Origin of the sequence: Novosphingobium naphthalenivorans NBRC 102051 (assembly GCF_001590985.1) — a bacterium.
Taxonomy (GTDB): Bacteria; Pseudomonadota; Alphaproteobacteria; order Sphingomonadales; family Sphingomonadaceae; genus Novosphingobium; species Novosphingobium naphthalenivorans.
The window spans coordinates 1-57671 of sequence record NZ_BCTX01000030.1 but is presented as its reverse complement, the minus strand read 5'-3'; the positions used below and the strand labels follow the sequence as shown (position 1 = coordinate 57671).

Below are 57671 nucleotides of genomic sequence, written 5' to 3'. Positions count from 1 at the left end.
CGATGGGCGTGGACGAGCCTTGAAAATGTGCATATTATGTGCAAATACTCTTGGTCAAAGGAGGTAACCATGAACGCTGTATCGATGGAGCGGCGCACCACTGCCATATCGGGGTTCGTCGAAAGCCTGCAAGAGCCGCGCACGCCCTATATCTCGCCCAAGCGGTTTTCCGCCGCATTGGGGGTACAGGTCGCGGGTCTCGCCAATCTGGCCGGAGTTCACCGCAATACCTTGCGCAACCCGGCTTCGGAACGTCTGCAGGACAAGCTTCGCGAGATGGTGAGGGTCATTTCCGCAGCCGCCACGCTGACCGGTGACGTGTCGAAGGCGATCTTCTGGTATCGCAACGAGCCGATCGCCGATTACGATCACAAGACCGCCGCCGAACTTGTCGCTGAGGGCCATTCCGACGCGGTGATGGCGCATCTGCGCGATCTTGAGAACGGCGCCAGCGGGTGAAGATCGCCACGCTTGGTCCCGATGACGTCTTCTACCGCTACCTCACCCCCAAATGGGCCTACGTGCCTTTGAGCGGTGCGGGCGCGGCGGCCGAAGGCGGTCGTTTCAATCGCATCGGCGTCGAAGCGCTTTATCTCGCCCGAGCCCCGCAAACCGCTTTGGAAGAGTACCGGCAGGATTCATCGCTCGTCCCGCCGGCGATGTTGGCGAGCTATATCCTTTCGGTCGACGGCGTCGTTGATCTGTCGGGCGGCTATGACCCCGCTCATTGGGCGGACGGATGGGCGGAGTGGGACTGCTCCTGGCGGCGGATGCTCCGGATCGACAAGGTGACGCCGCCCTCCTGGATATTGGCGGATCAGGTCATTTCCGCCGGCCACAAGGGCATTCTCTTTCCCTCGATCCGGCATCCGGGTGGGACCAATCTCGTGATCTTCAATTCCAATCTGACAGCTGACGATCGGCTGGGGGTTCACGATCCCGACGGACGCCTGCCCAAGGATCAGTCTTCCTGGCCAAACTGATCGCTCGCGAGCCGATCGTCGCCCTGCTCGCCATCCTATCTGGAGATGCAACATGCCCTACGCGGAGCTTGAGCCATTGCTGTCCCCACGACGCCAGCGGCTCGCGTCGTTCGAGCACGCATACGCAGTCGCGCTAAGAAAGCGTGGGCAAAGCGGCAGGAGCCAATTCATCGTGAGAACAGGCAATCCGGTTCAGCCGTTCCGTACGACCAGCCGAGCACCCCAACGGGACGAGCAAATCCTGGCGCTGGTCGCCTGATATCCTGCGTACAATCGGGAGATGCGCTGCCCACATGCTGCTGGCCGGAATAGACTGCCAAGACCATGTGTAGTCGCCAACAGCGTGGGGCCGGGATCGTCACCATCCGATGGACCACTCAGCCAACCTGTTGCGAAATGTCCTTCCCGTGAGGAAAACCCGTTCAATGTCCAAGACCAAAGCCACCTACGATATTGCCGGTCTCATCAAATATGCCGACCGCTCACCCTGGGCCGAAGCAATGGACGAGACCTTGTCCGCTCATCTTGGCCCAGTCCTGGAAGATGCCGGGCTCGATCCCGAGGCGCTTTTCGACCGGATCGGGTCGCATTGGGAAGGAAACCTCTGGGGCTGCGCCTTCGAGGATCTGCTGACACAAGAGATCGGACCCGACGGGCTCAACCTGGTCGAGGACTACCTCAAGCGCCGGGGCTGGAACGAGAAGGCACCCAGCAAGGCTTATATGCGGGCGCTGCGCCATTCGGTGATGTCGCTCTACGAAGTGAGCGAGGTCGTCCCGGGCCAGTCGATGAAGCTGCGCGACCTGCTGCGAGATGCCGAACCCGTCACCGTGCATGAGCGGAGCGCGACACAGACGCTGGTCAACTGGGACCGCATCGCCGCACGGGTCGTCGAAGTGCGCGCAACCCATGGTATTTCGGGCGCACTGCTGTCGTTCGGACCGGAAGCCAGCGCCGAACTGATCGCGGCCTTTGCGCGGCTTTCCGCATCTCCCGATCCGGACGCCGGCTTCGACGTGACCGATCGCGACCAGTTGCTGCGCCACACTGCCCCGCTGTTCACCGCCATGTGGCTGCGGGACTGTCTTGGTGCCTCGGCCAGATCCGGCTTGCCCGAACTGGTCAATGCCGATGGAGAGGACGTGGTGTTTCACCGCATCGTCTTTCCCATCGCCAAGGGGGCGACCCAAAGGGACATCGCGCAAAGGCTGGATGCGATCGCCGATCTCGAAACCGCCGGTCCCAAATTCTGGAACTGGCTCTTACGTGCTGGTGGGAACAGGCGAACGCGCGCCGTTCCGACCGGCAGCCAGCGCATTACCAGCACCATGGACGATGGCACGCCGGTGTTCGGCACGATCGCGCTGGAAGGCCGGCGTGTGGCCATCGAGGTCAACAGCGCCGAACGGGCCGAGAGCGCCAGGATGCAGTTGTCGCATTGGCTGGATGCCCTGGTGGGTACTCCGCTGACCGAAATCCGCACACTGGAGCAGATGCTGAACGACGACGCTCACCATGGCCCGCATCAGGAAGAGCCGGAACTCGACCCGCAGGACATGGAGCGTATCGTCCACGCCATGCTCGACCGCGAATATGCCAGCGCGCTGGATGAGCCGGTTCCCATGCTGGGCGGCAAGACCCCGCGCGCGCTTGCCCGCACCAAGGCTGGCCGCACGAAAGTCGCTGAATGGCTTAAATATCTGGAGCATGGCACAGCGAGGACGCAGGGCTCATGCGATCCCATGGCCAGCTACGACTTCTCATGGATGTGGGCGGAACTGGGTATTGCGGACCTGCGGAAATGAAGTCGGTTGGGAGTCCCGCAACCGCATGATCCCGGTCTTCGCCCGTTATGTGAACGGGCAGGATTGGCCTGAATTCAGCTTGACCGGCATGGCCGGCCAGCTCGAAGCAGTAAACAATGCGCCTTCTCGACGACCTTGCCGCCCGGCGGGCATTGTACGGCCGCCCGCTTGCGACCATGCCCGACGTGCTTCTCATCGACATTCCGCCCGTCTACGCGTCACCGAGCCTCCCTCTGGGGCGCTATTACCCCGTGATCCTCGAGACCGACGCTGAATATGCGGAAATAACGGCCTTCCTCGCAATGGAACGATCGCGCCTAGTCGTGCCCGACCTGTTCGATCATCGTCTTTCCGCGCTTCGAGCCGATGACATCGTCGTCGCTCGTTACCCGCCGCCCCGTCCGGAATGGCCCTGGCTGATGCTTTGTCGCTGGCCTGCGGACTATGCGATAATGGTCCCGGCACAGGACGAACATTTCGCCCGCGGTGCCTACACCAGCGAGGCCTTCGAGACACTCGATGATCTCGTCCAGGCCGAAGCCCGACTGGTCGAGACGCTGGGCTCGCACCGGCCGGTGCATCTGGCCGTTCTGCCCGAGACGTTGGGAACTGCCTGAGCGGAGCGTTGCCGGGCTGGAGCCAATATGCACTGGCCTGCGAAGACCCGATTTCTCCCGGTCCATCCTGCAGTTGCCTGAGCCCCAAAAAACCAAAGGCAGCCCTTTCGGACTGCCTTGGCATTTAGTTCCCTTGCGGGAAACGGACACTCCTGAGGGAGGCCGCCTGTGCTCCCCATATAGGTGTCAGGGTATGAACATGCAATTAAAAACTACGGGGCGGGAGGCGCTGCGGGCACCGGGAGCCATGCTAGCACAAGCCGCATCATGTCGTCGAACTCGACCTGAGGCATCCTGACGATACCGCCCTTGTCGGGAAGGAGTCTGCTGACGGCAACGCTGGTGATCTTGTCGCAGATCGCCCATGCCGCCCGGCCGTCGATCGTGGTCTGCAAGGGAAACGCCCAGTTGTTTCCCGGCTGGGCCTGCGTCGAACAAGGGACGGCGGTGACCGCCCCGTGCAGTGTGTTGCGGTAAGACAGGATGATCACTGGTCGACGCTTCCAGAATTCCGGCAGCTGGGCGTCCTGCGGAAAATCGCACCAGAGCAGTTGCCTGATCTTCGGCGCGCCGACCAGGCGCGGCGCGACCTTGGGCGGCGGCGCTTGTTCATGGGCAGACATGACTTCGGTTCTACTCCTCGCCCTTCACCAGGCGTAGCTTGGGTGCGCCGCGGCGGTTCTGTCGCCGCTTTGCCATTTCGGCCTTGTCTTTCATCTCGGCCAACTTCTCTTCTGCGAACGGCCTGGCGGCCTTGATCAGGCCGTCGAGGTGATAGACGTTCGTCTTGCTGCCCGTCTCCGTGCGCCGCTCTTCACGGCGGATGTAGCCAGCGCCTTCCAGCGCCGCGACATGCTTCTGGATCGTGCGGGGGTGCACGTCCATGGCTTTTGCCATCGTGCTCTTGGAAGGAAACGGCTTGCCTTCCGGCGTCCACCACTTGCTCGCCAGGTAGAGCACGATGTTGAGGTCGAGCGGGGAGAGGCCAAGCTGCTTCTGGTTTTCGATGATAACGCTGGGCAACGCGGTCCAGCCGGCATCCATGAGCGGCTTGGACCACTTCTTTTCATTGGTGCGCAGGTCGGCGTTGGCCGCCGGTTGCTTTTTGATCGCCATCGGAATAGTCCTTTCTTGATCCCGATATGTGCTTGCTACGCGGGCGAATCAAGTTTGAGGGGGAGGCTCTAGGGGCGCGGGTGGGCGGCGCTGATGCCTTCCGCTCCCGAGGTTCTGGAGGCCGGGGCCGGGTAGCCTTCAGCGCCCTACAAAGTAGGATGCGCTGTTAACCAGTATCCGCTCAACCGCATAATCCGCTACGGATAACCCAGTATCCCGAACGGGGAGGCGCTGATGCCTCCCGGTCGGGCCATTTTCTGCGAGTATGCCGCTTGCGTCGCCGGGTGACGGCCACGGGAATAGGCTTGCCTGCCACGCCGTGCCAAACGACAGAGCATCATGGTCATTCAACGAGTCGATTCCCGTTCCGGCGCCGCTGCCACGCATTGGCAGGTCATGCCTTGTTACCGGCACCTGTGATGGCAAGCCGCAGCAACAATGCCTATCGCCGTATGACGGGGCGGTTTCGTCTGAATGGCCGTAGCGCCATGCTCGAGACGGCCGAGGAGAAGCTGTTCTACCTCACGGCGTCCGACGATCTCTCGAATTTCGATGGCCAAGACGTTGTCGTCGAAGGCGAACTGTCTGGGGCTGATCGTTTGTCGCTGACCTGGATCGGTCTCGCCAGCGCCTGAGATTGGCCTTCATCGGCCTGCGACTGGACAAGTCATATTGGGCACGGTTCACTGCGCGGCAGGCCCGTCATGCTGTCCGCCGACCATGCCGCTGCGCTGAGAACTCCATCCCCTCCTGCTCTGCGGACCCACCTCGGCATCATTCGATTGGTGTTCCGCCTGCTTCCGTATGTGCGGGGCACAGATTGCCGTTCGCATGGTTGTGGTCGTTGGGCGGTTTGTGAAGCGGATTGAGGGGAAGGGCTGCTGCCCGCTGCGCGGGCACCGGGCTAACGGGCTGCGCCTCGAGCCCCGCTCTCGCGGGTCTCGCTCCTGACGGACTTATATCCCTGCCGCGGGGCGAGGGGGGATGGTGCGGTGTGTTGCCGCGCGAATGTGCATGAGATTCCATGCACCGTGCTGAAGACGAATGGAGTCAGGCGCGGGAGCGGCGCGAAGCGGGACGCCGCTCGAATTCGGTGGCGCTGGCTTCGAGATCGGCGGCGAGCTGGTTGAGGGCGCGCGCAGCGCCAAGCCGCATCAGACCATCGCCCTGCGCTCCCGAGCAACCGCGTGCGGCACGCTTGCGGGCGAGGTCGGCCACGGTGCGGAGCGTCGTCGAGTCCATGCCCGCATAATAGCCATGACGGGGTTCGGGCGCCAGCCCGTCGAGGTGGCGCGGGCGGTTCGATGGGTGAGGCCGGGGCATGCGGGAAGGGAAGTGCGACAACTCCCGCTCCGTGCGGGCGGCAAGGCCGGGTCCCTAGAGAAGAGGCGGTTTGAAGAGGGTGTCGCGAAGAAATAGTTCGAGAGCGACATTATCGAAGGAGTTGAGATCATGAACATTGGTGAAATCCGGAATGTGAACGGCCGTCTGACCGGTTCCATCGCCACGCGTACCATCGACCTGCCCCGCATCGGCCTGCGCAAGGTCGAAAGCATGAGTGACCGCGCGCCGGTCTACGAGATCCTCGCGCTCAACGTCGCTCGGCGCTGGGTGCAGATCGGGGCGCTGTGGGAAGCCTTCTCGAAGAAGACCGGCGAAGCCTTCCTCGCTGGCACGGTCGACGACCCGGGCCTGCCCGAGCCGCTGCCCGTCGCGTTGTTCCCGACCGAGGATGGCGGCTTCACCATCGCCTGGCGTCGCGAGACCGTGCGCGCCGAGTTCGGCGGTGGCTTCGGCACGTCGCAGCGCTCTTACGACCAGCGGTCCGAGGGCGGCTTCGGCGACAGCACGGCGGGCAACGATGGCGCGCTGATGGGGGCGGGCGCTGGCGCCGAGGATGGCGAAGACCTGCCGTTCTGACCTGGGCGGCCAGCCGAAGGGCCGGGGGCGCCAGTCGCCTCTGGCCCTTTTTCATTTCCCTTTCCCGTCAAGGAGCCAGACCCATGGCCAGTTCACCCGCAGCGCGCAGCGTCAGCAGCTTTCCCGACCTCAAGGAACTTTACGCCGAGATGACCGCCACCCCCGAATTCCAGGCGGCGTTCGGCGATCCGCTTGCCATGTCGATCATCGAACCGGGCGAGCAGCCCGGCGAGCATGAGATGCCCGACCCCTTCGCCGCGCAGGCCGAATGTGGCGGCATCGTCGCCACCATCTTCGACCTGTTCGCCGGAACCCGGCTTGAGCCGCTCGCAGCGGAAATCGCCTGGGGCTTCGTCAACAGCTTCCACTTCGTCGCCGGCAAGCTCGAACGGCGCGAGGATGCCTTGGCACAGGAAGTCGGGGACATGGCCCGTCATCCCGACATGAGCGAGGTCTACAACAGCGAGATGGAGGAGAAGCAGATCCTCTGTCAGTCGGTCGCAGAACAGCGCGAGGCGATCGAATGCATGCGCGACTATGCCGCCGAAATGTACCGCGTTCTGTCGGGTTGGCCCTGGTCGGCGGCGCGCGGCAGCAAGGCATCCTCGGCCTCGACCGCGAGCCAGATCGCCGCGCTCGATTTCCTGCGCGCCCGTGAACTCGCGACCCGCGAGAAGCACATGCCGAGGGGACCCATCGTGGTGTTTTCCGGGCCTGCCCAATGGCACGACTGGGAGACACTCTGGGCCAAGCTCGATGAGATCAAGCAGCGCATTCCCCATATGACGCTGGTGACGACTGGGCAGCGCAAGGGAGCGGATGCCATTGCCGCCGCCTGGGCGGCGCGGAGCGAAAACGGCGTGCCGCTCGTCGCCTATGGCCTCTATGGCAATGGGCGCAAGACCGCCTTTACGCGCAACCGCAAGCTCGCCGAGCTTAAGCCGGTCGAGGCTTTGCTGTGCGAAGGCTCGGGGTTGCAAGCCAATCTCTACCAGACGCTGCGGCAGGCCAATGTTCCGATCCATGCCTTCCGCAAGGTTGATCAGGTCGCCGACAGCGCGGTGCGGAGGATGCGGGCCTAATCGCTCGACGCCGGTGCGGGACGAAGTTTCTCCGCCTCCGCATTTGCTCCCGATGGCAACGATGCTGGGCCGGACGCGGTTGCCGCGTGCCGGCCCATTTTTATGCTATGGGGGAGCCACTCCACCGCCTTGTCACGCTCATTGCGATGGCTGGATCGTCGCCAATTTACGGTGGGATTCGGGGTCGCAGCGTCGGCGCAAACAGGGCCAACACGGGCATCGAGCCCGTGCTGGTCCTCGGGTGCGTGGGGCGAGGTGGGTGTATAATTCTCTCTACCAACAAGTCCAAGTTTGGCACGGGGACAGCACCGGCCTCAAGGACGACGGGGCCCCACCATTTTCTTTGGCGGGCGGGCGGCAGTGCTCTGTTTCGGACGTTTGCGCAGCGCCAAAGAAAATCGTGACCCCCATCGCCGCTGCGCGGTCGCTTCGCGATCCTTGACCCCGGCGCTCACAGCCCGTGCCTTTGAAAATGCCTCTTTCAATCAATTCAAGGAGGCAGACATGACCACGACGACCCGCACGATCCGTGACTTCGCAGAAATCGCCGACCTCATCGCCGCCGAAACCATGGTGACGACCGACAGCTTCAGCGCAGCATTCGAAGGCGCGCAGGAGACGAGCCGCATGGGGTTCGGTGAGGAAGAACTGACCGCCGACATGCCGGACGCAACCGAAGCCCAGCTCGCTACCGAAATGCTGGTGCGCACGATGTTCGACGTGCTGCGCGATACCAGGCTGGAAAGTGTGGCGGCGCGGCTTGCCTGGGGGATCGTTCACAGCTTCCACAAGGTCGCCGACCAGCTCGATGGCGAGGCCGACCGGGCCGCAGTCAAGATCAAGGATCTGGTGCACAGCGCCGACGGCAGCGAGGTGATGATGGGGGAACTCGAGGAAGCCCAGCTCCTCTGCCAGTCCCTCGACGAGGCGCGCGAAGCGGTCGCCTGCATGCGCGATTATGCCGCAGCCACCTATCTCGCCGAGACCGGGCGGCCCTGGTCCAGCCCGAAGGGATCGCTGGTTTCCTCGAAGCGCACCGCCTCGGTCATCGCGGCGCAGGACTTCCTCGCCGCGCGCCGGATGAGGAAGGCGGAGGCGCATGCCCCGCAGGGCCCGGTGGTGGTCTTCTCAGGGGGGCAGGTCTGGGAGGATCACGCGCTGCTGACCGAAACGCTCGACGGTGTGAAGGCGCGCATTCCGGGGATGGTGCTGGCGACGACCGCGCAGGACAAGGGGTGCGACGCCATTGCCGCTGCCTGGGCGGCAAAGAGCGGGACCATGCTCATAGCCTTCACGCTCGACCGGCGTCTGGGGAAGCGCGCAGGGTTCGCCCGGAACGAACAGCTCCTGAACCTGCGTCCGGTCGAAGCGATCGTCTGCGAAGGGTCCGGGCTGCAGTCGCATCTGGCTCGGGAGGTGAGGGCGAAGCGCATCCCCGCGCGCTTCTTCGCCCTCAAGGACCAGCGGACAGCGCAGGCCGCGGCGTGAGATAAGGGTGTGGGACCGGTCGGGCATTCGTCCGGCCGGTCCCTTTTTTTGCCTGCATGGAGGTCGCCCCCGCTCGGGAGCCCGGACCTGCGGCCCGGGTCCGTCGCGGCGGCGATGCGAAGCCGCGAAGAGCGGCTCCGGCCTCCTGCGCGTGGCTACGCCATGCTCGTCGCTGGGCCATCCCTGCGGGATGATTTTTGATTGTTCGCGGGGGTAGATTGAGGAGTGGCGCTCGCATCGGGCAGGGGCTTGAGCGCAGCGATTGCGGCTGCGCCGCCCACCCGAATGGCGGCGGTGATCACATCGCGGAACTCGCGTTCAGTAAGCTGTTCAACCGCAAGCTCGGGAACCAGTTGGGCATATTTTCCGCGTAAGTTCCGGCGGGTCTTTTCCACCTCTTCGCCCATCTTGCGCTGGCGCGCTTCGAGGTCGGCAAGGCGTTCTCTGTCGGTCATCTTGGGCATGTCGATCATCCTTGGGGATGGTCTGCCCGCCGCCCCCAATATCGGAGCATGGAATTGCTCATGCAATCCCCCGGATCGACGTTGTGTCATGACGTCATCGTTTCCCCCTTTTGCCCACATGGATCAGCCTGCCGGCGTGCCGCCGGCGGGAGGACAAAACCCCTTCGGGGGAGCCGCGCCCCTTCCGGGACGAGGCGACGCAGCGAGAAATCGCTGCGCAAGAAAAGACGCACGGCCGTGGCCGTTTTGTAATGCACCGTACGCACGGGTGCTGCGGCGATTTACCGCGCTTGTTCAAGGAGTTGTGTTGGGTGCCATGGCACCCGCTGGACCGGCCCTCCGGCATCCATGTCACCCCGTAGCAAACCGGCCTCGCGCAGAATCGCGATTTTCCGCGCCTTTGCGCCGGGTGCCATGGCTGACATCTGATTTTCTTGAGTTTTCTCGAGGCTTACGCTATTGATGCGCTCGCTTCATGACATTCTGTCGCCGGGCTCCACTTCGGAGCAACGGCATGCACAGAATAAGTGTTCGGGTGGACGACACCCTTTATCTCAGTCTCCAGCGCCGCGCGCAGGGCGCCAATCTGTCCCTTTCCGATTTCGTTCGTTCGGTCCTGGCGCAGGCCGCCGACCCGCGCGGGCGCTACATCTATTCCTCGCAGGACGAACTGCTCGGGATCGTCATCCAGATCCTGACCCTGGTCGCGACCTCGATCGGCGAGCGCTCTCCGCAGCTGCTCGAGCGGGGAATGCAGGATGCCAAGGCGGTCCTGCGCGAACGGGGCCTGCTCGATCCGGAGCAGGACCGGTGAGCGGACCTGCCAAGCGACGTCTCGGCCTGTCGTACAGATCGAACAGGCAAGTGTTTCATTCCCCGGTTCTGCCGTCAGCTGCCGGCTTCCCGCCGCTCTTCAACATGGGCGCCCGCACGTATCGTCTCCACCCGCATGACCCTCAGGAGCCCCGATCATGAGCATATTCCGCAACGACACGCTGGGCAGCTGGACTCGCGGCGGTCAGTCGATCGTCCACAATGTCCGCATGACTACCCAGGTCTTCTTCCAGACCATGACCGCCTGCCTGGTGCTCTGGGTGATGGGGATCGTCTGGTATGCGCTGGAGAAATCGACGCCCTACGAGCGCTATGTCGTGACCAAACTGGTCGAGGCGAGCTTCAAGGCCGATGCCGCGCCCGGCACCAACGATCCGGTGCTGTTCAAGACCCCGGCGGGGCAGCAATACTGGACCTCGGCCGACTGGCTGCTTGCGTCCGGGCTCGCCAAGAAGACCCTTCACGCCTTTGAATTATACCTGATCCACGGCGCGATCATCTCCGGCCTGTTCGCTCTTGCCGCGCTCGCGATCGCCTGGTTCTCGTTCACCCGGACGGGGCGGGGCCTCGGTTCCAACGAATATATCCGCGGCGCGCGCTTCGGCAGCGTTCGCGAAGTGCGGCGGCTGCTCTGGCGGCAGAAGAAGGGGAGCTTCGCGATCGGCGGTGTCCCTGTCCCTGACGCCTACGAGCCCGAGCATATCCTCCTGTGCGGAGCACCCGGCACTGGCAAGACCAACCTCATCGTCAAGATGCTCGAAGGGATCCGTGCAAAGGGCAAGCGGGCGATCATATACGACACCGCCGGCACTTTCGTCGAGAAATTCTACCGGCCGGGCAAGGACATCATCCTCAATCCGCTCGACATGCGCACCGCCAAATGGTCGCCCTGGGGCGATGTGCCGCGCGACTATCATTACGACCAGATCGCGGAGTCGACGATCCCCGAAAAGCACGGCGATCCCTTCTGGGCCAAGGCCTCGCGCGGCACGCTGGTGGCAGTGCTGAGGAAGCTCGCCCGGGAAGGGGAGATGCTGGTCTCGGTCCTGCTCGACCGGCTGCTGCGATCCAAGCTTAAGGACCTTGCCGCCTTCGCCGCCGGCACCGATGCCGCGGCTTTCATCAGCCTCGAGGGGGAGCGGACCTCGGCCGGTATCCAGGCCGAGCTCGCCTCGGTGATGCGCAGCTTCTCCTACCTCGACGACACAAGGAAGGGCCTCTCGATCCGCGACTGGGTGACCAATGAGGAGGGCGACAACTGGCTGTTCATCACCGTAAAGGCCGACCAGCTTCCTTCGCTGCGACCCCTGATTACGGTCTGGCTCGACATCGCCATCTCGGCGATCATGAGCCTCACGCCCGACCGCAAGCGGCGGCTCTATTGCGTCATCGACGAACTGCCTTCTTTACAGAAACTACCCTCGCTTTCGGATTTCCTCGCGCGAGCCCGCAAATATGGCGGCTGCGGCATATTGGGGTTCCAGTCCTATCCGCAATTGGAAGCGACCTACGGGATTCAGGATGCCGCCGCGATCACCGGCTACTGCTCGACCTGGGTGGCGCTGAGGGCGAACGACACCCCAACCGCCAAACATGTTTCGGAAAATCTGGGGCAGGTCGAGCAGGTCGAGGCCAATGAGGGCATGTCCTACGGCGTCAACGACATGCGCGACGGTGTCAACCTCAGCCGCATGCAGGTGACCCGCCCGCTGGTGATGCACACCGAGGTCACAAACCTTCCCAACCTCTGCGGCTATCTCCGGTTCGGGCGCAACCTGCCGGTGGTCCGGTTCGAAGACCGGTTCAACACCGTGCAGACCTTGGCGGAAGGGTTTATCGAGCGCGATACGCCGCCGCTGCGTGACAGCGAAGGGCAGGCGATCATCGCTGCTATTCATAGCCAGGCGGAGCCGCAGCCGGCTCCGAAAGCCAAAACCGCGCGGCCCAAACGGAGGCAGAAACCGACCGGCGAACCAACCATGAACCCGCCCCAAACGGACTTGTTCACGCCGCTGCCAGAGGGCGCAAGCGAGGGCGATCACAAGCCTGTCAGTGGACCGGAAACCCCGCCGGTCACGCCGCCCAAAACACCCACCGAGCCGCCGAAACCTGTTCAGGACTTCACGCTGGCGCCGCGGCGCGGGCACCAGCGCATCGAGATCGACGTCTATGACCGCGAGAACGGACCTGCCCGCAAGGCGAAGCCGGCATGATCCATCCGCGCCGCCTCAAGGGTACGTCCGGCAATATCGCCCGCTACTATACGGTGGGCGACTATTATACCAAGGGCGGAGAGGAACCCAGCGAATGGGGCGGCAGGCTCGCACCTGAACTTGGGCTCTCGGGCAAGGTAGACCCGCACATGTTCGAAGAACTGCTGGCCGGCCGGGTCGCGGGCCAGCAGCTCGGCCGTCACCGCATGGGCGGCGAAATCCAGCATCACCCCGGATGGGATTTTGCCGTCAATGCCCCCAAGTCGGTCTCGATCATGGCGCTGGTCGCGGGCGACGATCGGATCATCGCCGCGCATGAACGGGCCGTCACCACGGCGCTCGCCTACCTCGAAGAACATGCCGCGCTCCGCCGCCGGGAAGCGGGCGAGATAGTCCACGAGACGACCGGGCGGTTGCTGTTCGCGCGGTTCACCGAGCATGCCAGCCGTGAGCTCGACCCGCATCTTCATACCCATGTTGTTGTGCTCAATATGACCAACGGCGGGGAGGGCGCGCCGATGGCGAGCCTCGAGACCCGGGCGATGTTCGCCGAGCAGATGGTCGCTGGCCAGATCTACCGCAACGAGCTCGCCCACACCTTGCGCGAACAGGGCTTCGGGATCGATTTCGATCCGAGAAGGGGGCTGTTCGAGATCACCGGCGTGCCCAAGGATTTTATTCGCGAGACCTCGCAGCGCGCCGAGCAGATCGATGCCCATGCAAAAGAACATGGCCTGACCGGGCAGGCGGCCCGGCGCGCCTCCTTCTATCAGACGCGGGGAGCCAAAGCGAAGGTCGGCCTCGAGGAGCTGCGCGGGCAATGGACCGAGCGCGCGAGGCCCTATGCCGAGGATCTGGTCAGAGTGCAGGCGAAGGCTACGGAAAGAAGCCGGGAAGGGACCGGCGAGCAAATAGAACCCGATCCCTTCACTGCCAGCCGCGCCGCGCTGTTCGGCATCCGCCAGACCGAGACCCGCGAAGCGGTGTCGAACCTCGGGACGCTCTATCGCCATGCCTTGGCGAGCCACGTGGGCGAGGTGCGTTTCTCCGATATCCGTCCGTTGATTGCGGGGCACGAGGAACGCCGCAAGCTCCTTGCGGCCCGCGCCCAGACCGGCGATCAGGTTCTGGCGCGGGGACGAACCACGCGGCGCAGCGCCCGGCTCGAGCAGTCGCTGGTCCGCGAGCTCGCGCTGGCGCTGGACGACGCCCGGCCGATCGCCTCCTCCGACCGGCTGCTTGGTGTGCTCGAACGTGCCGGGCTTACCTCGGCACAGGATCGTGCGCTGGTAACGCTTGGCCTGTCGCGCGACCGGGTGACGGGGCTGCACGGGGTGGCGGGTGCCGGCAAGTCGATGCTGGTACAGGTACTCAAGGAATCTGCCGAGCCGGGCACCCAGTTCGTCGCGCTTGCCCCCACATCGTCGGCTGCCGCCAATCTCGGGAAGAGCGCCGGCGTCGAATCCCGCACGGTCGCGAGCCTGCTCGCGAGCGGCGGTCATGGGCTCACCGAGGCCCATGTGCTGGTGCTCGACGAGGCCGGTCAATTGGGGAACCGGCAGGCACGGCGCGTGCTCGAAATCAGCCGGGTGACGGGCGCGCGGCTGATCTTGCTCGGCGACAACAAGCAGACCGGTGCGATCGAGCAGGGCAAGCCCTTCTGGCTGCTCCAGCGGCTTGGGCTGCCCACCGCCGAGCTCACCGAATCGATGCGCCAGGAGACCCGTGCGATGAAGGCGGCGGTAACTGCCGCGCGCTCCGGTGACTACGCAGCCTCGCTCGAGAAACTCGACAAGGTGGTGAGCGGCACCGACGCGGAAAGCCTGGCCAGGGGCCTGGTTGGCGAATGGACCCGGCTGAAGCCCGAAACCCGTGCCACCACCAATATTCTCGTTCTGGAAAACGCCACGCGGCTGATCGTCAATACGAAGATCCGTGAGACGCTCAAATCCGAAAGCGCGATCGCGGCCGAGGATACCCGGCTTGCGATCCTGACGCCGGCAGGGCTTTCCGATCAGGAGAAGCATTTCGCGCGCTTCTATTCGGGCGGCCAAGTGGTGACATTCGCGCGCGATCTCGCCGTCGCCGGGATCGCCCGCGACACCGAATATCGCGTAATCGGGATCGGGCGCGATGCCGGTGGCCGTCAGGTGGTTCGTCTCGCCGACGAGAACGGCCGGATGGTTCGTTGGGATCCCCGGTTGGGGCAGGCGCGTCAGATTAATGTGTTCAACCGTGAGGAGCGGGACCTAGCGGCGGGTGACCGTATCCAGTGGCGTCTGGTAAACAAGGATCTCGGTCTCAAGAATGCCGAGCGCGGGACCGTGGAGAAGCTGGAGGGTACGCAGGCGACCATCCGCTGGGATCGGAACGACCGCGTCCAGACCATTGATCTTGGCGAGCACAAGACCTGGGATCATGGCTATGCCGAGACGGTCTATTCGGCGCAGTCGAAAACCTATGCGCGCGTTTATGTGCTGGCGCCGGTCAATTCGTCGCTGGTCAACGGGCAGAACTATTACACCGCGATCACCCGCGCACGGTTGGGCGTGAAGCTCTGGACCGAGGATGAAAAACGCCTCGTCGAAAAGCTGGAGCAGCGATCGGGCGAGAAGAACTCGGCGCTTGAGGGGCTGGGCCGCCTCCACAAGGATAGCATGCGGGCCTATGCCGATCGTCATGCGGATCGTCTGGCCCTCGCCCGCGACGAGCAGCTGCGCAACCGGCAGGAACGGCGCAACCGTGCGCTTGAACGGCAGCTTGACCGCAATCGATCCCCCGAAGGTCTGGGCGAACGGATCGCCGAGGGTGCGCGCGGGATCGGCGAGATTCTGGATCGTGTTCTGCAATCCGTGATTGATCGCAGGACAGGCCCTGACCTCGAAGATGGCCGCACATCCCGGGTGAACACGCGGACCGAACCCGCCCACGGTCAGCCGGATCATCAGCCCCAGCCTGAATTTCAACCTCAGCCTCAATCCCAGCCCGATCACGGCTTCGATCGATAGCCGGACAAGTCCCCAAGCCAAGGACGAGCACGATGAACTCCTTCCGACTGAATGCAATTTGTCTTTCCCCGATAAGCAGGCTGACTTTGCCCCTTTGCGCGAGTGTCGTCCTGTCCGTTGCAATACCGGCCCAGGCGCGCGGCACGGCCAACGGGGAAGCACGGATCGCCGAATGCATCCGGCAAGCCGCAGGCGGAAAAGCGTGGCTCGAAAAGACGCTTTGGGGCCTGCGCGATCAGGAAGGCGGGTGGATCGGCGCCGAGGTTCGCAACACCAACGGCTCGCACGATCTTGGCCCCCTGCAGATCAACAGTTGGTGGGTGCCGAAGATCGCCGCACTTGTCGGGCGTTCGCAGACCGAGGTTCGCGCCTGGCTGATGCACGATGCCTGCTTCAATGCCGGGGCAGCGCGGTGGATATTCCTGTCGGCATTGAGGACGACGGGCGACTTCTGGAAAGCGGTCGGTGTTTATCATAGTCCGACTGCTTGGCGGCAGCGACGCTATGCGCAAAGCGTGTCGCGTCACATGCAGCGCCGATTTGGTCGAAACATCTTCGGCGCCGCCATCGTAGCTTCGTCCCGGCCAACGGGGTCTGGAAGGCCCCTTGGTGCGGAAGCTGGAAGCTCTGCAACGAGGGTGCTGGGATTTGGGCTGGTGCGAACCCCATCGAACTGATCCGCGACCACATCATCTGGTAAGTGACGCATACCGCACCTGTAATCTTCTTACAGTCCGGGCCTTCCCACGCGCATAGGCACGGTTGCGCTCCTGGCAGACAGCAACAGGCTGGTTGCAGCCTCGCAGTCAAGCGGCCGCGAATAGAAATAACCCTGGCCGAGCCGGCATCCCAGTTGCGCCAGATGGGCCGCCTGCGCCTCACTCTCGACTCCTTCGGCAACGACCGGAATGTCGAGCTCGCGCGCGGTGTGGAGCAGACCGCCGATCACCGCCGCGCCCGCGCCGTCGGGCGCAAGACGGTCGACCAGCACTTGATCGATCTTGATCATGTCGACGGGCATCGTAAGCAATGGCATCAGAAGCCCGCCGCCCGTTCCGAAATCGTCGAGCGCCACTCTCAATCCCTTCTGGCGGAGCGTGTCGATAGCTTCGAGAAGCGCCTTGTCCCGCAAAGCCGGATAGGCACTTTCAGTGACTTCTATCACCAGGTGCCCGAGGGGGAGGTCATGGTCGGCGAGCGCCGATGCGATCTGCTTGTCGAGTTGCCCGCCATGAAAATCGGCCAGAGACACATTGATTCCGATATGTTCAAGCGGGATGGAGCGATCCCGCCAGTGCCGCATGTCGCTTGCCACGATTTCGAGCATCCGTTGCGTCAGTTCCGAGGCGACATGGATGTCGGCAGTGGCTTCGCGAAATGCCGCGGCGGCGAGGAGACCGCCGTTGGCCATTCTCAACCGGCACAGCGCCTCCATCGCGACGATTTCTCGCGTGTCGAGCCGGACTATAGGTTGGTAATGCGCCTCGACCCTGCTCTCGCGTAATGCGGCATCGACGTCCCGGATGGCGGCGATGCGGTGGATGATGCGCGTGTCGATGCCTGGCCAATATCGCACGAAGCCGCCCCGGCCGGTTTCCTTCGCATGATAGAGCGCGAAGTCCGCATTCTGCCGTACTGTCTCGGGACCCCGGTCGCCGGGGCCGAAGACGGCTCCCCCGATGGTGGCCTTGGGCACGACAGAGTGCCCGTTGCAATCGAGCGGCTGCGTCAGGCATGCAAGAAGGCGCGCAGCAAAGCCGTCGAGATCATGCAGCGCCTCCGGGGTTCGCAAGATGATGGCGATTTCATCGCCGCCGATCCTGAAGACGCGGTTCGGGGCGGCGCACTCTTCGGTTCGCCGCGCCGCTGCCTGGATCAGGAGATCGCCGGCATGGTGCCCGAAACCGTCGTTGACGACCTTGAGGTTGTCGAGGTCGAGGATCAGCAAGGCCCATGTTCCAGGCTTGTCGCAAGGCAATAGTGAGAGCGCCGTCCCGAATGCGGATCGATTGCCAAGTCCTGTCAACAGGTCGAAGCTCGCCCTTCGTTCGCGTTCCACCACGCGCTCATGACGTTCGAGCGCTATGGAGCAGAGGTGCGTCGATGCCTCGACTATGGCTTTCTCTTCCTCACTCGGCGCGCGTGGTTGGCGGCAATAGAGGGCGAACGTGCCGATTACCCGGTCCAATTCACCGTATATCGGTGTGGACCAGCAGGCTCGAAAGCCGAGCAGCAGTGCCGCCTCCCGAAAATCGGTCCAGCGCGGATCACAGCCAATGTCGGTGACGACGACTGGCTTGCGAAGATAGGGGGCGCTGCCGCAGGATCCGACATCGGGGCCGATCATCAGTCCGTCAAGTGCAGCGGAGAATTCCTCGGGCAAGCCGGGTGCGGACAGGGGATGAAGGAAACCATCGCGATCGACTGACAGGACCGAGCAGGTCACCTCTGGCGCAAGTGCCTCGATTTCAAGGCATAAGCGGTCCATGGTCGCCGTGAGGTCGGCCCCCTTTGCGATCATTTCAAGGATGATGTTTCGTAAGCCTAGCAATGACCGACCTGATGATTCGAAAGTTTGATGGGAAGGGGACTATCGACTACGATACGCGTCTGCATTTAAGTCTCTGCTAACGTGTGCGTTTCGAAGCTACTTATTTGCACTTTATTGTGACCATTTTGGCCTGAAGTCTCTTCAGCTTAGCGCATCATTTAGGACGCGCGGGCGTCATTCATCGTTCCGACAGCATGAGTGTCATCGAAGTGCTATTAATGCGAGCCGGGTTAAATGATACTTAAAACCCGTCGCCTTATAACCATCTAAGTTCGATTTATGTGGCGTGAAACGAACGCATCCTGGCTCTCTTCGAAATGTCCTGGCGACGAACATCCGTCGGTGTCGCCTGGCGACAGGTATGAGCCAGCAGGATTTTGCTCTCGAGATCGAAATGGATCGAACCTATTTTGGTGGCGTCGAACGCGGCGAGCGCAATGTGTCGATCGACAATATCGAGAGGATCGCGAAAGGGCTTGAAATCAGTCCATATCTGTTACTGATGGCGCCGGACTGAAAGGCAGACTGCCTGATTTATCTAAAGGCCCCGTGGGCTGTTCTATATCCGTTGAACAGGCGCCGGACGAAAGTCGTTCGTTGCCGATTACCGTTTTCGGCTAGGAAATTACGCGATCGGGGTCGGCCCGGCGAAGTCGGACAGGTCCATGACAGACGGAGATGCGTATCATTCGCGTTGGGCTCTCTTTTTTGGGCGGTCAGCCTAAGAAATTCTTCCGCGGGGCTCTTGCCCATCTTGCCTTGCGAACCGCCGCTGCGCGCTGACGAACCAGACAGCGCACGGTCCACAGCCTGCCGTCTCGATCCACCCGCCACCCCCGGGAACGGTGGCACTCGCCCTGCAAAGCTCGAAATGCTCCGTTGGGCTGCCGCCAAACCTCTCGACGGCCTCCGCGAACCTCGAAAAGGCCGCGAAAGCGCCCAGCACACTCAGGCCAAACGGCAGTGTGAGATTTCCGGGCTAGCGACGCCTCTGGCGCGGCCTGTCAAAGCCGCCCCATTTAAACGAGCCTGGCGTTGGCGGTCGCAACGAGCAGAAGAACGCCCAGCATACCCCGATAGATGACGAACGGCCAGGCGGAGAACCGCTCAAGGACACGCATCAGCGCCCAGATCGCGGCGAATGCCGAAACGGACGCGACAAGCAGGCCGAGCGCGAGAACGGACCAGCCATGCATGTCGAGATGGGCTTTGTGCAGCTCCCATAGTTCCTTCGATCCGGCGAGAGCGATAGCCGGAATGCCCAGCAGAAACGAGAAGCGGGCCGCTTCCTCGCGCTTAAATCCGAGCGCGAGCGCGGCGGTGAGCGTTGATCCTGAGCGCGATACGCCTGGAATAAGGGCACCGACCTGCGCGAGCCCGACGACCAGCGCGTCAACCAGCGATGCCTTCTCAACGCTGCGGCTGTGGCGCGCCAGAATCTCGCTCAGAGCCATCAGCACCGCCATCGCGATGCAAGCCCAGCCAATCACGGGCAGGGCGCGAAAGGGCGAGTTACATGTGTTGAGGCTGTTGGACAGCAGAGCACCCGCCAGCACGATCGGAACCGTGGCGAGCGCGATCCAGATCGCCAGACGGAGATCGGGATCGGCGAACTGCCGACGGCCGATCGCCGACACGGAACCGACCGCCAAGCGGCGGACATCCTGCCAGAAATAACTGACCACGGCGGCGAGCGCGGCGAGTTGCATCGCGGCCGAAAAAGCCGAGCCGGGATCTCGCCAGCCCAAGAGGGCCGGCACGACGCGCATATGGGCGGTCGATGAAATCGGCAGGAGTTCGGTGATACCTTGCACCACGCCCAAGAATGCGACCTTGGCATAGCCCAGTGTCACGAAGCCCGTATCGACGCCCGCGGCACATTGTCCGGTCATAGCAGTGCGGTCCTATTGGATGGTGGGTGAGCTTAGATCGTTGCTTCGCTGCCTGGGCAACCGGATTATCGGACCCGCTGATCGCGACCGACAAGACGCATGCCATTGAGCACGACCAGGAGGGAGGCGCCGACATCCGCAGCGATCGCGCCCCAGAGCGACGCCATGCCAAGCAGCGTCAAGCCTGCGAAAACGAGTTTTATCCCCAGCGAGAAGCCGATGTTCTGCCGGATGACGGCGAGCGTCGCCCTCGAATGCCGGATGAGCCACGGCAGGCGAGAGAGATCGTCCTGCATCAGCGCGATATCCGCCGTCTCGATCGCCGCATCGCTGCCAATCGCGCCCATGGCGATGCCGAGGCCCGAGCGCGCCATCGCCGGCGCATCATTGACGCCGTCACCAACCATGGCGACCAGGCCGTGCTGTGCTACCAGCCTTTCAATCGCCTGGACCTTCTGTTCGGGAAGCAGCTCGGAGTGAACCTCATCCACGCCGGTATCGCGCGCGATGGCCTCGGCAGGCGCACGACCGTCTCCGGTCAGCATGACGATCTGCGCGATACCGAGCTTATGCAGTTGCGCTACGATCTGTCGGGCCTCGGGGCGCATCGCGTCACCGACGGCAATCACTCCGATGACTGACTCCGCCTCACCGACAACGATCCCGGTCAGTCCAGCCCCGGCTATGCGATGCAATTGGACGGCAAGCGCATCATCGGCTGCGTTCCCAAGCCGCTCTCCAAGATAGCCGGGAGACCCGACCCAGGCCTCGCGACCATCGATCACGCCAACGATGCCTTTGCCGGGCAACGCCGTTACGGACTTTGCGGGGACCACGTCAACGCCGCGTTCCGCGGCGGCATCGAGGATCGCACGCGCAATCGGGTGCTCGCTTCGCGCTTCGATAGCAGCCGCAACCGCCAGCAGTTCAAGTTCGTGCCGGCCGCCAAGCGGGATCAGTTCGATCACCTTGGGACGTCCAAGCGTGAGCGTGCCCGTCTTGTCCATGGCGATCGCGGTGATGCGAGCGGGGGTTTCGAGATGGACCCCGCCTTTGACCAGCACGCCCTGCCGGGCTGCGCCGGTCAGTCCCGCAACGATGCTGACGGGGGTCGAGATAACCAGGGCGCAGGGGCAGGCGATGACAAGCAACACCAGCGCCTGATAAAACCAGGCGGCCCAACTGCCCCCGAGCAGAAGCGGCGGCACGAGGAACACCGCCAGCGCAAGCACCATCACCACCGGCGTGTAGATCCGTGCGAAGCGTTCCACCCATTGTTCGGTCGGCGCACGCTTGCTCTGCGCTTCACCGACCATCCGCACGATACGGGCGAGCGTCGTGTCGGAGGCTGGCCGGGTCGTTATGAGCTCGATCGCGCCCATGCCGTTGATGGTCCCGGCAAAGACCGTTGCGCCTTGCTCGACGGTGACGGGTACGCTTTCGCCTGTAATCGGCGCCTGATCGACCGCGCTGGTCCCCGCGACCACGCGCCCATCGAGCGGAATCTTGCCGCCGGGCGGAACGATCACCTGCGTTCCGACCGCGACCTCGGCGACCGGCACATCCTTCTCGACACCCGCGGCATCGCGTATCCGGGCAGAGTCGGGCGCGATGTCCATGAGCGCCGCGACGGCGCGGCGGGCACGTCCAAGGCTCCATGCCTCGAGGGCAAGAGCAAGCGCGAAGAAGAACGCCACGGTCGCCGCTTCGAACCATTGCCCGATGCCCAGGGCGCCCGCCACCGCGACGATCATGAGCAGGTTCATGTCCGGCCGGAGCCGCCGTGCCGCGAGGACCGCCTTGGGGGCGACGTACCGAACCGCCGAGAGGATCGCCAGCGAATAGGCGAGCATGGCGAGGAAGGGAGGATGAGCCTCCCGCGCCAGACTCTCGTGCAACACCGCGGCGAGGCCGCTCGCGCGGACATGGATCGCAAAGCCCGCCACGACCAACACGCCGCTCGCGATCGTCAGCGCCGCCTGGATGCGGCGCCGGCGCTGCTCGGCTTGCGCGCCGGCACTGTTCACGCCTTCTTTCCAGAGCTCGGCGCGCATGCCGGTGCGCTCGACCGCCTTCAATATTTCGATGTGATGTAGGGCGTCGGTAGCACCCGCGACCGACATGCGGCCATTGATGAGATCGAACGATAGCTTCTCCAACCCGACGACCGGCCCGACTTCGCGCTTGAGCACCGCGACTTCGTCACCGCAGTCCATGCCGTGGATTTTGAAGATGACGCTATTCGGACGGTCAGGAAGCATCTGTTCGACAGGCGTCGGTTCGCCCGAGCAGCTGCTGCAACCGCCGGCCTCTACTTTATCCTCCGCGAATGCATCCGCGGTTTGCAATTCGGCTGTCATTCCGGTGGTCGATACGGCCGCGATCAGCGCCTCCACTCCGATGCCGGACTCGACATCGACATCGAGGAGACCGCGCTTCGGCTGGAACGACAACAGCTGCTCGTCCCCGACAAGCGGGACGAGGACTGCCTTGAGAAGTCGAACCTCATTCTGGCAGTCGAGCCCGTGGACCTTGAAACGCCACCAGCGGCCCATCACGATAGCGTGCGCGTCGGTTTGCTCGACCATATCGTCACCTCGACTCTTCGACATGACGCCCTCTATAAAGTCTGAAGTCACTAGAGGGTCAACCGATATGTCCGTCGAGCTACTCAGCATTGGAAAGCTCGCGAAAGCGACAGGGACGAAGGTCGAGACAATTCGCTACTATGAGAGTGTAGGCTTGCTTGCCCCGCCGGGGCGAACGAAGGGCAATTATCGGGCCTATTCCGCGCAGCATCTCGCACGGCTCAGCTTCATCCGCCGGGCACGCGCGCTGGGTTTCTCGATCGACCAGGTCCAGGAGCTTCTCAAGCTCGCGGACCAGAAAGACATTTCGTGCAAGGCCGTCGACACGATCGCCCGCGAACATCTCGCCGAGATCGACCGGAAGCTTCGGGATCTGAATACCCTCAGATCCGAACTGAGCAGCGTTATCGTCCAGTGCGGGCAGGGCACCATTTCCGAGTGCCGGATCATCGAGACCCTGGCGCCGGATTCCGTGGCGGGCGGTTAGGAGGGGCGGGGTAGCCTCAGAATCATTTTTTTGCGGCCAGTCACGCTAATGCAAACAAGTCGCAAAACTGCTTGACCCTCTAGCTGCTAGAGGGTCTAAAGGAGGAGGATGTTTACGTCCCCGTCCCGCCTCCGCCTTTTGCCGATTCGCGTGCAAGTGCCCTCACGCCACCGATGGGCGCTCCGCATGTTGGCGGTGCTTGGTGCCGTGTTCTGTACACTGGGTGCAAGCGCCATCGCCCAGGCCGAAACGGCGGATGTCCAGACCGCATGGCGGCTTCTAGACTATATGGCGGTCGACTATGGTGATGCGGTCTCCGGAGGCAGGATCAAGAGTGCCTCCGAATATGCTGAAATGACCGAGTTCGCGGCGTCGGTCTCCGCGCGCCTCGCGGCGCTGCCGCCAACGCCTGAACGCGCCCGGCTCCTCGAGGGCGCGACACGGCTTCAGGCGGTCGTTGCCGCCAAGGGCTCGCCGAGCCAGGTTGCCGATCTTGCCCATGGTCTCGCCGCCGATCTGCTGAAAGCCTATCCGGTCCCGCTTGCTCCGGCCAAGGCACCCGATTTCGCCCGTGGCGCGACGCTCTTCGCCCAGAATTGCGCGAGCTGCCACGGTGCGGCCGGCGATGGTCGTGGCCCGAACGCCGCCAAGCTCGCCACCCCGCCGATCGCGTTCACCGATGTCGCCCGGGCCCGCCAGCGCAGTCCCTTCGCGCTCTATCAGGTGATTGACCAGGGCATCGACGGCACGGCGATGCAAAGCTTCTCATCGCTGCCATCTGATGATCGCTGGGCGCTTGCTTTCTATGCGGGACATTTCGCCTTTTCCGATGCGGCCGCTAAGGAGGGCGAACGGCTATGGAAAGCCGATCCCAGCCTTCGCCAAAGGATTCCCGATCTGACGGCACTGGCCGGGCTGACCCCGGAAACGCTCGCCAAGAGCATGGGGCCCGAGCAGGCCGATGCGATCATAGCCTATCTGCGCCGCCACCCCGAAGCCGTGGTTCAGCAGGCACCGGGCTCGCTTGACGTGGCGCGGGGCAAGCTGGCGCAGAGCCTCGCGGCCTATCGCGCGGGCAATCGCCATGCGGCGCAGGAATTAGCGCTGTCGGCCTATCTCGACGGGTTCGAGCCGCTCGAACCCATGCTGACCGCGCGTGACGCAACGCTTATGGGGCATATCGAGAGCGCCATGGGCGAATTCCGCGCATCGCTCCAGCAAGGCCGCCCGGCCGACGAGGTGGCGACCCGCGTCCAGGTGCTCGGTGGTCTGTTCGATGACGCGGAAGCTGCGCTGTCTCCGGACGCGGCGAGCAGTGCATCGACCTTCGTCGGCGCTCTCACCATCCTGCTGCGCGAGGGCCTTGAAGCGCTGTTGATCGTCGTCGCGATGATTGCCTTCCTGCGCAAGGCCGACCGGCCCGAAGTGCTGCCCTATGTCCATGCCGGCTGGATTGGCGCGCTGGCGGTGGGCGCCCTGACCTGGGCGATCGCGACCTATGCGATCGGAATCAGCGGCGCGAGCCGCGAACTGACCGAAGGGTTCGGATCGCTGTTCGCGGCCGTCGTCCTGCTCTCCGTGGGAATCTGGATGCATGGCAAAGCCCAGGCGGATCAATGGCAACGCTACATCCGCGAGAAGATGTCGCGCGCGCTGTCGCGGCAGTCGGCCTGGTTCCTGTTCGGCCTCGCTTTCGTCGTCGTCTATCGCGAGGTGTTCGAGACGATCCTGTTCTATGCCGCGCTCTGGACGCAGGGCAATGGCGGCATGATGCTGGCGGGAGCGGGCTCGGCGGTCTTGCTGCTCGGATTCATTGCCTGGGCGATGCTGCGCTACAGCCGCGACCTGCCGATCGCGAAATTCTTCGCCTACAGCGCGTGGCTGATGGCCATCCTCACCATCGTGCTCGCTGGCAAGGGCGTGGCGGCGCTACAGGAAGCAGGCATCATCGACATCGCACCGTTTGCCGGCGGCATTCGCGTTTCGATGCTCGGCATCTTTCCAACATTCCAGTCGATGGGCGCGCAACTGTTGATGCTTGTGGCCGTGGGCGGGGGATTCGTCCTGAATCGTCGCCGGGCTGCAGCCACCTGATAGGTTTCGAGCCAGCCGGCAAAATTCTTCTTGACCCTATAGCAACTAGGAGACCTCACATGACGAGCTTGGGGCAAGGGATGTTAGGGCGACATCCATGATCTCCAGTACTCGCGTATCCGAGGTCTGAACCCTTCGACAAGACGCGGCTCGTTGCCGAGCACGATCAACCTCACATTCGGTCGCCGCTCGTGACGGCTGCACCAATATCCCGCTTGCGGCCGCTGGGCTCAGGAAGACGAAACCATTCTGTGCGACGGCTATGGAAGCCACGGTCTCCTTCGGTTCGTCCACCTGGATCCGTCAGAACTGATCAGGTCCTGAGGATTGGAATGACGGCTGGATAAAGGGTCAAGCGGCTTTCATCAACGCGCCCTCGATGACGACACCGGCGGTGACATATTTCCACAGCGCGACCCAGCAGTTTTCGGGCCAAGGCCACGACCATCGATTTCTTCAGCCGGCCGTCGTTGAATCGGACCCGTTGCTGGTACCATTGGGCAAGCGCCGATTCTGGCTGGTTGCGGAGCCACAGCCAGGCCAGTTGGATCAGCGTTGTGCGCAGCCGGGGGTTCCCCGCCTTTGACACGCCCTGTTCGCGGTCGACCGATCCACTCTGCCAGGGCGTTGGCGCCAGCCCCGCATAGGCAGCGACCTCTCTCCGGTTGGAGAAGTGCCGGAACAAGCCTTCCGACCAGAGAATGGCGGCGAACTCGGGGCCAATGCCCTTGATATCGAGCAGCATTGCGGCTGGTGCCGGCATGGCGGTAGTTTCCGCGGCAAGCAGCGCGTCCCGCTCGGCCTCCACCGCTCTGATCTGCTCGAGCAGCAGTTCGAGCCGGTCGAGTTCGCGGCCAATCTGGACTTTCAGATGCATCGGTAGCGGACGGCCATCGCCGGTCATGAGTTTTTCCAGCCGCTCCCGCCGGTCGCGGCGCAGCGGCTGATAGCCTGTCACCCCCCGCGCGAAGAGCAGGCCTTTGATGCGATTGGCGTGGCGAATCCGATCCGCGATCAGAACCTTGCGTTCGCGACAAATACGACGTCGATCCTCTTCCTCGGGTGTTGGCACCCTGACCATCGCACACACACGTGGTTCCCCTCGTTTATAGGCCAGCAAGGCCCGGACCAGCGCCTCGCCGTCGATCCGGTCGGTCTTTGCGCGACGACGACGGCGTGAGGTCGCAATTGAAGCGGGATCCACGACGTGGCTTTTTATCCCCTCCTTGCGCAAAACGCGGTGGATCCAGAAGCCATCAAGGCCGGCTTCCTGGATCACGATTATTGGAAAGCTGCGTCCTGTTCGCGCCTGCGCTTTTGCCTGCAGTTGGGTAAAGCGTGCCAATAAACCGGCGATATCCCAGGCGCGCACTACATGCTTCGACAGCTTCTCGCCGCTGCCGGGCAATAGCGAGGTGATCAGCCAGATCGATCGGCTCAGTTCCATTGAAACGAAAATCGCGCCAAGATCGGTCGGGATAGCGGTCGACGCTTGGGTACGGTCAGTTGCAATCTGCATATCGGCCTCCTGAGAGTGTGGTCAGCAAACTCACTCTGCCAGAGTGTCGATCGCTATCCACCTCGTCATGGGATCTGTGAGCGGGTGGGCGTAGAAAGGGGCATTGATAGCTGATTCTATAGGCTTTCCTAGAAGGAGAGCGGCAGGTGGCGCAACGTTCGATTGGACAGGAGCAAGTTGGTTTTGCAGGGCGTGAGCGAGCGGCTTCATCGCTCGACGCGTTGGTATCGCTGATCGACGGGAGCCAGGTCGCGATGCTGATCGATCCGCTCTATCCGGCTGCCAAGGGCGAGCCGGCTTGGCCGCCGCTGGCGATGTTGAGAGCCCTGCTTCTGTCGATCTGGTACGACCTGTCTGACGTGAAGCTGGCCAAAGCGCTCTACGATCGAGCCTCTTTTCGCCGCCTCTGCGGATTTTCCGCGAATGAAGCGACGCCTGAACGTACAGCCTTCGTCAGATTCCGCAGGCTGCTGGTTGCCCACAGGCTTGACCGGACACTGTTTGAAGCCGTGACCACGCAGCTCAAATCAAAGGCGGTGATGATGAAGACCGGAACACTGGTTGATTGTCCCACCTTTGGTTTCAAACCCCCGGCTTTAGCCGGGAAGGGCTTTAGCCGGGAAGGGCTTTAGCCTTGAACTCGGACAGCGCAGGCGCCCAGGCCATTCTCGATGCCATCCGCAAGCGCTGGCCGTGGGTGAAACACCTTAACCAGATAGGCATACCATTGCGCTAACCTCCTAAGTAGCGAAGATACGAATTGATTGCTGTCGCGGCGGGAAATTGGAATCTGTTTGGGGAAGGTGTCGCGGGCACGCGAAGCACAAACATGTTTTTATACGGACAGTGGGGTATTTCCGCAATTTAATAACCGTAATCAGCCGAATCTAAATGGGCTAGATATGTTATAACTTTCTGTGAAATGGGCGTCTTATTGGCCCCAGATTTTTTTTGCTTCGCGAGCCGACGCATGATAGCTCAAGAGCTATGCGATGGCTATCTGTCATGCTTGCGGTCCTGCTCTCGATTTCCCTGGCCACGGGTGTGATGGCGCATGCCGCAGAGCCGGTTGCTTGCATCGACAGTGAGACCGCCTCGGCGCTTGGGCACTTTGAGGGCGATCGCGACGAAGTGCCGTCCGATATCGACAAAGGTACGCCGCATCACCATGCGACCTGTCATGGCCATCACATCGCCGAACCGGCACGCGAGAGCAGGATTAGCCTTGTCAGCATGATCAAATCCTTGCTGTCCATCGCCAATGCCGTGGACGGTTCTTCGGCGCCAACTTACCCCGCGTACCGTCCTCCACGCGCCTGACAGCGTCCTTTTGCCCCGAGTTCCGGGGTTTTCTGGAAAACTGTCAGGAGCCTTTAAATCATGCATCGCTTTATCGCGGCCCTGCTGGCCGTGTCGTCCTGCGCGTCGATCGCACAGGCGCAGACGGCCGCGTCGCCGCCGCATTCGGCACCCCCATATACGCTCGAACGTGCCCTGGATGCGGCCGGAGCCTCTTCACCCAACCTTGAGGCTGCCAACGCTGGCGTGCGCGCGGCTGACGCGGCGCGCACCGTCGCGGGCCTCCGGCCCAATCCTGAAGTCCAGGTTCAGGTCGAGAACGTCGCGGGCTCAGGTCTCTATCGTGGCACGCAGAGCGCCGAGGTCATGACCGGCCTGGCATTGCCGATCGAACTGGGCGGCAAGCGGTCAGCACGCATCGCCGTTGCAGATTCGCGCAGCCTGCGAGCGCGCCTTGAAGCCGCCATCACGCTCGCCGATCTGCGCGAGCGCGTAACCCAGGCCTATATCGCGGCAGCGTCGGCCGAGCGGCGGGTGGAGATCGCGCGTCAACTCGCCGGTTTCGCGGATGAAGGGTTTCGCGCGGCCAGCACGCGCGTAACCGCCGGCGCCGCTTCTCCGATCGAGCAGCAGCGCGCCGACGTTCAGCGCGTCAATGCCAACGTCGCGCTCGATCAGGCACGGCGGGAGGCGGCCGTTGCGCGGGAGAACCTTGGACGCCTGATCGGCGAGCCCGTTGCGGGGCCATTGGATGCCGGCTGGTTCGATCGGGTCGGCGGATATGGCCCGACGCGACCGGCTTCAGCAGACGGAACGCTCATCCTGGCCGCCGCCGAAGCCGACGTGGCCACGGCAAGCGCACAAGTGCGTCTCGCTCGCTCGCAACGTATCCCCGACGTCACATTAAGCGCCGGGGCACGGCGGCTGTCCGCAACTGGCGACACGGCGGCGGTATTCGGGGTCAGCATTCCCTTTCCGCTGTTCAATAGCGGTCGTGCTGCATTGAGCCAAGCGCAGGCCGAACGGCAGGCGGTCGATGCGAAGCGGCGGGTCACTGTCCTCGACACCGAACAGGCGATCGCCGCCGCGCAGGCCGAGCTTGCCAACGCGGCCGCAACCGCGCGCTCGACGGGCGGACCCGCGCTCGCGGCAGCAAGCGAAACGGCCCGCATCGCCAGGATCGGTTATGCGCAAGGCCGTTTCAGCCAGCTCGATCTGCTTGATGCGGAGAGGACTCTGGCCGACACGAGAGGCGCATTCGTCGATGCGCTGGTCGCCTATCACGACGCCGAGGCGCGCCTGGCGCATCTGACGACACCGGCGCCCGATGTGGCTGGGGCGACGCCATGACCGCCTCCGCCTCGCTGATCCTCACCTTCCCCATTCCCCATTCCGAGCTGAACGCGCCCCTGACTGGCCGCTGCTCGATCCGTTTCGGAGATTTTCAATGATAACCCAGGACAAACGACTCCTTGGCGGTGTCACCGGCGCAGTTTTGCTGGCTGCAATCGGTGGTTTCAGCGTCGCACGTTGTACGGCTGATCCGTCGGTGGCATCCGCGCCCGCCAAAGACAGTGCTGAAAGCGAAACACCGTCGGACAGTCTGGCGATGACGCCAGACGCAATCCGCGATGCCGGAATTGCTGTCGAGACCGTTCGAGCCGGCGGCCTCGGCTCGGAGATATTGGTGCAAGGCCAGGTCACAGCCTCACCCACGGGTGAAGCGCTGGTAACGGCACGCGCGGGCGGCGCGGTGACGCGGGTATTCAAGCGGCTCGGCGATCCGGTCCGCGCCGGAGAAGCGCTGGCGATCGTCGAAAGCCGCGATGCGGCACAGATCGCCGCAGATCGCACGGCCGCATCGGCCAGGGCTGTTCTTGCGCAGAAAGCGCTTGCTCGCGAGCGCTACCTGTTCGAGCAGAATGTGTCGGCGCGGGTCGATCTTGAGCGCGCGGAAGCCGAGGCCACCGCGGCCGAAGCCGAAGCCAGGCGAGCGCAGGTGTCCGTTGGCGCGGCTAATGTCACCAAGGACGGCCGTGGCGTTATCGTGGCAAGCCCGATCGCCGGGCGGGTGACCTCCGAGAATGTCAGCCTCGGTGCGTATGTCCAGCCAGAAGCCGAGCTGTTTCGGGTCGCTGATCCGAGCAAAATTCAGGTCGAGGCGGCGATCAATCCCGGCGATGTGGCACGTCTCGCGACCGGTGATCACGCCATCATCGAACTTATTGACGGTCGAACGGTCGAGGGCCGGATACGTGCCGTCACGCCGACTCTGAACGGAGAAACCCGCGCTGCCACGGCGCTCATCGAAGTGCCGGGTGGCATCCTGCAGGCCGGCCTCGGTGTGCGCGTGCGGCTAATGCCCAGTCAGGGCGCGCCGACGAACGCAATCGTGGTTCCGGAAGATGCCGTGCAGAGCGTCGACGGTCGTGACGCAGTGTTCCTTCGCACAGCCCAGGGTTTCCGCGCGCAATTCGTAACGCTCGGCCAGCGCAGTGCAGGCCGGGTCGAGATCGTCTCCGGACTCAAGTCCGGCGCGACGGTCGCCACCCGCAACGCTTTCCTGCTCAAGGCCGAACTCGGCAAGGGCGCGGGCGAGGAGGAATAAGCCATGATCGCATCTCTTATGGCATTGTCAGTCCGCGCGCGGTGGGCGGTGCTGTTCCTCTTCCTCGCGATCGCCGGGCTTGGCGTTTGGCAACTCACCAAGCTGCCGATCGACGCGGTTCCGGACATCACCAACAACCAGGTCCAGATCAACACGGTCGACCGCGGTCTGTCGCCGGTCGAAATGGAAAAACTCGTTACCTATCCGATTGAAACGGCGCTGGCCGGCATTCCTGGTCTCGAAACCACACGCTCGCTGTCGCGTAACGGGTTCAGTCAGGTCACCGCGATCTTCTCGGACTCCACCGACCTCTATTTCGCAAGGCAGCAGGTCGGTGAACGGCTCATCCAGGCGCAGGAAAATCTGCCTCAGGGCGTGCAGCCTCAGATCGGGCCGGTGACGACGGGTCTCGGCGAAGTCGTCATGTATACCGTCGGCTATGCCAACCCCGACGGGCAAGGCGCGAAGAAAGTCGACGGCCAGCCGGGCTGGCAATCGGACGGCAGCTATCTCACGCCCGAAGGCGACCGCCTTACTGATGAAGTCGCGAAGGCGGGCTATCTGCGCACGGTGCAGGACTGGATCATCCGGCCGCAACTGCGCACGGTTCCCGGCGTGGCCGGGGTCGATTCGATCGGCGGCTACGCTAAGACCTTCGTGGTCGAGCCCGATCCGGTCAAGCTGTCGAGCTACGGCATTTCCTATACAGAGTTGGGCGAAGCCCTCGAAGCCGCCAATCTCGCGGTCGGCGCCAACTACTTCAATCGCGGCGGCGAGGCCTATCTGGTGCGTGCGGACGCGCGCATTCGCTCGGTCGATGAAATCCGCAATGCCGTCGCCGCAACGCGCGGCGGGGCTCCGATCACAGTCGGCCAGATCGCGAATGTGAAGATAGGCGGCGATCTGCGCACCGGCGCGGCAAGCATGAACGGCCAGGAAGCGGTCGTCGGCACGGCCCTGATGCTGATCGGCGAGAACAGCCGCGTCGTGGCTCAGGCGGTGAACGAGAAGCTCGACCAAGTGAAATCAACCCTGCCGGCAGGTGTCGAGGTCAAGGTGGTGCTTGACCGCGCGAAGCTGGTCAATGCCACGGTCGGCACTGTCGAGCGCAACCTCACCGAAGGCGCTTTGCTGGTGGCCGCGTCGCTGTTCCTGCTGCTCGGCAACTGGCGCGCGGCGATCATCGCCGTCCTCGTCATTCCCTTCTCCTTCCTGATGATGGCGATGGGCATGAACGCCTTCCGGGTGCCGGGTAACCTCATGAGCCTCGGCGCGCTCGACTTCGGCCTGATCGTCGACGGTGCGGTGATCATCATCGAAAACTGTCTAGCCCGCCTCGCGCACCGCCAGGAACATGAAGGCCGTTTGCTCAGTCTGCGCGAGCGTCTCGAAGAGACGATGCACGCCAGTCAGGAAATGATCAAACCGACCGTGTTCGGTCAGGCGATCATCCTGCTGGCCTTCGCACCGCTGCTGATGTTCACCGGGGTCGAGGGCAAGACCTTCTCGCCCATGGCGATCACCATCATGCTCGCGCTGGTGGCGGCATTCATCCTCGCCATCACGCTGGTTCCGGCGCTGGTCGCCCTGCTTATCCGGGGCAAGGTCGCCGAAAAGGACGTCTGGCTGATCCGCAAGTCGAAGGAGCGCTATCTGCCGCTGCTCGACAAGGCGATCGCTCGGCCCTGGCCGTTCATCTTCGGCGGGTTGGCCTTCTTCCTCGCGGCGGTGCCGGTGTTCGGATTGCTGGGCTCGGAGTTCATTCCGCAGCTCGACGAGAAGAACCTGGCGCTGGCGTCGACCCGTGTGCCCTCCGTCAGCCTTGAGCAATCGTTGGCGATGCAACGCGGCGTTGAAAAGGCCGTGACCAAGCTGCCCGAAGTCGAGCTGATGTTCTCGAAAACCGGCACGGCGGAAGTCGCGACCGATCCGATGCCGCCGAACGTCTCTGACGGCTTCGTCATTTTGAAACCGGAGGACCAATGGCCACGGGACGTCAAATCCAAAGCGGACGTGATCGAGCGGATCGAGAAAGCGGCCGGCAGCAAGCTGGGCCAGCTTTATGAGGTCAGCCAGCCGATCCAGTTGCGTTTCAACGAACTGATCGCCGGCGTGCGCGGCGACGTCGCCATCAAGCTCTATGGTGACGATCTCGACAAGATGTCGGCGTCGGCCAACGAGATCGTGCGCGTGCTCCAGTCGATCCCCGGCGCTTCCAGCGTCAAAGCGGACCAGACCGGCGGTGCGCCGACGCTCGACGTCCGGTTCGACCGCGCGGCCATCGCCCGGTACGGCCTCACCGTTCGGGAGGTTGCCGATACCGTGGCCGCCGGCATGGGCGGCCGCGCTTCGGGGCTGCTGTTCGAGGGCGACCGACGTTTCGACATCATCGTAAGGGTACCGGACGCCACGAGGGTCAACCTTGATGACGTGCTCGCGCTCCCGGTGATGCTGCCCAAGGAGGAAGGCTATGCGCGCAGCTCGGTTCCACTGTCGCAGGTCGCCCAGATCAGGTTCACCGAAGGGCTGAACCAGATCAGTCGCGAGAACGGCAAGCGCAGGGTCGTGATTCAGGCGAACCTGCAAGGCCGCGACGCGGGCTCCTTCGTTGCGGAGGCGCAGGCCAAGGTTGCGCAGGTCAAGCTGCCGGCAGGCTATTATCTGGAGTGGGGCGGTCAGTTCCAGAATCTCCAGGCCGCCGCTGACCGTCTGTCGATCGTCGTGCCGCTCTGCTTCCTGGCGATCTTCGGGCTGCTCTATATGGCGCTCGGCGGGTTCGGCCGTGCCGCGGCTGTGTTCCTCGCGGTCCCGTTGGGACTTGCCGGCGGCGTGTTCACCCTCGCCATGACCGGCATCGCCTTCTCCGTGTCGGCGGCGGTCGGGTTCATCTGCCTGGCGGGCGTCGCCGTGCTCAACGGTCTCGTCGTGATGACCGCTATCCGCGAGCGGCTGGAGGCAGGTGTCGCGCTGCCCGAGGCCATTCGCGAAGGCATGGCCGAAAAGATGCGCGCGGTCGTGATGACCGGCTTCGTGCCGGCGATCGGCTTCGTGCCGATGGCGCTCGCGCACGGCACCGGCGCCGAGGTCCAGAAGCCGCTTGCGACGACCGTCATCGGCGGCCTCATCGCGGCGACCATCCTCACGCTGCTGGTGCTGCCGGCGATCGCCAAGGTCGTCCTCGGCCTCAACATCCAATGGAAGAGAAGAAAGTCAGAACCGGAAGTCGGTGAGCAGCCGGCAGCCGCTGAAGGAGAGGCATGATGGAAAAGAAGGGTCAGAAGCTGCTGCGCATCTACACCGATGAAGCGGCCTATATCGGCGACCGCAAGGTCTTCGAATATGTCGCTTCGCTGGCGCGCGATCAAAAAATCGCCGGTGTGACCGTCCTGGAAGCCTTGATGGGTTTTGGCGGCTCGGCGCGGCTCCATCGCCGTCATGTCCTCGAAAGCAACCGCGCGGTGGTCATCGAGATCATCGATGTCGAAGATGCGCTACGGGCGTTTGTTGCCTTGCTGGCGGATGTTCCCGACATCGGGATCATCACGCTCGAAACCGTCGAGGTGATCGGCGGCAAGGCGTTGCAAGCCGCTGTCGGCGTGCAGGCGTGATTGCTGCGATCGATGCAGCGGCCCAGGCGCGATGGGCGATCCAGCCCATCGCGCTCAACTGTACCAGTTTTCCGGCGCGGGCTGCACAGAATGCTGATCGCGACGGACAAGTCCCTGGCCACGCAAGTCAAGCGAGGTTCCACCATTGCCCGGTATTCCCAGGGAAAGCTCAAAGAGCCGTCGGACGTGTAGCGGCGCCCTGCCTGCGAAAGGGGGTTTGATGTCAACGCTCACCTACACGATCATGCCTGTCGCGGCCGTCATTGTCGGCGCGATCGTTTCCCTCCTGCGAACGCCAAGCGGGCGCTTTGTCAGCGCCATGCAGCATCTGGCGGCCGGCGTGGTGTTCGCGGCTGCGGCGACCGAAATCCTGCCGCAGATCAAGCACGACGCGGCCCCGGTCGCGACCCTGGTGGGCGGGACGGTCGGCGTCGGCGCCATGCTGCTGCTGAAGGCTCTCGAAGAGAGAGCTACCGGATCTCTAGCGATGATTGGCGCTGTCGCCATCGACATCCTCGTCGATGGGCTGGTGCTGGGCCTTGCCTTTCTCGCAGGCGAGAAGGCAGGAATTCTGCTGACGATCGCGCTGACGCTGGAGGTCCTGTTCCTCGGGCTGACCCTCACGAGCGACCTTCGTAAGTCAGTCCGTGCAGCCTGGAAGGTGGTGGCCGTCGTTGCCGCGATCGGTTTGCTGCTGCCTCTCGGCGCGGTTCTGGCGATGCCGGTAGCGACCCTGTCGCAGCCGATCATCGTCGCCTTCCTGAGCTTTGGGCTCATGGCGCTCCTTTATCTCGTAACCGAGGAATTGCTCGTCGATGCGCACCAATGTCCGGACAGTCCTCTGGTCACCGGCATGTTCTTCGCGGGCTTCCTGGGGCTGCTCATTTTTGAGGAGCTTATGTGAGTCCAGCACCGACAGATCGCGCCATCGAGAGCAAAGCCTGTCGAGCCCGGGAGCGCCGGCATAGCCTTCTCGACGGCATCGGAAATGGTCCCCCACAAGCGCAAAGCCCTCATGCGCGCTTGTGCGAGAAGGGCCCGCGCCGTGGACGTTCTGCCCCCCGTTCACGGCGAAAGTTTGTAGCCGCCAGTGTCACGGCGAGGCGACGAAACGGCGGCGGCCGTGCGTCCCGTTGGCGTCCATGTTGCTGCTCGCGGCCAACGCTGGCTGTTCGCCCGAAAGCTCCGACGCTGGGAGTGCCGGGCTCACCGGAACCCATAGCTTCGTCTGCGCGAACGCCACGAAGGTGCGCGTCGAATTTCTCGGCGATGACGGTCTGACAGTCGAGGCCGCGATTTTGCCTGATGGCGAATCCGAACATCTAACCGCGCCCGCGGCCGGCGTCACCTATTTCGGCGACACTATGAACCTCTCGATCTCCAACGATTGGGTGGTTGTCATCCGCCCCGACGCGAAAACGCAAATCTGCCAGCGCGCCGCTTCCAATCAGCCACGGGACGGGCACCCGCCTCCCTGACCGGGCCGCGCCCTTGCACTTCCGCATCGGCGCGGAACCAGGCCCGAGCAAACATTGAGGAGGTTTCATGACGGACCAGATTCAACTCGAAATTCCGCTTATCCTACCCGACATCCCCGATGCCGATGATGCTTGTGTGGCTCGGCTGACAGCCGATCTCTCAGCGCGCGCCGGCATCGAAAAGGCGCATGTCGTTCCGGCCAAAGGGGGCAAGCCCGCACTGCTCTGCATCCATTATGATTCTGACACGCTGTCGCTTTCGCGCATCCGCGACATCGCCCGCTCTGCGGGAGCTGCGATTGCCGAGCGCTACGGTCATGTGCTGTGGCCGGTGAGCGGGATCGGTCACCAAAGAAAAGCGCGTACGGTGAGCGAGCAACTGCACGCCATGTCGGGCGTAATTGAAGCAGATGCCAATGCCTCGGGCCTAGTGCGCGTGGAGTTCGACCGCGATCAGGTGTCCGAAAAGCAGATTGTGGATGCGCTGTCGCGATTGGGCGTCCGGCGGTCTGCCGCCGCTCCAGGCGGAGCCCAAGCCGGTAACAGTCATGGCGCAGGTCGGGAGGATTTGAGAGCCGACCATGCACACGGCGATGGCCACGGTCATGATCATGATCACGGCGGAGTTCTCGGTTCCAATACGGAATTAATCTTTGCGTTGGCTTGTGGGGCGTTGCTGGGGATTGGCTTTGCAATCGACAAGCTCGACGCTGGCGTATCCACGTGGCTATCGATTGCCTTCTACATCGGAGCTTACGTGTCCGGCGGCTTCTTCACCGTGCGCGAGGCGATCGACAATCTCCGACTGCGGAAATTCGAGATCGACACTCTCATGCTGCTGGCGGCGGCCGGCGCCGCAGCGCTAGGCGCTTTCGCCGAAGGCGCGCTCCTACTCTTTCTATTCAGCCTCGGCCACGCCCTAGAGCACTATGCGATGGGCCGCGCCAAACGCGCAATTGAGGCATTGGCTGAACTGGCGCCTCGAACGGCGCTCCTTCGGCTCGAAGACGGCGGCACGGAAGAGGTCGCTGTTGAAGAGTTGGTCCCTCGCGATCTCATCGTGGTGAAGCCTGACACGCGAATTCCCGCAGATGGCTTTCTTGTCAAAGGTACCACGAGCATCAATCAGGCCCCTGTGACAGGCGAGAGCATGCCGGTCGATAAGCGGCCGGTGATGGACGATGCGGCGGCAAGGGCAAATCCCGATCGTATAGATGCTGCAAACCGGGCTTTCGCAGGCACGATCAACGGCAGCGGGCTTATCGAAATTGAGGTAACGCGCTCGTCGAACGAAAGTACACTGGCGAAAGTTATTCAGCTCGTCAGTGAGGCCGAAACCCAGAAATCGCCGACCCAGCGATTTACTGACAGGTTTGAACGCTTCTTCGTGCCCGCGGTCCTGGCGGTGGCATTCATGCTGCTGTTTGCCTGGGTCGTTGTCGACGAACCATTCCGGGACAGCTTCTATCGCGCGATGGCAGTCCTTGTGGCGGCAAGCCCATGTGCATTGGCGATCGCCACTCCGAGCGCGGTGCTCTCTGGTGTCGCGCGCGCGGCGCGGGGCGGCGTGCTTGTCAAAGGCGGCGCTCCACTCGAACTGCTTGGATCGCTCGACGCCATAGCTTTCGACAAAACTGGAACGCTCACCTTAGGCGAGCCTCGAATCCAACAAGTTATCCCGGCCGATGGCGTGCTGAAGGAAGACCTCATGGCGATCGCCGTCGCGGTCGAAAGTCTGAGCGACCATCCACTTGCGCGGGCGATCGCGCGCGATGGACGCGATCACGTCGGACAAAATTCCATCCCGCGAGCTGAAAGCCTGAAGAGCCTGACGGGGCGCGGCGTCTCAGCCCTTGTTGGTGAGGACGAGGTCCTCATCGGCAAGGCCGAGATGTTCGGCACTGATGGCATCGCCCCGTTGTCGCAGGAAATGAAGGAGGCAATCGAAAGGCTGAGGACTGCCGGACAGACGAGCATGGTGGTCCGGCGGGATCAGCAAGACTTAGGGGCCATCGGGCTCATGGACACGCCGCGCCCGGCCGCAAGAGACGCGCTCGATCGTCTCCGTCGCATCGGGATCGCGCGAATGATCATGATCTCGGGCGATCACCAACGTGTCGCCGAGGCCGTGGCGAAGCAGGTCGGGATTGACGAAGCCTGGGGCGATCTATTGCCCGAGGACAAAGTGGAAGCGATCAAAAAGCTTCGCGCCGCAACTAAGGTTGCGATGGTGGGTGACGGCGTAAATGACGCTCCTGCTATGGCGAGCGCGACGGTGGGGGTTGCGATGGGCGCCGCTGGCTCCGACGTGGCGTTGGAGACGGCAGATGTCGCGTTGATGGCTGACGATCTGTCGCACCTTCCCTTTGTAGTCGGGCTGAGCCACCGAACGCGATCAATCATTCGGCAGAATGTATTTGTGAGCCTCGGCGTGGTTACCATTCTCGTCCCGGCGACGATCTTGGGGTTTGGCATCGGCCCGGCCGTGGCAGTGCATGAAGGCTCGACCCTGCTCGTGGTATTCAATGCGCTGCGATTGCTTGGCTACCGGGACAACGGGGAGACATAGTACCGTAAGGACTCGCGGGACATCTCTCAGAGCCATTCCTCAAAAGTAGTTGGGTGATATCATTCAGTTGCGCTTGACGCGCCGGCGCATCGCGGACCCTCAGGTTTTGCGAAAAAGGTTGAGAATTGAATGATGTGGACCGATATCGTCCACAAGTAGTATGGCATTGCCGCTCGGGGGTCGCGCTATCCAAGATGGACAAACGGTCCGGCGGCCGTGAATCCGATGTAGGGTTGGAGGCTCCCCGGCAAGGCGGCGAGTACGGCCTCAACACGGAGCTGCGCCAAGTGTCGAAAGAGACTGCCGTGGCATACTATATCGTGATCGACGGTGCGCCGTGTCGGCGCGGGAGGTGACCATGACATAAGGTCGCCTAACATGCCTGCTGATTTCCGACTGGCGGCTGCAATGCCGCCCCGCCCGTGAGAGCAACGGGCAGAAGGGGGCCGAAAAGCTCGACCGGGCGTCGCCGGTTGAGTGTCATAAGCAGATCAGCCTTAAGAAACTTCTGAACAAGTCGGGCTTGCATGGACAATGCTTTATCAAGAATGCGTCGCAATAGCCTTGACCCTGTAGCTACTTCAGGGTCTATGAGGCAATGATGCAAACGCGACAGAATCGAAAAGGAACGCCTGGCAGCCGGTGTGCAAGACGCCTGGCCGGCCTTTTTCTCGGCCTGATACTGATCCTGAGCGGCGGGCTGATCCCCTTGGCGCACGCGGCGCCGAGCACGATTCCGGATACGGCTGCGACGACGGCTACGGTCGAGACGACGTGGAAGCTGCTCGACTATGTGGCGGTGGATTATGACGGCGCGGTCAAGGACGGCCGGATCGTCAGCACCGGCGAATTTTCCGAAATGCAGGAATTCACCGCGACCATCGCCCAGCACATCGGCGCGCTTCCCGAAAATCCCGCGAAGGCAAAGCTCGAAACGGGTGCGAAGGTGCTTCAGCAACTGGTGGCACAGAAGGCCTCCGCACAGCAGATCGCCACGGCCTCGCACGCGCTGTCCGCTGCGATGCTTGACGCCTATCCGGTGCCGATCGCGCCGCAATCCATCCCTGACCTTGCGCGCGGCGCGGCATTGTTCAGGGAAAGCTGCGCAGCTTGTCATGGCATGAATGGCGACGGCAAAGGCCGCGATGCCGCAAAGCTCTCGACCCCGCCCATCGCCTTCACGGACGTTGAGCGGGCGCGCAAGCGTAGCGTTGCCGCACTAGAGCAAGTAATTTCGCAAGGCATCGACGGCACGGCCATGCAGAGCTTCGCCGATCTCCCGGTCCAGGATCGCTGGGCGCTGGCCTTTTACGCGGGGCACTTTGCCTTTTCGCCGGATCAGGTCGAGCGGGGCAAGCAGATATGGACAAGCGATGCCGACATCCGTTCGCGCTTTCCGGACCTCAAGACGCTGGTCACCACAACACCTGCTGCGCTGGGCAAGGACATCGGGCAGGGAAGGGCCGACGCGGTCATGGCCTATCTGCGCGCTCATCCGGAAGCCGTGACCCAGACTGCGGGCGGCACCGCCGGATCGCTCGATCTGGTCCGCAGCAGACTAGCGGAGAGCCTCGCCGCCTATCGCGAAGGGGATCGGACGCGGGCTGAGCAGCTTGCCCTTTCAGCCTATCTGGATGGGTTCGAACCGATCGAGCCGCTGCTGGGCGCCAGTGACGCAAGTCTCCTGAGCACGATCGAGACGCGCATGGGCGAACTGCGCGCGGCGATCGACGATGGCGATCCCGTGTCGTCCGTCGAGATGCGCATCGACGCGATCGAAGCGCTTCTGTCCGATGCCGGCACGGCGCTTTCGCCTGAAGCCTCAAACGGGACGAGCGCATTCGTCGGAGCTTTCACCATCTTGCTTCGCGAAGGCCTCGAAGCCCTCCTGATCGTGGTCGCCATGCTCGCGTTTCTGCGCAAGGCCGAGCAGGATCATGCGCTGCGCTATGTCCACGGCGGCTGGATGGCGGCGCTTCTGGCCGGCGCTGCGACCTGGCTCGCCGCGACCTATTTCATCTCGATCAGCGGCGCGAGCCGGGAACTCACCGAAGGGCTCGGATCGCTTCTCGCCGCTGTCGTGCTCCTGTCGGTGGGTATCTGGATGCATGGCAAGAGCCAGGCGGACCAGTGGCAGCGCTATATCCGCGAGAAGCTGGCGGGTGCGATGAACCGGGAATCCAACTGGTTCCTGTTCGGCCTCGCCTTCGTCGTCGTCTATCGAGAGGTCTTCGAGACGATTCTTTTCTATGCCGCCTTGTGGGCACAGGGGAATGGAGCGGCGATGTTCGCCGGCGCGGTTGGTGCCATCGGCACGCTTGCCGCCCTCGCCTGGGCGATGATGCGCTACAGCCGCAGCCTCCCGGTGGGAACCTTCTTTCGATACAGCTCCTGGCTCATGGCCGTCCTGACCGTCATCCTGGCGGGCAAGGGTGTTGCCGCCCTCCAGGAAGCCGGCTGGATCGACATCGCGCCGCTCCACGACGTGCCGCGCCTTTCGATTTTCGGTCTGTTCCCGACAATTCAAACGGTAGCGGCCCAAGCGCTGGCGGCTCTTGCCATCATTCTTGGTTTCCTGATGAATGGTCGCCCCTCGCGAAAACCGGTTGTTGGGCGAGATCTGGATGAGGATTGACACCAACTGTCGGCAGATTTTTATTGTTAGCGATGACGGAAGTCTATAGTCGTTCGTGCGATGGGAACTGGGGAGGTCGGCCCAACAGGCTTTGTTGAGATGAAGTTTCTTGCCTGCCTGATCGCGCTCGCCGCAATTATTGGGCTATTGGGCCAGGAAGCAGCATTGGCGCGCGCCATGCCGTTCGAAACCTCGACGCAAGCCGAGTCCGCCATGCAGATGGGTTCCGGTTGCACGGAAATGGGAACGGTCGTCAAGAAGGCGTCACAGTCCCAGGTACCCTGCCAGGGGATGACCCTGGATTGCATCGCCAAGATGGGTTGCGCGATACCCTTGGCGTTGGTTCCGCCGTTCTATCTGGGCGTTTCTCCGCAATTTCGTCGGGTGAATCCTCCGTTCACCCCAGTCGCTCCGCTGGTAGGTCGCGATATTTCTCCCGAGCCGGAGCCACCCTCCCGCCTTGGCTGAACCCCAGAAGCGCGCGCCGGATCATTGTCCGCTGCGTACCTCTACTCCGTTCAACCAAGGATATTTCACATGAAGACTATTTTGACGCTCGCCGCGGTTGCGGCGGCACTCGCTAGTGCATCCATCGCCTCCGCCCACGAGGATCCCGGCGGTCATTGGGAATGGCGAAACCAACCTTCGTTCGGCTCGAAGTCGACCGTCCCTTCGCGCACCCGCGTCTGGGTCAAGGACGCCGAAACCAGCATGGCCAATTGCGATTGCGCCATGATGAAGGCCGACAAAGCCAGCTGCATGATGAACATGCCCGGCAAGGCTGGAGCGCCATCGGCCGGCTAAGGCGATTGCCTGGCCGATAACCGATAGCAAACACGGCCGGGCGCGTGGCGCCGGCGGAGCATGCCCCCTTCGCCGGCGCCCGTTCGCCCAGGCTTCGTTGCGGTATTGGCCATGGCTCTCCCGATCAGGAGACTCCCATGCGATTGATTGTACTGGTGCCGCTGCTGGCGGCGATCCCGGGCGCTGCGCTGGCCAAGCCGCTGACCTTCGAGCGGGCGCTCGAACGCGCACGCGCCTACGCGCCGTCGCTCAAGGCGGGCGCGGCCGGGGTCGATGCCGCGCGTTCTGATTCGGTTGCCGCGGGTCGGTTGCCCGATCCGACGCTGGCGGTCGGCATCGACAATTTCCCCGTCTCGGGACCGCCGGCCTTCAGCTTCACCCGCGAGAACATGACGATGGAGCGTATCGGGTTGGAGCAGGCATTCCCCAATCCGGCCAAGCGCCGCGCGGAGCGGACCCGCGCGCAGGCAGACATCGGCATGGCAGAGGCCGGTCTGGCGGTCGAAGCGCAGAACGTCCGCCTCGAAACGGCCCTGGCCTGGATTGATCTCTATTACGCCAAGCGTCGGCTCGCACAGCTCGACCTGCTCAACGACAGTCTCAACGATCTGCAGACGACCGTTTCGGCGCGCCTCGCAGCCGGGACCGCGCGGCCGAGCCAGGCGTTCGAACCCGAGCAACTACGCGCCGCCGTCAACGACCGGCGCAGCGAACTTGCCGCCGAGGTCGCCGCTGCGCGCGCGCGGCTGATCCGGTTCACCGGCGATCCCGATGCCGACGCCGCAGGCGATCCGCCGACGATCGAGGTCGATCGCGCCCGCCTGATGGCGGGGGTGGCTTCGCTCCCCGCGCTCAAGTCGCTCGACGCCGGAATCGACGTGGCGGATGCGGACACCGAACTGGCTCGCGCCGAAAAACGGCCGGATTGGCGGGTCACCACATCCTACGGGCGCCGCGATCCGGCCTTTGGCGACATGGTGTCGGTCGGCGTGAGCATCGACCTGCCGTTGTTCACCAAGCGCAGGCAAGACCCGAAGATCGCTGCGAGGGCCAGCGATGCCGAACGTGCCCGGCTGCTACGCGAGGCCGGTGAACGGCAGATCGTGGCCGCACTCGACGCGGCTCTGGCCGACCACGTCATGCACCATCAGTTGCTGATGAACGCCCGTGACACGCTGGTGCCGCTCGCCAAGCGAAGGGCCGAACTCGACATGGCGAGCTATGCTGCGGGCAAGCTCGACCTCGGCAGCGCGCTGCTCTCGACGCTGGCCGAAGCCGAAGCCGAAGTCGACGCGCTGGCGCGCGAAGCTGAGGTCGCGCGCGACGCGATCCGGATCAACTTTACCTATGGGGATACGCAGCCATGACACTGAATGCAAAACGAGCGGCGCTGTGGGGCGCCGGGGTGTTGGCAATTGCAACAATTGCTGGCGGCAGCGGATACTGGCTCGGATTGCGCGGCGGACCGGTGACCGAAAATGATGCCGGTCAGTCGGGGCGAAAGATTCTCTATTGGTACGACCCTATGGTGCCAGCCGAGCACTACGACAATCCCAATTCTCTCTCGTCGATGGGGATGAAGACTATCCCGAAATATGCCGATGAGGCGGAAGGCGACGCCAGCGTAAAGATCGACCCCGCACTTTCTCAGAGCCTGGGTATGCGCACCGCGACCGCGAGGATGGGCACGCTCGGTAGCGCGATCAGCGCGACCGGCGTCATCGCATTCAACCAGCGCGACGTTGCCATCGTCCAGCCTCGTGCGGGTGGCTTCGTTCAGCGCACCTACGCACGCGCGCCCGATGACCTGATCCGGGCAGGCGCCCCAATCGTCGATCTGTTAGTGCCGGATTGGGGCGGGGCACAGATGGAATATCTCGCAACGCTGCGCACGGGCAATGCCGAGCTTGCCCGAGCGGCTCGGCAGCGCCTGACGCTCCTAGGCATGCCGGCCTCGACCATCTCCGCCGTTGAAAACGGACGGCGCACGAGCACCGTCTACACCGTCTCGGCTCCGATCGGAGGAACGATCTCGACGCTCGACGTGCGTCCGGGAATGACCGTGTCGGCGGGCGAGGCACTGGCGCAGATCAATGGCCTTTCCAGCGTCTGGCTCGATGCCGCCGTGCCCGAAGCGGTTGCGGGTTCGGTATCTCCCGGACAGCCTGTGACAGTTGCGCTTACGGCATTTCCCGGCGAGACACGGCGCGGGCGGATCAGAACCATCCTTCCCAAGGCCGACGACCAGAGCCGGACGCTTACCGTGCGGATCGAGCTGCCCAATCCCGGCCTCAAGCTTCGGCCTGGCATGTTCGCCCAGGTGAACTTCACCGGCAACGACCGGCAAGCGCTGTTGGTGCCCTCCGAAGCGGTGATCCAGACCGGCAAGCGTGCGATCGTGATGCTGGCGCTCGACAAGGGCCGTTACCGCGCTGCCGAAGTGCGCACCGGCCAAACCAGCAACGGCCAGACCGAGATCCTTGCCGGCCTCTCGCAAGGCGAGAAAGTCGTCACGTCCGGCCAGTTCCTGATCGATTCCGAGGCAAGCCTGTCTGGTATGGACGTGCGGCCGATCAATGCGGCCAGCACATCCGAGCCAGCGAAACAATCCACCAAGCCTGCGACCTACGAGACGCGCGGCGTCATCCAGAAGATCGCGCCCAGCGGGATTACGCTCAAGCATGAGCCGGTCCCGGCGCTGCAATGGCCGGCCATGACCATGACTTTCGGGCTCCAAAGCCCAGCACTGGCGCGCGGCTTCAAGGTGGGTGACCGTGTTCGATTCACCTTCAGTCAGGATGATGCGGGGCCGACGATCCGAAGCATGGCCGCGGAGGTGGGGCAATGATCGCGCGGCTGCTAGGCTGGTCGGTCACCAACCGCCTCTTCATCGTCCTTGCCGCGATTGCCCTTTCGGTAGCGGGCATCTGGGCAGTGCGCAGCACGCCCATCGATGCCTTGCCGGATTTGTCTGACGTACAAGTGGTGATCCGCACCAGCTATCCAGGACAGGCGCCGCGCATCGTCGAGGATCAGGTGACCTATCCGCTCGCAACGACCATGCTCTCTGTGCCCGGAGCGAAGACAGTGCGGGGCTATTCCTTTTTCGGCGACAGCTACGTCTATGTGATTTTCGAAGACGGCACCGATCTCTACTGGGCGCGCTCGCGTGTGCTTGAATATCTCAATCAGGTGCAGGGGCGCCTGCCCGAAGGCGTCACCAGCGCCATCGGACCCGATGCAACCGGGGTGGGCTGGATCTACGAATATGCGCTGGTCGACCGCACCGGTCAGCACGACCTCAGCCAACTGCGCGGCATTCAGGACTGGTTCCTGCGCTACGAGCTCAAGACCATCCCCGGCATCGCCGAAGTCGCCAGCATCGGCGGCATGGTAAAGCAGTATCAGGTCGTGCTCGATCCGGTGAAGCTCGCAAGCTACGGCATAACCTTTCAGGATACGGTCTCGGCAATCCGCAGGGCCAACCAGGAAGTCGGCGGATCGGTGCTCGAGATGGGCGAGGCCGAATATATGGTCCGAGCCTCGGGCTATCTGCAATCGCTCGACGACTTTCGGGCCATTCCGGTCAAGACAGCCCAGGGCGGCGTGCCGGTCACGCTGGGCGATGTCGCCACGATCCGACTTGGCCCGGAAATGCGCCGCGGTATCGCCGACCTCAACGGGGAGGGGGAAGTCGCCGGCGGCGTGGTCATTCTGCGCCAGGGCGCCGACGCCCGAAGCGCGATCGCGGCGGTCAAGGAGCGGCTCGCCACCTTGCGCAAGAGCTTGCCGCCCGGCGTCGAGATCGTCCCCACCTACGACCGTTCCCAGCTCATCGATGCCTCCGTCGAGAACCTTACCCACAAGCTGATCGAAGAGTTCATTGTCGTGGCCGTCGTCTGCGCACTGTTCCTCTGGCACGTGCGATCAGCGCTGGTCGCTATCGTGACACTGCCGCTGGGCGTGCTTGCGGCATTCATCGTCATGCGCTTCCAGGGGGTAAGCGCCAATATCATGTCGCTAGGCGGCATCGCGATTGCCATCGGCGCAATGGTCGATGCGGCGGTGGTGATGATTGAGAACGCCCACAAGCACCTCGAACGCTGGCACCGCGCCAATCCAGGCCGCGAACCCGACGCCCAGGCGCGCTGGCTCACCGTTACGCTCGCCGCAGAGGAAGTCGGGCCGGCGCTGTTCTTCAGCCTCCTCATCATCACCCTCTCGTTTCTGCCGGTCTTCACGCTGCAGGCGCAGGAGGGACGGCTGTTCTCCCCGCTCGCCTTCACCAAGACCTATTCGATGGCTTCTGCGGCGATCCTGTCGGTGACATTGGTGCCGGTGCTGATGGGCTGGCTGATCCGCGGGCGGATTCCGTCGGAACAGGACAATCCTATCAACCGGGCGCTGACCCGCGCCTATCGTCCCACGCTCGATTGGGTGATGCGTCACCCCAAGGGCATACTCGTGGTGGCAGGGCTGGTGTTCCTGACAACAGCGTGGCCCGCAACGAGGCTCGGTGGAGAATTTCTGCCGCCGCTCAACGAAGGCGATCTGCTCTACATGCCTTCCGCACTACCTGGCCTTTCTGCTGCAAAGGCTGGCGCGTTGCTGCAACAGACCGACCGGCTGATCAAAACCGTGCCAGAAGTGGAGAGCGTGTTCGGCAAGGCCGGTCGGGCCGACACCGCAACCGATCCAGCGCCGCTCGAAATGTTCGAGACAACCATCCGCTTCAAACCGCGCGGGTCATGGCGACCGGGCATGACGCCCGCCAAGCTCGTCGACGAGCTTGATCGGGTAGTGAAGGTTCCGGGCCTGTCCAACGTCTGGGTGCCCCCGATCCGCAACCGCATCGACATGCTTGCAACCGGGATCAAGAGCCCGATCGGCATCAAGGTTTCGGGAGAGGACCTGGGCACGATCGACCGAGTCGCGCGCCGAATCGAAGCAGTGGCGAAGACCGTGCCCGGTGTCAGTTCAGCCCTCGCCGAGCGTCTCGAAGGCGGTCGCTACGTCGATGTCGACATCGATCGCGCGGCGGCAGGGCGCTACGGCCTCAACATTGCTGATGTTCAGGAAATTGTCGCGGGAGCTGTAGGCGGGGCCAATGTCGGCCTCACCGTCGAAGGGCTGGCGCGCTACCCCATCAACGTGCGCTATCCGCGCGAGGTGCGCGACAATCTCGATGCCTTGCGCGCCTTGCCGATCCTGACCCCATCGGGACAGCAGATCACGCTCGGCACAGTTGCATCCCTGCGCATCGCCGACGGGCCACCGATGCTCAAGAGCGAGAACGGGCGGCCGACGAGCTATGTCTATATCGACGTGCGCGGGCGTGACCTTGCCTCGGTCGTTCATGATCTGCAGCGCGCCGTTGCAACAAAGGTTCAGTTACCGCCCGGCATCAGCGTCACCTATGCCGGGCAGTTCGAATATCTGAGCCGCGCGATCTCGCGTCTCAAGATCGTTGTGCCCGCGACCCTCGCGATCATCTTTCTGCTGCTTTACATGATCTTCCGCCGCTGGGACGAGGCGGCACTGATCATGGGCACGCTGCCCTTCGCGCTGACCGGCGGATTCTGGCTTCTCTACCTTCTGGGATACAGCCAGTCAGTCGCTACAGGCGTCGGCTTCATCGCCCTGGCTGGCGTCGCCGCTGAATTCGGGGTCGTGATGCTCCTCTATCTCAAGCAGGCGCTCGAAATGCGTGGCACCGATCCCGACCGAACCGAGGTGGAGGCTGCTGTGCGCGAAGGCGCGCTGCTGCGAGTCCGGCCCAAGGCAATGACGGTCGCGGTCATCCTCGCCGGCCTTTTGCCCGTCCTGATCGGGACCGGTGCGGGCTCGGAGATCATGAGCCGCATCGCCGCGCCCATGATCGGCGGCATGATCACGGCGCCGCTGCTCTCGATGTTCGTCATTCCGGCCGGCTATTTGCTGATGCGATCGCCACGCAAATCCGTTCGACATCCAGAACCATCGTAAGGAGAAGACCGATGAAAGTTATGTACAGCTTGATCATTCTGGGGCCTGCACTGCTGCTGGCGGCATGCGGGCAAAAGGCAAAGGAAACGCCTGCCGGATCGACATCGACGTCCGAACCCGCCGTTCAGTCGATGGGCGCCATGGGCCAGGCCATGGGCAGCAACAGCGGCACGATGCCTATGAGCAGCGCGCAGATGCCCGCGATGGCAAGCGGGATGGGCATGGTGACCGCCGTCGATCCCAAGGACGGGACGGTCACGATCAAGCATGGCCCGATCCCGGCCGCCAACTGGCCGGCCATGACGATGATGTTCACTGCCGATCCCAAGCTGCTTGAGACCGTGAAGCCTGGCGACAACGTATCCTTCGATCTCAAGGTCAAGGGTGATGGCGGCGAAGTGACGGCGATCAGGAAACAGTGACTGTGGGGGAGGGGCGGATCACCAGGTCCGCCCCTGCACAGTCTTCTTGCTGCGCCGAGTGTATGCAGCCAATTTGCCGGCTTGGAAGTGGTGGGAGCTGCAATACCGGCGAATGTCGGGCGAAGCCGATCGGCTTCGGGACAGCGAAGTGGTTTTTCTGGTTTCGTTTATTTGTGTGCTTTCTCGCGTTGGTGAAGGTGTGCGTGTGCTTCACGAACATCCAACTCTCGTGTGCTGTTCCCGGCGCGCAACATGAAGCGCGCTACACCGTCATCCAGATAATAGATCGGATCGAGACTTTTCTCTATGATAACCCTGCACACCGTCCTGTTATTCAGGTCATGAAATCGGCAATGAATTAGGGCGCATGCGTTTCCTCCGAGGCCGTCTCTCGCGACGTCCATCAACAAGCGCTCGAACCCGTCTCGATTTGCGTGCTTAAGAGTTTCAAGATCCTCCTCTATGCCGGCAATTTCTCCGTCATCTCCAACGCCTATGAGCAATGTACCGCCTTCATGATTGAGAAAGCCGGCTATCGTCTTGACGATCACTTGCTGAAGGCTACGGTTAACGCATCGCTGCCGTCTGTCCCAACGGAATGAAGACTTGAATTCCAACTGCTCGCTTTCTCCGCGCGCGATCAGTGAGGGTAACTCTTCCTCAAGTTCGTGCTCCAGATAGCGAACTGTATAACGCTCACGCATCAATCGGATGTGATAAGCTCCGAAGGCCAAGCCGATGGCGCTGCCGATCACTGCAAACACCATGCTCATCGGCAGCATTTTGAATTCAAATGCGGTGGCAAGCCGACCAATCGCGAAGCTCAGCGGGGTGGTCGCCGGCCCGCCGACCTTCTCACCGAACTCGTACCAACTGGCCAGCGTAGTGATCGGGTGCAGGACTACAATCCCAAGAATTGCACCGATGATGGCGTGAAGCAGCAGATCCCATCTTGGCTTGCGCGGCAGATATGCGGAAATGGCTACGTCTCCTTGGAAGCAGTTGGTAAAAATGCGTTTTTTGCCGTCCCGTGCCGCGCCCCGATGTCTTTGCATATCGTTCAATCCGTCGTGGGCCGACTAGGACGATCAGATCGTCATAATAGCGACCGAATCCCGTTCACGATGACCTTGAGGTTGCCGAGATTGAGGGTGACCAGCACTAATTTCGGACTTGCGCCCGAAGCACACAACCGGTTTGTCAGCTTCGGTAGGATGTTTAACCCGCATTGTTTCAATGCGAACTCGAAGACCTCCAGGTCACGGCCCTTGGCGGGCCGAGTTGACCGGACTGTGGCTCGATCGCTTTTCGCATTGGTCACGCGGCCGCGCATCAAGTCACACCGTTGGAGCCGCCCAATATATTTCTGGCCCCTAGTCTAATTGGGGAAACCTTGCGAGGCTCGCTGCGCGCACCCACCGTCACAATGTCATCACCATCCGGCCATCGACTTTCCCCGCCTTGAGGTCGCGGAACACCTCGTTGATGTCATCGAGTTGTGCCCTGTGTATGTGGGCGCGGACCTTTCCCTCCACCGCAAACTCAATGGCTTCGGCGAGATCCTTGCGTGTGCCAACGATCGAGCCGCGGATCGTGATGCGCTTCAACACCACATCGAAGATCGGCGTCGGGAATGCGCCTGGAGGGAGACCGGTGAGGGTCACGGTTCCCTTGCGGCGGACCATCTGCAGTGCCTGCGCGAAGGCGGGAACCGAGACGGCCGTCACCAGGACGCCATGCGCACCGCCACCGGTCTCCTTGACGATCCTGGCAGGCGTATCGGGCGCTTGCGCATTCACTGCCAGCTCGGCGCCGAGCGAACGGGCGAGGGCGAGCTTCTCTTCGGTCACATCGAGGGCGACGACATGCAGACCCATTGCCTTGGCATACTGGATCGCAATATGACCAAGTCCGCCAATGCCGGAAATGGCGATCCATTCGCCCGGCTTCGCTTCGGCCTCCTTGATACCCTTGTACGTCGTCACGCCGGCACAGAGGATAGGTGCCAGTTCGGCAAAGTTGCAATTATCTGGCAGACGTCCCACGAACGATGCAGCGCCGATGACATATTCGGCAAAGCTGCCGTTTACCGTGTACCCGCTCATATGCTGCGATTCGCAGAGCGTCTCCCAGCCAGTCTCGCAGTATTCGCACTGACGGCAGGCGTCGTGGAGCCAAGCCACTCCGACTGCATCGCCTTCCTTCAACCCAACGACGCCAGGTCCGAGCGCTGCCACGATCCCGGTACCCTCGTGACCAGGGATGAAAGGCGGAGTCGGCTTCACCGGCCAGTCGCCGTTTGCTGCATGAAGGTCGGTATGACACACGCCCGTGGCGATTACCTTCACCAGCACTTCGCCGGGTCCGGGCGTCGGAATGGGGATTTCCTCGATCTTCAGAGGCTCACCGAAGGCGTGTACCACAGCCGCTCTCATTGTCTTCACCATGGTCGTGTCTCCATATCTGGTACTGATCGGAGCCGCAGGTCGAGACGTCCCTTGCCTTTGGCATTCTTACCCTTTGCGATTCGGTTGAAGTCGGCGAACCTCATTGAGCCACTCCCACACTTGCCGCGAGTGCCGCGACGCCGGGCAATTCCCTCCCCTCGAGCCATTCCAGAAAGGCACCGCCGGCGGTTGAAACGTAGCTGAAGTCGCCTGCGACGCCGGCATGTTTCAGCGCCGAAACCGTATCGCCGCCGCCGGCGACGGAAAGCAGGTGACCTGCTTTGGTGCGCGCCGCGACAAGCCTGGCGATGGTCATCGTGCCATGGTCGAAGGGGGGCGTCTCGAATGCGCCGACCGGGCCGTTCCAAACCAGCGTGTTCACCGTTTGCAGATGCTGTTCGAAGTCGGCGATCGTGTCAGGACCGACGTCGAGGATCATGTCGTCGGCTGCCACCTCACGTGCCGGAACCGTGCGATGCGGTGCCCCCGCTTCGAAGACCTTCGCCACGACGACATCAGATGGCAGAATCGGAATTGTGCCGGTTTCGGTCGCGAGACTAACGATGCGCTTGGCCGTATCGAGCTGATCAGCTTCATAAAGCGATTTGCCGACATCGATATCTTCTGCCGCCAGGAAAGTATTGGCCATCGCCCCGCCTATGACGAGGATGTCGACTTTTTTCAGCAGGTTTTCGATCAGGGCGATCTTGGTCGACACCTTGGCGCCACCGATGATGGCCAAGACTGGCCGGTTGGGCTGGTCCAGCGCCCTATGCAGATGGAGGAGTTCGTCCTGGATCGCTCGTCCGGCCGCTGAAGGCAGAATGTGCGCCACACCTTCGGTCGAACCATGTGCACGGTGCGCAGCCGAAAACGCATCGTTTACATAGAGATCGCCCAGTTCGGCCAGCGCTCGCGCAAAATCCGGATCATTCGCTTCCTCGCCAGCATGGAAGCGGGTATTTTCGAGCAGTAGGACGTCGCCGTCTTTCAGCTTCGATACGGCGGCCTTCGCCACATCGCCGATGCAATCGTTACCGAATGCCACGGTGCGGCCGATGGCTCGGGAGAGCGCCGGGGCAATGGGCTTCAGCGACAGCTCCGGCACGAGTCTGCCCTTGGGGCGGCCGAAATGGGACAATACGATGACGCGCGCGCCCCTTTCGGCGAGCTCCCGGATTGTCGGCGCCTGCCGGTCGATCCGGGCCGTGTCGGTGATCCTGCCGTCACGGACCGGCACATTGAGATCGGCGCGCACAAGCACACGCTTGCCCGTCACATCAAGGTCGTCGAGAGTGGAATATTGATAGGCCATGGTCGGTGATCGCTTTGGATATCTTGGCGGTGGCGGGAGCCGTCCCTGAATAGGCATCCAATAAGGGATAGTAGTCGTCCCGCGTCCTTGACGAAGGTTAAAGAAGGGCCGGCGCTGTTCCATCCCCGCAGGTTGCGCCGAATAGATCCAGGGAAGGCGATGCCTGTCTCTGCGGCAAGCAGCCCTTGTTGTTTCTCACAGGCCAGTGACGCCGCGTCCGGTGTGCCGACAGGGGTGTCGAAGAAGCAAAGCCGTGGTTTGGTGGGCCCGCACGAGCACTTCGGGATCGTCCAGCCGATCGGCGGACATGCGCCCGCGAACTTCCGTGACCGAAGTGGCCCCATGCCCCTGCGTCCACTCGGTGAGCCCCTTGACCAGCCGGGCCAGATGTTCCGGTCCGTGGCGCAGCAGCGCCGAGACAGTCTGTACGACGTCAGCGCCGGCGAGCAGGTATTTTATGACATCGTCGGTCCGCTCCACTCCCCCGCTGGCGGCCATGCAGAGCGCTGTCTTTCCGCTCAGCAGGGCGATCCACATCAGCGGAAGGCGGATGTCTTCCCGCGTCGACAACTCCAGCACGGGGCAAAACGTCCTGGTCTCGAGATCGATGTCGGGCTCATAGAGCCGGTTGAACAGGACTATGCCGTTTGCTCCGGCCTCGGCCAGGCCGGCGGCCAGGTGAGGCAATGCGGTGAAATAGGGACTGAGCTTCACGGCGATGGGAATGTGGACTGCTGCGCGCACGTCGCGCACGGTCTCGATCAGTCGCCGCTCGACATCGGTCGAGGTTTCAGTGGGATCGGTCGGAACATGGTGGATATTAAGCTCGAGCGCCGCCGCCCCCGCCGACTGCAGATCCGCTGCGATGCCGACCCAGCCCTCCCGCGTCGTTGCGCTCAGGCTGGCGATCAGCGGCACTGCTATGGCCTCCGCAGCGCGCCGGATTGTCTCGAGATGCGCCGCCAGGGGACTGCGGCATCCGCACCGGGGCGGGAGATAGCCTGTGACCTCCGGATGGCTTTCCGCGCCGACCATGGCGGCAGCTTCCAGCGCCTCTTCCTCGTCGATGAGTTCTTCCTCATACAGCGAGGTGGTCACGACCGCCGCCGCCCCGGCATCCTCGAGGCGCTTGATGCCGTCGAGGGTCGCAGACGAGGGCGACGCGCCGGCGACGACTGGATGCGCGAGGTCGAGGCCGAGGTAGGTCGTCCCGAGCGTCATTGCGCCGCTTCCCCGGTCTCGTTGCCATCGTGGGGAGCGACGCTTTCCTCCTGCCAGAAGGGATGGAAGCGCGTCCCATCTCGCGCCGCGATGTCCTCGTAGAGTCGGTAGCGTTCGTCGACCGCCGCCTGGGCCTGGCGCAGCAGCACGCGGGCCTCTTCGGGCCGGGTGTGTGTCAGGATCCGGTAGCGGAGCTCCTGGTAAGCGAAGTCCTCGAGCGGCAACCGGGGCCGGGTACTGTCGAGGCGGAAGGGGTTCATGCCCGCCTGGCGCATTCTGGGGTCGTAGCGGAAGAGGGGCCAGTATCCGCTGGCTACCGCCCGCCGCTGCTGCTTCATGCCGTCGCGCAAATTGAGCTTCAGCCCATGCGCGATGCATTGGCTGTAGGCGAGGATGAGCGACGGTCCTTCGTATTCCTCTGCGTCACGCAGGGCCTGGATCGTCTGCTCCGGGCTGCCGGCAAGCGCGATCTGGGCGACGTAGACGTAGCCCGACGCGATCGCCTGTAGCGCCAGGTCCTTGCGCGGCGTGCGCTTGCCGGCCGCGGCGAACTTGGCCGCAGCCCCGACCGGGGTCGCCTTTGAAGCCTGGCCGCCGGTGTTGGAATAGACTTCGGTGTCCAGCACCAGGACGTTGACGTTGCGCGGCTGGGCGAGGACGTGGTCGAGGCCGCCCGCGCCGATGTCGTAAGCCCAGCCATCGCCGCCGACGATCCACAGGCTGCGGCGTACCAGGTATTCGGATAGGGCAAGGAGGTTCCGCGCCAGGCCGTCGGTCGCGTCGGCCAGCGCACGGCGAAGATCCTCGACCCGCGTCCGCTGCGCCACGATCTCGCTGTCTGTGCGCTGTGGTGCATCCAGGATCTGCGCTGCGAGCCGGGGCCCGATCCGGTCGGCGAGCGTGCGAACCAGGGCGTATGCCATCGCGACCTGCTGATCGACGGCGAGCCGCATGCCATATCCGAACTCGGCATTGTCCTCGAACAAGCTGTTGTTCCACGCGGGTCCCCGCCCGTCGGGGCCGGACCGCCAGGGCAGCGCCGGCAGGTTGCCGCCATAGATCGACGTGCAGCCCGTCGCGTTGGCGATCTGCAGGCGGTCGCCGAACAGCTGTGACAAAAGCTTGAGATAGGGTGTCTCGCCGCAGCCGGCGCAAGCGCCGGAGAACTCGAACAGCGGCCGCACGAACTGCAGCCCCCGCGAGAGATGCAGGTCCACGTCCTGGCGGGCGTGCTCCGGCAGGGTATCGAAGAAGGCGAGGTTGCGTCGGCCCGGCTCGATCTGCGGCTGCCGCTCACTGAGATTGATGGCCTTGACGCTCGCGTCGAGCGGGTCGTGGGCTGGACAGTGGTCGACACAGAGGCCGCAGCCAGTGCAGTCCTCAACCGCGATCTGCAGGGTGAAATTCTTGTCCGGGTAGCCGCGCGCGTTGACGGGCGCGGAGAGAAAGCCCTCCGGGGCGCCCTCGAGCAACGCGCCGTCATAGGACTTGGCGCGAATGACGCTGTGCGGGCAGACGATGCTGCATTGGCCGCACTGGATGCAGAGGTCCGGTTCCCACACCGGCACCTCGAAAGCGATATTGCGCTTCTCGTACTGCGTCGTACCGCCTACGTAGCTGCCGTCCACCGGGATGGCGCTGACCGGGATTTCGTCGCCGCGGCCAGCAAATTGCAGCGCCGCGATGCGTCTCATCTGGTCCGGCGCATCGGGTGGCACGAAGACATGCAGTTCTTCGGTCGAGGTCACTGAGCTGGGGACAGTCACTTCATGAAGGTGATCGAGCGCCGAGTCGACGGCGGCGAAGTTCTTCTCCAGGATCGCGCGGCCCTTGTCGCCATACGTCTTCTCGATCGCCGCCCGGATGCGGCGGACGCCTTCCTCGCGCGGCAGCACGCCGCTGATCGCGAAAAAGCAGGTCTGCAGGATGGTGTTGACCCGCGGGCCGAGCCCCAAGCGCTGCGCGACACCGCTCGCATCGATGACAAAGAGCCGCAGGTGCTTATCGAGGATGTGCTGCTGAACTGGCCGGCGCAGATGGTCCCAGAGCTTGGCCGGATCGTAAGGTGCGTTGATGAGGAGTGTCGCTCCCTCGCGGGCATGGCGCAGGACATCGAGCTTGTCGAGAAACTCGAACTTGTGCACGCCGATGAAGTCGGCCGATGAAAGCAGATAGGGCGCCGCGATCGGCGCGTTGCCGAAGCGTAGGTGGCTGACGGTCTCGGCGCCGGATTTGTGGCTGTCATAGACAAAATACCCTTGCGCGTGGCGCTCCGGGTCCTCCGCGAGGATCTTCACGCTGTTCTTGTTGGCTCCGACCGTTCCGTCCGCGCCGAGACCGAAGAACAGCGCCCGGGTCGTGCCCGGGGGCTCGATCTCGAAGCCTGTCTCGACCGGGAGGCTGGTGCCGCAGACGTCGTCGTTGATGCCGATGGTGAAGCAGGTGCGAGGGTCATTGCTTTCGAGGTGATCGAACACGGCCTTGGCCATCGCCGGGGTGAAGTCCTTCGAGGAGAGGCCGTAGCGCCCGCCAACGACCAGCGGCAGGTCCTTGCGCGCGCCGCGGGCGAAAGCGTCGGCCAGGGTTTGCGCCACATCGAGGCAGAGCGGCTCGGCAGGCGCGCCCGGCTCCTTGGTGCGGTCGAGCACGGCCACCTTGCGCACGCTCGCTGGCAGCGCGTCCAGAAAGTCCTCGGCCGACCATGGCCGGTACAGCAGCACCTGGATGAACCCCACACGTTCACCCTGGGCGGTCAGGTGGGCGATGGTTGCGCGCAGGGTCTCGGCAGCCGAGCCCATCACCACGACCACGCGCTCAGGCTCGACATGGCCGTCATAGCGGAATAGCTGATAATGTCGGCCGGTCAGCTTGGCGAAGCGGTCCATAGCGCGCTGAACGATGGCAGGCGTTGCCAGGTAGAACGGGTTCACCGTCTCGCGGGCCTGGAAGAAGGTGTCCGGGTTGTGGGCGGTGCCGCGCGTTACCGGTCGCTCCGGGCTCAGCGCCCGCTGGCGGTGCGCGCGCACCAGCTCGTCGTCGATCATCGCCCGGATATCATCGTTCGACAGCATCGTGACCGTGTTGACCTCATGCGAGGTGCGAAAGCCGTCCATGAAATGGAGGAAGGGAACGCGGGATTCGAGCGTGGCCGCCTGCGCTACCAGCGCCAGGTCATGCGCCTCCTGCACAGATGCGGCGCCGAGCAGGGCAAAGCCGGTGCCACGCACGGCCATGACGTCGGAATGGTCGCCGAAAATCGAGAGCGCCTGGGTGGCGATCGACCGCGCTGCCACATGGAAGACGCAGGGCGTGAGCTCGCCCGCGATCTTGAACATGTTCGGCATCATCAGGAGCAGGCCCTGAGAAGCGGTGAACGTCGTGGTCAACGCGCCCGCCTGGAGCGAACCATGCACGGCGCCGACAGCGCCACCTTCCGCTTGCATCTCCTGCACGATCGGCACCGCGCCCCAGAGGTTGGTTCGCCCCTCCGCCGACCATTCGTCGGCGAGTTCGGCCATGGGCGAGGCTGGTGTGATCGGGAAGATCGCGCAGACGTCATTGACGCGATAGGCGACATGCGCGACGGCCGCATTGCCGTCCATAGTCATTCGTTCCATGGGCGCTTCCTCTCTTCAGGGTCCTATACACGCAGGCGGAAGCGATGCGGTGCGAGCGGCTCGTCGGTCGGCCCAAGTGGCGCATCCGTCGGCACGGGTTCGGGCTGCATCTCGATGGCGTGGCAGGGGCACTGCTCGAAGCAGATCCCGCAGCCGGTGCAGAGATCGGGCTCGACACGATAGCCGTGCCCGCGGCCGAGACGCAGGATCGCCTGCTCCGGACAAGCCGCGAAGCAGTTGTCGCACTCGAAGCAGTTGCCGCAAGAGAGGCAGCGTCCCGCTTCGAACCGCGCCTCGGGCTCGCTCAACCCCTGCACGACCTCGTCGAAGGTTGTCCGCGCGGCCAAGGGTCGTTGCGCCTCGCTGCTCCGTAAGCGTCCGGGCTCCGGCGTGTTGCGCGGGTAGAGCCCTGCCGCGATGAGCATTTCTGCAGGAGTGTCCTTTGGCACTGCCGAAGGAGAGTGGCTTGGAGCGGATCGAGATTATCACGGGGGTCGAGCGACGGCGGCGGTATTCGGATGCTGAGCGGGCAGCGGTTTTGGAGCGGTGCGATGAGCCGGGCGCGACGATCGTGGGGGTAGCAAAGCTTCTGGGGATCTCGCCAAGCCTGATCCACAACTGGAAGCGTTTGCGCCGCGAGGCGGCAAAGGTCGCCAACGAGCCGATGCAGTTCATTCCCTATGGCACAGTGCCGGAGCAGCCTGCGCGCGCGGTTTCTCCGACAATGTCGGCACCGATGCCTGCTGCACCGGTGCCGCCACAAAGCCCGACGCTGGCCGAAGAACTAGTCCGCCCCTATCCCGGCGCGCGGCCTGGGGGGATCGATATCGACCTGAGGAACGGCATTCGCCTGGCGGTCGACAGTTACGTCAACGAGAAGGCGCTGGCTCGGGTTCTGCGCGCATTGCGGGAGGCGTCGTGATTGCGCTGGCACCGGGCACGAAGGTCTACCTTGCGAGCAAGCCGGTCAGCATGCGCTTGGGCTTCGATGGCTTGGCCGCT

At 63.4% G+C, this 57671-nt stretch carries 46 protein-coding genes and 1 pseudogene; 33 read left to right on the top strand and 14 right to left on the bottom strand.

What is annotated here, in order from left to right; genetic code table 11:
* Positions 1–69 precede the first annotated feature (69 nt).
* The 4 genes from NN5_RS11620 to NN5_RS11600 all read left to right on the top strand — a co-directional run bounded on the left by NN5_RS11620 (position 70) and on the right by NN5_RS11600 (position 3405).
* Positions 70–459 (top strand): hypothetical protein, encoded by a 390-nt coding sequence (locus NN5_RS11620; protein ID WP_198409095.1) that lies wholly within the window; start codon positions 70–72, stop codon positions 457–459.
* On the top strand, positions 456–983 hold the full coding sequence (locus tag NN5_RS11615; protein WP_013833373.1) for an RES family NAD+ phosphorylase: 528 nt from the start codon (positions 456–458) through the stop codon (positions 981–983). The genes NN5_RS11620 and NN5_RS11615 overlap by 4 nt, the downstream gene beginning before the upstream one ends.
* 425 nt (positions 984–1408) lie before the next feature.
* Complete coding sequence (locus NN5_RS11605) at positions 1409–2788, top strand: DUF7986 domain-containing protein (protein WP_013833374.1); 1380 nt, start codon at positions 1409–1411, stop codon at positions 2786–2788.
* Between the two features lie 116 nt (positions 2789–2904).
* Positions 2905–3405, top strand: coding sequence for a hypothetical protein (locus NN5_RS11600; RefSeq protein WP_013833375.1), 501 nt, complete (start codon positions 2905–2907; stop codon positions 3403–3405).
* Between the two features lie 212 nt (positions 3406–3617).
* On the opposite strand, the gene NN5_RS11595 is transcribed toward NN5_RS11600, so the two are convergent.
* Together NN5_RS11595 and NN5_RS11590 are read right to left on the bottom strand one after the other, a co-directional pair.
* Entirely contained in the window at positions 3618–4028 is a 411-nt protein-coding gene (locus NN5_RS11595; protein WP_013833376.1) for a type II toxin-antitoxin system PemK/MazF family toxin, read from the bottom strand.
* Positions 4029–4038: 10 nt separating this feature from the next.
* Positions 4039–4521 (bottom strand): helix-turn-helix domain-containing protein, encoded by a 483-nt coding sequence (locus NN5_RS11590; protein WP_013833377.1) that lies wholly within the window; start codon positions 4519–4521, stop codon positions 4039–4041.
* A gap of 419 nt (positions 4522–4940) precedes the next feature.
* Between NN5_RS11590 and NN5_RS11585 the strand changes: the two genes are divergently transcribed.
* Positions 4941–5156: a DUF5818 domain-containing protein gene (locus NN5_RS11585; RefSeq protein WP_041558951.1), complete on the top strand. Its 216-nt coding sequence runs from the start codon at positions 4941–4943 to the stop codon at positions 5154–5156.
* Positions 5157–5571: 415 nt separating this feature from the next.
* On the opposite strand, the gene NN5_RS11580 is transcribed toward NN5_RS11585, so the two are convergent.
* Positions 5572–5844: a hypothetical protein gene (locus NN5_RS11580; RefSeq protein ID WP_041558952.1), complete on the bottom strand. Its 273-nt coding sequence runs from the start codon at positions 5842–5844 to the stop codon at positions 5572–5574.
* 129 nt (positions 5845–5973) lie between these two features.
* Here NN5_RS11580 and NN5_RS11575 point away from each other — a divergent pair, with 129 nt between their 5' ends.
* From NN5_RS11575 to NN5_RS11565, 3 genes are all read left to right on the top strand, one after another.
* Positions 5974–6441 (top strand): DUF736 domain-containing protein, encoded by a 468-nt coding sequence (locus tag NN5_RS11575; RefSeq protein ID WP_041559376.1) that lies wholly within the window; start codon positions 5974–5976, stop codon positions 6439–6441.
* 83 nt (positions 6442–6524) lie between these two features.
* On the top strand, positions 6525–7523 hold the full coding sequence (locus tag NN5_RS11570; protein WP_013833380.1) for a DUF2493 domain-containing protein: 999 nt from the start codon (positions 6525–6527) through the stop codon (positions 7521–7523).
* A 504-nt stretch (positions 7524–8027) separates the two neighbouring features.
* Complete coding sequence (locus NN5_RS11565; RefSeq protein ID WP_013833381.1) at positions 8028–9011, top strand: DUF2493 domain-containing protein; 984 nt, start codon at positions 8028–8030, stop codon at positions 9009–9011.
* A 155-nt stretch (positions 9012–9166) separates the two neighbouring features.
* Here NN5_RS11565 and NN5_RS11560 read toward each other — a convergent pair whose 3' ends face one another.
* Entirely contained in the window at positions 9167–9484 is a 318-nt protein-coding gene (locus NN5_RS11560; RefSeq protein WP_245656425.1) for a hypothetical protein, read from the bottom strand.
* A gap of 505 nt (positions 9485–9989) precedes the next feature.
* On the opposite strand from NN5_RS11560, the gene NN5_RS11555 reads away from it, so the two are divergent.
* The 4 genes from NN5_RS11555 to NN5_RS11540 all read left to right on the top strand — a co-directional run bounded on the left by NN5_RS11555 (position 9990) and on the right by NN5_RS11540 (position 16207).
* Positions 9990–10289 carry a CopG family transcriptional regulator gene (locus tag NN5_RS11555; RefSeq protein WP_041558953.1) on the top strand — a complete coding sequence of 100 codons (300 nt, stop codon included), beginning with the start codon at positions 9990–9992 and terminating at the stop codon, positions 10287–10289.
* A 157-nt stretch (positions 10290–10446) separates the two neighbouring features.
* Entirely contained in the window at positions 10447–12522 is a 2076-nt protein-coding gene (locus NN5_RS11550; RefSeq protein WP_013833384.1) for a type IV secretion system DNA-binding domain-containing protein, read from the top strand.
* Positions 12519–15530 (top strand): MobF family relaxase, encoded by a 3012-nt coding sequence (gene mobF, locus NN5_RS11545; protein ID WP_013833385.1) that lies wholly within the window; start codon positions 12519–12521, stop codon positions 15528–15530. The genes NN5_RS11550 and mobF overlap by 4 nt, the downstream gene beginning before the upstream one ends.
* 86 nt (positions 15531–15616) lie before the next feature.
* Positions 15617–16207, top strand: a complete 591-nt coding sequence (locus NN5_RS11540; protein ID WP_306305100.1) for a lytic transglycosylase domain-containing protein — start codon at positions 15617–15619, stop codon at positions 16205–16207.
* 50 nt (positions 16208–16257) lie between these two features.
* Here the strand turns inward: NN5_RS11540 and NN5_RS11535 are convergent, their stop codons facing one another.
* Positions 16258–18051 carry a putative bifunctional diguanylate cyclase/phosphodiesterase gene (locus NN5_RS11535; RefSeq protein ID WP_051010052.1) on the bottom strand — a complete coding sequence of 598 codons (1794 nt, stop codon included), beginning with the start codon at positions 18049–18051 and terminating at the stop codon, positions 16258–16260.
* Between the two features lie 316 nt (positions 18052–18367).
* On the opposite strand from NN5_RS11535, the gene NN5_RS11530 reads away from it, so the two are divergent.
* Positions 18368–18598, top strand: coding sequence for a helix-turn-helix domain-containing protein (locus NN5_RS11530; RefSeq protein ID WP_013833388.1), 231 nt, complete (start codon positions 18368–18370; stop codon positions 18596–18598).
* 502 nt (positions 18599–19100) lie between these two features.
* Here NN5_RS11530 and NN5_RS11525 read toward each other — a convergent pair.
* Together NN5_RS11525 and NN5_RS11520 are read right to left on the bottom strand one after the other, a co-directional pair.
* Positions 19101–19973: an undecaprenyl-diphosphate phosphatase gene (locus NN5_RS11525; RefSeq protein ID WP_013833389.1), complete on the bottom strand. Its 873-nt coding sequence runs from the start codon at positions 19971–19973 to the stop codon at positions 19101–19103.
* 65 nt (positions 19974–20038) lie between these two features.
* Positions 20039–22189, bottom strand: a complete 2151-nt coding sequence (locus NN5_RS11520) for a heavy metal translocating P-type ATPase (protein WP_245656423.1) — start codon at positions 22187–22189, stop codon at positions 20039–20041.
* Positions 22190–22192: 3 nt separating this feature from the next.
* On the opposite strand from NN5_RS11520, the gene NN5_RS26885 reads away from it, so the two are divergent.
* The 3 genes from NN5_RS26885 (at position 22193) to NN5_RS11510 (ending at position 25142) form a co-directional block, all read left to right on the top strand.
* Entirely contained in the window at positions 22193–22606 is a 414-nt protein-coding gene (locus NN5_RS26885; protein WP_245656421.1) for a hypothetical protein, read from the top strand.
* 22 nt (positions 22607–22628) lie between these two features.
* The gene (locus NN5_RS11515; RefSeq protein ID WP_013833391.1) at positions 22629–23048 is read left to right on the top strand and encodes a MerR family transcriptional regulator; all 420 of its coding nucleotides are present in this window, start codon (positions 22629–22631) and stop codon (positions 23046–23048) included.
* 144 nt (positions 23049–23192) lie between these two features.
* On the top strand, positions 23193–25142 hold the full coding sequence (locus NN5_RS11510; RefSeq protein ID WP_041559380.1) for an FTR1 family protein: 1950 nt from the start codon (positions 23193–23195) through the stop codon (positions 25140–25142).
* A gap of 351 nt (positions 25143–25493) precedes the next feature.
* Here the strand turns inward: NN5_RS11510 and NN5_RS11505 are convergent.
* Positions 25494–26661 (bottom strand): annotated as a pseudogene (locus tag NN5_RS11505) (IS110 family RNA-guided transposase).
* Between the two features lie 146 nt (positions 26662–26807).
* Here NN5_RS11505 and NN5_RS11500 point away from each other — a divergent pair.
* From NN5_RS11500 to NN5_RS11425, 16 genes are all read left to right on the top strand, one after another.
* Positions 26808–27293: a transposase gene (locus tag NN5_RS11500; protein ID WP_198409096.1), complete on the top strand. Its 486-nt coding sequence runs from the start codon at positions 26808–26810 to the stop codon at positions 27291–27293.
* A 373-nt stretch (positions 27294–27666) separates the two neighbouring features.
* Positions 27667–27981, top strand: a complete 315-nt coding sequence (locus NN5_RS11495) for a hypothetical protein (RefSeq protein ID WP_051010053.1) — start codon at positions 27667–27669, stop codon at positions 27979–27981.
* A 60-nt stretch (positions 27982–28041) separates the two neighbouring features.
* Positions 28042–29310 (top strand): TolC family protein, encoded by a 1269-nt coding sequence (locus NN5_RS11490; protein ID WP_013833395.1) that lies wholly within the window; start codon positions 28042–28044, stop codon positions 29308–29310.
* A 97-nt stretch (positions 29311–29407) separates the two neighbouring features.
* Positions 29408–30568 (top strand): efflux RND transporter periplasmic adaptor subunit, encoded by a 1161-nt coding sequence (locus tag NN5_RS11485; protein WP_013833396.1) that lies wholly within the window; start codon positions 29408–29410, stop codon positions 30566–30568.
* A gap of 3 nt (positions 30569–30571) precedes the next feature.
* Positions 30572–33829, top strand: a complete 3258-nt coding sequence (locus NN5_RS11480; RefSeq protein ID WP_013833397.1) for an efflux RND transporter permease subunit — start codon at positions 30572–30574, stop codon at positions 33827–33829.
* Positions 33829–34176: a DUF190 domain-containing protein gene (locus tag NN5_RS11475; protein WP_013833398.1), complete on the top strand. Its 348-nt coding sequence runs from the start codon at positions 33829–33831 to the stop codon at positions 34174–34176. Before NN5_RS11480 ends, NN5_RS11475 begins: the two co-directional genes overlap by 1 nt.
* A gap of 220 nt (positions 34177–34396) precedes the next feature.
* A complete protein-coding gene (locus NN5_RS11470) occupies positions 34397–35080 on the top strand; it encodes a ZIP family metal transporter (protein WP_013833399.1) in 684 nt (227 codons plus the stop codon).
* 238 nt (positions 35081–35318) lie between these two features.
* The gene (locus NN5_RS11465; protein ID WP_051010054.1) at positions 35319–35654 is read left to right on the top strand and encodes a hypothetical protein; all 336 of its coding nucleotides are present in this window, start codon (positions 35319–35321) and stop codon (positions 35652–35654) included.
* 67 nt (positions 35655–35721) lie between these two features.
* The gene (locus NN5_RS11460; RefSeq protein WP_013833400.1) at positions 35722–38223 is read left to right on the top strand and encodes a heavy metal translocating P-type ATPase; all 2502 of its coding nucleotides are present in this window, start codon (positions 35722–35724) and stop codon (positions 38221–38223) included.
* Between the two features lie 601 nt (positions 38224–38824).
* The gene (locus NN5_RS11455; RefSeq protein WP_067734267.1) at positions 38825–40858 is read left to right on the top strand and encodes a cytochrome c/FTR1 family iron permease; all 2034 of its coding nucleotides are present in this window, start codon (positions 38825–38827) and stop codon (positions 40856–40858) included.
* Positions 40859–40957: 99 nt separating this feature from the next.
* The gene (locus NN5_RS11450) at positions 40958–41326 is read left to right on the top strand and encodes a hypothetical protein (protein ID WP_041559386.1); all 369 of its coding nucleotides are present in this window, start codon (positions 40958–40960) and stop codon (positions 41324–41326) included.
* Positions 41327–41395: 69 nt separating this feature from the next.
* A complete protein-coding gene (locus NN5_RS11445; protein ID WP_041558955.1) occupies positions 41396–41662 on the top strand; it encodes a hypothetical protein in 267 nt (88 codons plus the stop codon).
* Between the two features lie 137 nt (positions 41663–41799).
* Positions 41800–43029 carry a TolC family protein gene (locus NN5_RS11440; protein WP_013833402.1) on the top strand — a complete coding sequence of 410 codons (1230 nt, stop codon included), beginning with the start codon at positions 41800–41802 and terminating at the stop codon, positions 43027–43029.
* Complete coding sequence (locus NN5_RS11435) at positions 43026–44510, top strand: efflux RND transporter periplasmic adaptor subunit (protein ID WP_013833403.1); 1485 nt, start codon at positions 43026–43028, stop codon at positions 44508–44510. The genes NN5_RS11440 and NN5_RS11435 overlap by 4 nt, the downstream gene beginning before the upstream one ends.
* The gene (locus NN5_RS11430; RefSeq protein ID WP_013833404.1) at positions 44507–47647 is read left to right on the top strand and encodes an efflux RND transporter permease subunit; all 3141 of its coding nucleotides are present in this window, start codon (positions 44507–44509) and stop codon (positions 47645–47647) included. Before NN5_RS11435 ends, NN5_RS11430 begins: the two co-directional genes overlap by 4 nt.
* Before the next feature lie 11 nt (positions 47648–47658).
* Positions 47659–48069 carry a copper-binding protein gene (locus NN5_RS11425; RefSeq protein WP_013833405.1) on the top strand — a complete coding sequence of 137 codons (411 nt, stop codon included), beginning with the start codon at positions 47659–47661 and terminating at the stop codon, positions 48067–48069.
* Between the two features lie 167 nt (positions 48070–48236).
* On the opposite strand, the gene NN5_RS11420 is transcribed toward NN5_RS11425, so the two are convergent.
* From NN5_RS11420 to NN5_RS11395, 6 genes are all read right to left on the bottom strand, one after another.
* Complete coding sequence (locus NN5_RS11420) at positions 48237–49124, bottom strand: AlbA family DNA-binding domain-containing protein (protein ID WP_083835218.1); 888 nt, start codon at positions 49122–49124, stop codon at positions 48237–48239.
* A 366-nt stretch (positions 49125–49490) separates the two neighbouring features.
* Positions 49491–50516 carry an alcohol dehydrogenase AdhP gene (gene adhP / locus NN5_RS11415; protein ID WP_013833407.1) on the bottom strand — a complete coding sequence of 342 codons (1026 nt, stop codon included), beginning with the start codon at positions 50514–50516 and terminating at the stop codon, positions 49491–49493.
* 100 nt (positions 50517–50616) lie between these two features.
* Positions 50617–51831 carry a phosphoglycerate kinase gene (locus NN5_RS11410; RefSeq protein WP_013833408.1) on the bottom strand — a complete coding sequence of 405 codons (1215 nt, stop codon included), beginning with the start codon at positions 51829–51831 and terminating at the stop codon, positions 50617–50619.
* Positions 51832–52026: 195 nt separating this feature from the next.
* The gene (locus NN5_RS11405) at positions 52027–53052 is read right to left on the bottom strand and encodes a dihydroorotate dehydrogenase-like protein (RefSeq protein ID WP_013833409.1); all 1026 of its coding nucleotides are present in this window, start codon (positions 53050–53052) and stop codon (positions 52027–52029) included.
* Positions 53049–56669, bottom strand: a complete 3621-nt coding sequence (gene nifJ / locus NN5_RS11400) for a pyruvate:ferredoxin (flavodoxin) oxidoreductase (RefSeq protein ID WP_051010056.1) — start codon at positions 56667–56669, stop codon at positions 53049–53051. Before nifJ ends, NN5_RS11405 begins: the two co-directional genes overlap by 4 nt.
* A 23-nt stretch (positions 56670–56692) precedes the next feature.
* Positions 56693–57094 carry a 4Fe-4S dicluster domain-containing protein gene (locus NN5_RS11395; protein WP_013833411.1) on the bottom strand — a complete coding sequence of 134 codons (402 nt, stop codon included), beginning with the start codon at positions 57092–57094 and terminating at the stop codon, positions 56693–56695.
* 41 nt (positions 57095–57135) lie between these two features.
* Here NN5_RS11395 and tnpA point away from each other — a divergent pair, with 41 nt between their 5' ends.
* Positions 57136–57591, top strand: coding sequence for an IS66-like element accessory protein TnpA (gene tnpA, locus NN5_RS11390; protein ID WP_041559390.1), 456 nt, complete (start codon positions 57136–57138; stop codon positions 57589–57591).
* Positions 57592–57671: the final 80 nt, after the last annotated feature.

Coding starts and splice junctions, on each gene's coding strand:
- NN5_RS11620 (WP_198409095.1), top strand. CDS start 70: ATGAACGCTGTATCGATGGAGCGGCGCACCACTGCCATATCGGGGTTC.
- NN5_RS11605 (WP_013833374.1), top strand. CDS start 1,409: ATGTCCAAGACCAAAGCCACCTACGATATTGCCGGTCTCATCAAATAT.
- NN5_RS11600 (WP_013833375.1), top strand. CDS start 2,905: ATGCGCCTTCTCGACGACCTTGCCGCCCGGCGGGCATTGTACGGCCGC.
- NN5_RS11595 (WP_013833376.1), bottom strand. CDS start 4,028: ATGTCTGCCCATGAACAAGCGCCGCCGCCCAAGGTCGCGCCGCGCCTG.
- NN5_RS11590 (WP_013833377.1), bottom strand. CDS start 4,521: ATGGCGATCAAAAAGCAACCGGCGGCCAACGCCGACCTGCGCACCAAT.
- NN5_RS11585 (WP_041558951.1), top strand. CDS start 4,941: ATGGCAAGCCGCAGCAACAATGCCTATCGCCGTATGACGGGGCGGTTT.
- NN5_RS11580 (WP_041558952.1), bottom strand. CDS start 5,844: ATGCCCCGGCCTCACCCATCGAACCGCCCGCGCCACCTCGACGGGCTG.
- NN5_RS11575 (WP_041559376.1), top strand. CDS start 5,974: ATGAACATTGGTGAAATCCGGAATGTGAACGGCCGTCTGACCGGTTCC.
- NN5_RS11570 (WP_013833380.1), top strand. CDS start 6,525: ATGGCCAGTTCACCCGCAGCGCGCAGCGTCAGCAGCTTTCCCGACCTC.
- NN5_RS11565 (WP_013833381.1), top strand. CDS start 8,028: ATGACCACGACGACCCGCACGATCCGTGACTTCGCAGAAATCGCCGAC.
- NN5_RS11560 (WP_245656425.1), bottom strand. CDS start 9,484: ATGATCGACATGCCCAAGATGACCGACAGAGAACGCCTTGCCGACCTC.
- NN5_RS11555 (WP_041558953.1), top strand. CDS start 9,990: ATGCACAGAATAAGTGTTCGGGTGGACGACACCCTTTATCTCAGTCTC.
- NN5_RS11550 (WP_013833384.1), top strand. CDS start 10,447: ATGAGCATATTCCGCAACGACACGCTGGGCAGCTGGACTCGCGGCGGT.
- mobF (WP_013833385.1), top strand. CDS start 12,519: ATGATCCATCCGCGCCGCCTCAAGGGTACGTCCGGCAATATCGCCCGC.
- NN5_RS11535 (WP_051010052.1), bottom strand. CDS start 18,051: ATGATCGCAAAGGGGGCCGACCTCACGGCGACCATGGACCGCTTATGC.
- NN5_RS11525 (WP_013833389.1), bottom strand. CDS start 19,973: ATGACCGGACAATGTGCCGCGGGCGTCGATACGGGCTTCGTGACACTG.
- NN5_RS11520 (WP_245656423.1), bottom strand. CDS start 22,189: ATGGACTGCGGTGACGAAGTCGCGGTGCTCAAGCGCGAAGTCGGGCCG.
- NN5_RS11515 (WP_013833391.1), top strand. CDS start 22,629: ATGTCCGTCGAGCTACTCAGCATTGGAAAGCTCGCGAAAGCGACAGGG.
- NN5_RS11495 (WP_051010053.1), top strand. CDS start 27,667: ATGCTTGCGGTCCTGCTCTCGATTTCCCTGGCCACGGGTGTGATGGCG.
- NN5_RS11490 (WP_013833395.1), top strand. CDS start 28,042: ATGCATCGCTTTATCGCGGCCCTGCTGGCCGTGTCGTCCTGCGCGTCG.
- NN5_RS11485 (WP_013833396.1), top strand. CDS start 29,408: ATGATAACCCAGGACAAACGACTCCTTGGCGGTGTCACCGGCGCAGTT.
- NN5_RS11480 (WP_013833397.1), top strand. CDS start 30,572: ATGATCGCATCTCTTATGGCATTGTCAGTCCGCGCGCGGTGGGCGGTG.
- NN5_RS11475 (WP_013833398.1), top strand. CDS start 33,829: ATGGAAAAGAAGGGTCAGAAGCTGCTGCGCATCTACACCGATGAAGCG.
- NN5_RS11470 (WP_013833399.1), top strand. CDS start 34,397: ATGTCAACGCTCACCTACACGATCATGCCTGTCGCGGCCGTCATTGTC.
- NN5_RS11465 (WP_051010054.1), top strand. CDS start 35,319: ATGTTGCTGCTCGCGGCCAACGCTGGCTGTTCGCCCGAAAGCTCCGAC.
- NN5_RS11460 (WP_013833400.1), top strand. CDS start 35,722: ATGACGGACCAGATTCAACTCGAAATTCCGCTTATCCTACCCGACATC.
- NN5_RS11455 (WP_067734267.1), top strand. CDS start 38,825: ATGCAAACGCGACAGAATCGAAAAGGAACGCCTGGCAGCCGGTGTGCA.
- NN5_RS11450 (WP_041559386.1), top strand. CDS start 40,958: ATGAAGTTTCTTGCCTGCCTGATCGCGCTCGCCGCAATTATTGGGCTA.
- NN5_RS11445 (WP_041558955.1), top strand. CDS start 41,396: ATGAAGACTATTTTGACGCTCGCCGCGGTTGCGGCGGCACTCGCTAGT.
- NN5_RS11440 (WP_013833402.1), top strand. CDS start 41,800: ATGCGATTGATTGTACTGGTGCCGCTGCTGGCGGCGATCCCGGGCGCT.
- NN5_RS11435 (WP_013833403.1), top strand. CDS start 43,026: ATGACACTGAATGCAAAACGAGCGGCGCTGTGGGGCGCCGGGGTGTTG.
- NN5_RS11430 (WP_013833404.1), top strand. CDS start 44,507: ATGATCGCGCGGCTGCTAGGCTGGTCGGTCACCAACCGCCTCTTCATC.
- NN5_RS11425 (WP_013833405.1), top strand. CDS start 47,659: ATGAAAGTTATGTACAGCTTGATCATTCTGGGGCCTGCACTGCTGCTG.
- NN5_RS11420 (WP_083835218.1), bottom strand. CDS start 49,124: ATGCAAAGACATCGGGGCGCGGCACGGGACGGCAAAAAACGCATTTTT.
- adhP (WP_013833407.1), bottom strand. CDS start 50,516: ATGGTGAAGACAATGAGAGCGGCTGTGGTACACGCCTTCGGTGAGCCT.
- NN5_RS11410 (WP_013833408.1), bottom strand. CDS start 51,831: ATGGCCTATCAATATTCCACTCTCGACGACCTTGATGTGACGGGCAAG.
- NN5_RS11405 (WP_013833409.1), bottom strand. CDS start 53,052: ATGACGCTCGGGACGACCTACCTCGGCCTCGACCTCGCGCATCCAGTC.
- nifJ (WP_051010056.1), bottom strand. CDS start 56,669: ATGGAACGAATGACTATGGACGGCAATGCGGCCGTCGCGCATGTCGCC.
- NN5_RS11395 (WP_013833411.1), bottom strand. CDS start 57,094: ATGCTCATCGCGGCAGGGCTCTACCCGCGCAACACGCCGGAGCCCGGA.